At 73.5% G+C, this 57,671-nt stretch carries 42 protein-coding genes (1 of these 42 only partly in view); 22 read left to right on the top strand and 20 right to left on the bottom strand.

Annotated features, from left to right (window positions below; genetic code table 11):
- Positions 1 to 1,814, bottom strand: partial view of a PEP/pyruvate-binding domain-containing protein gene (locus ACIBQZ_RS12015; RefSeq protein WP_396088587.1) — the 5' portion only. It extends 574 nt beyond the left edge of the window; only the first 1,814 of its 2,388 coding nucleotides appear in the window; it begins with the start codon at positions 1,812 to 1,814; its stop codon lies off the left edge, out of view.
- Positions 1,815 to 2,006: 192 nt separating this feature from the next.
- Here ACIBQZ_RS12015 and ACIBQZ_RS12010 point away from each other — a divergent pair, with 192 nt between their 5' ends.
- From ACIBQZ_RS12010 to ACIBQZ_RS11995, 4 genes are all read left to right on the top strand, one after another.
- The gene (locus ACIBQZ_RS12010; RefSeq protein ID WP_396088754.1) at positions 2,007 to 4,319 is read left to right on the top strand and encodes a glycoside hydrolase family 9 protein; all 2,313 of its coding nucleotides are present in this window, start codon (positions 2,007 to 2,009) and stop codon (positions 4,317 to 4,319) included.
- A 73-nt stretch (positions 4,320 to 4,392) separates the two neighbouring features.
- Positions 4,393 to 6,558: a glycoside hydrolase family 3 N-terminal domain-containing protein gene (locus tag ACIBQZ_RS12005; protein ID WP_396088586.1), complete on the top strand. Its 2,166-nt coding sequence runs from the start codon at positions 4,393 to 4,395 to the stop codon at positions 6,556 to 6,558.
- A gap of 68 nt (positions 6,559 to 6,626) precedes the next feature.
- Positions 6,627 to 7,634: a LacI family DNA-binding transcriptional regulator gene (locus tag ACIBQZ_RS12000; RefSeq protein ID WP_396088585.1), complete on the top strand. Its 1,008-nt coding sequence runs from the start codon at positions 6,627 to 6,629 to the stop codon at positions 7,632 to 7,634.
- A 148-nt stretch (positions 7,635 to 7,782) separates the two neighbouring features.
- Entirely contained in the window at positions 7,783 to 8,616 is an 834-nt protein-coding gene (locus tag ACIBQZ_RS11995; protein WP_396088584.1) for an ATP-binding protein, read from the top strand.
- Here the strand turns inward: ACIBQZ_RS11995 and ACIBQZ_RS11990 are convergent.
- The 4 genes from ACIBQZ_RS11990 to ACIBQZ_RS11975 all read right to left on the bottom strand — a co-directional run bounded on the left by ACIBQZ_RS11990 (position 8,591) and on the right by ACIBQZ_RS11975 (position 18,736).
- Positions 8,591 to 12,160: a LamG-like jellyroll fold domain-containing protein gene (locus tag ACIBQZ_RS11990; RefSeq protein WP_396088583.1), complete on the bottom strand. Its 3,570-nt coding sequence runs from the start codon at positions 12,158 to 12,160 to the stop codon at positions 8,591 to 8,593. The two genes, ACIBQZ_RS11995 and ACIBQZ_RS11990, sit on opposite strands and share 26 nt — an antisense overlap.
- Before the next feature lie 113 nt (positions 12,161 to 12,273).
- Entirely contained in the window at positions 12,274 to 14,712 is a 2,439-nt protein-coding gene (pepN, locus tag ACIBQZ_RS11985; RefSeq protein WP_396088582.1) for an aminopeptidase N, read from the bottom strand.
- 73 nt (positions 14,713 to 14,785) lie between these two features.
- On the bottom strand, positions 14,786 to 15,874 hold the full coding sequence (locus tag ACIBQZ_RS11980) for a class I SAM-dependent methyltransferase (protein ID WP_396088581.1): 1,089 nt from the start codon (positions 15,872 to 15,874) through the stop codon (positions 14,786 to 14,788).
- 60 nt (positions 15,875 to 15,934) lie between these two features.
- Complete coding sequence (locus tag ACIBQZ_RS11975) at positions 15,935 to 18,736, bottom strand: BTAD domain-containing putative transcriptional regulator (protein WP_396088580.1); 2,802 nt, start codon at positions 18,734 to 18,736, stop codon at positions 15,935 to 15,937.
- A gap of 100 nt (positions 18,737 to 18,836) precedes the next feature.
- Here ACIBQZ_RS11975 and ACIBQZ_RS11970 point away from each other — a divergent pair, with 100 nt between their 5' ends.
- Both ACIBQZ_RS11970 and ACIBQZ_RS11965 read left to right on the top strand, forming a co-directional pair.
- Positions 18,837 to 19,427: a TetR family transcriptional regulator gene (locus tag ACIBQZ_RS11970; RefSeq protein ID WP_396088579.1), complete on the top strand. Its 591-nt coding sequence runs from the start codon at positions 18,837 to 18,839 to the stop codon at positions 19,425 to 19,427.
- A 54-nt stretch (positions 19,428 to 19,481) separates the two neighbouring features.
- Positions 19,482 to 20,627, top strand: a complete 1,146-nt coding sequence (locus ACIBQZ_RS11965; RefSeq protein WP_396088578.1) for an alkane 1-monooxygenase — start codon at positions 19,482 to 19,484, stop codon at positions 20,625 to 20,627.
- Between the two features lie 144 nt (positions 20,628 to 20,771).
- Here the strand turns inward: ACIBQZ_RS11965 and ACIBQZ_RS11960 are convergent, their stop codons facing one another.
- On the bottom strand, positions 20,772 to 21,065 hold the full coding sequence (locus ACIBQZ_RS11960; protein WP_396088577.1) for a hypothetical protein: 294 nt from the start codon (positions 21,063 to 21,065) through the stop codon (positions 20,772 to 20,774).
- A 151-nt stretch (positions 21,066 to 21,216) separates the two neighbouring features.
- On the opposite strand from ACIBQZ_RS11960, the gene ACIBQZ_RS11955 reads away from it, so the two are divergent.
- The 3 genes from ACIBQZ_RS11955 (at position 21,217) to ACIBQZ_RS11945 (ending at position 23,056) form a co-directional block, all read left to right on the top strand.
- Entirely contained in the window at positions 21,217 to 21,948 is a 732-nt protein-coding gene (locus ACIBQZ_RS11955; RefSeq protein WP_396088576.1) for a hypothetical protein, read from the top strand.
- Complete coding sequence (locus ACIBQZ_RS11950) at positions 21,945 to 22,280, top strand: transcriptional regulator (RefSeq protein ID WP_396088575.1); 336 nt, start codon at positions 21,945 to 21,947, stop codon at positions 22,278 to 22,280. Before ACIBQZ_RS11955 ends, ACIBQZ_RS11950 begins: the two co-directional genes overlap by 4 nt.
- Before the next feature lie 182 nt (positions 22,281 to 22,462).
- Positions 22,463 to 23,056 (top strand): AAA family ATPase, encoded by a 594-nt coding sequence (locus tag ACIBQZ_RS11945; RefSeq protein ID WP_396088574.1) that lies wholly within the window; start codon positions 22,463 to 22,465, stop codon positions 23,054 to 23,056.
- Between the two features lie 553 nt (positions 23,057 to 23,609).
- Here ACIBQZ_RS11945 and ACIBQZ_RS11940 read toward each other — a convergent pair.
- The 5 genes from ACIBQZ_RS11940 to ACIBQZ_RS11920 form a co-directional block, all read right to left on the bottom strand.
- Complete coding sequence (locus ACIBQZ_RS11940; RefSeq protein ID WP_396088573.1) at positions 23,610 to 24,044, bottom strand: hypothetical protein; 435 nt, start codon at positions 24,042 to 24,044, stop codon at positions 23,610 to 23,612.
- A gap of 194 nt (positions 24,045 to 24,238) precedes the next feature.
- Positions 24,239 to 25,066, bottom strand: a complete 828-nt coding sequence (locus ACIBQZ_RS11935; RefSeq protein ID WP_396088572.1) for a DUF4142 domain-containing protein — start codon at positions 25,064 to 25,066, stop codon at positions 24,239 to 24,241.
- 99 nt (positions 25,067 to 25,165) lie between these two features.
- Positions 25,166 to 26,239: a hypothetical protein gene (locus ACIBQZ_RS11930; protein ID WP_396088571.1), complete on the bottom strand. Its 1,074-nt coding sequence runs from the start codon at positions 26,237 to 26,239 to the stop codon at positions 25,166 to 25,168.
- Positions 26,240 to 26,289: 50 nt separating this feature from the next.
- A complete protein-coding gene (locus tag ACIBQZ_RS11925) occupies positions 26,290 to 27,729 on the bottom strand; it encodes an amino acid permease (protein WP_396088570.1) in 1,440 nt (479 codons plus the stop codon).
- Between the two features lie 100 nt (positions 27,730 to 27,829).
- Positions 27,830 to 30,313 (bottom strand): NPCBM/NEW2 domain-containing protein, encoded by a 2,484-nt coding sequence (locus tag ACIBQZ_RS11920; RefSeq protein WP_396088569.1) that lies wholly within the window; start codon positions 30,311 to 30,313, stop codon positions 27,830 to 27,832.
- Between the two features lie 206 nt (positions 30,314 to 30,519).
- Between ACIBQZ_RS11920 and ACIBQZ_RS11915 the strand changes: the two genes are divergently transcribed.
- From ACIBQZ_RS11915 to ACIBQZ_RS11895, 5 genes are all read left to right on the top strand, one after another.
- Positions 30,520 to 31,323: a hypothetical protein gene (locus tag ACIBQZ_RS11915; RefSeq protein WP_396088568.1), complete on the top strand. Its 804-nt coding sequence runs from the start codon at positions 30,520 to 30,522 to the stop codon at positions 31,321 to 31,323.
- A 37-nt stretch (positions 31,324 to 31,360) separates the two neighbouring features.
- Entirely contained in the window at positions 31,361 to 32,443 is a 1,083-nt protein-coding gene (locus tag ACIBQZ_RS11910; protein ID WP_396088567.1) for a DUF3616 domain-containing protein, read from the top strand.
- A gap of 78 nt (positions 32,444 to 32,521) precedes the next feature.
- On the top strand, positions 32,522 to 32,953 hold the full coding sequence (locus tag ACIBQZ_RS11905) for an RrF2 family transcriptional regulator (RefSeq protein ID WP_396088566.1): 432 nt from the start codon (positions 32,522 to 32,524) through the stop codon (positions 32,951 to 32,953).
- A gap of 28 nt (positions 32,954 to 32,981) precedes the next feature.
- Positions 32,982 to 34,190, top strand: coding sequence for a globin domain-containing protein (locus tag ACIBQZ_RS11900; RefSeq protein WP_396088565.1), 1,209 nt, complete (start codon positions 32,982 to 32,984; stop codon positions 34,188 to 34,190).
- Positions 34,191 to 34,291: 101 nt separating this feature from the next.
- Positions 34,292 to 36,163, top strand: coding sequence for an AMP-dependent synthetase/ligase (locus ACIBQZ_RS11895; RefSeq protein WP_396088564.1), 1,872 nt, complete (start codon positions 34,292 to 34,294; stop codon positions 36,161 to 36,163).
- 18 nt (positions 36,164 to 36,181) lie between these two features.
- Here the strand turns inward: ACIBQZ_RS11895 and ACIBQZ_RS11890 are convergent, their stop codons facing one another.
- The gene (locus tag ACIBQZ_RS11890) at positions 36,182 to 37,450 is read right to left on the bottom strand and encodes a vanadium-dependent haloperoxidase (RefSeq protein ID WP_396088563.1); all 1,269 of its coding nucleotides are present in this window, start codon (positions 37,448 to 37,450) and stop codon (positions 36,182 to 36,184) included.
- Between the two features lie 221 nt (positions 37,451 to 37,671).
- On the opposite strand from ACIBQZ_RS11890, the gene ACIBQZ_RS11885 reads away from it, so the two are divergent.
- From ACIBQZ_RS11885 to ACIBQZ_RS11875, 3 genes are all read left to right on the top strand, one after another.
- Positions 37,672 to 40,032, top strand: coding sequence for a glycoside hydrolase family 65 protein (locus ACIBQZ_RS11885; RefSeq protein ID WP_396088562.1), 2,361 nt, complete (start codon positions 37,672 to 37,674; stop codon positions 40,030 to 40,032).
- A gap of 378 nt (positions 40,033 to 40,410) precedes the next feature.
- A complete protein-coding gene (locus tag ACIBQZ_RS11880) occupies positions 40,411 to 40,926 on the top strand; it encodes a family 43 glycosylhydrolase (RefSeq protein ID WP_396088561.1) in 516 nt (171 codons plus the stop codon).
- Positions 40,923 to 41,192 (top strand): hypothetical protein, encoded by a 270-nt coding sequence (locus ACIBQZ_RS11875; protein ID WP_396088560.1) that lies wholly within the window; start codon positions 40,923 to 40,925, stop codon positions 41,190 to 41,192. The genes ACIBQZ_RS11880 and ACIBQZ_RS11875 overlap by 4 nt, the downstream gene beginning before the upstream one ends.
- Before the next feature lie 4 nt (positions 41,193 to 41,196).
- Here ACIBQZ_RS11875 and ACIBQZ_RS11870 read toward each other — a convergent pair whose 3' ends face one another.
- From ACIBQZ_RS11870 to ACIBQZ_RS11860, 3 genes are read right to left on the bottom strand one after another with little or no spacing between them, the layout of a single operon-like run.
- Positions 41,197 to 41,640, bottom strand: a complete 444-nt coding sequence (locus ACIBQZ_RS11870) for an acyl-CoA thioesterase (protein ID WP_396088559.1) — start codon at positions 41,638 to 41,640, stop codon at positions 41,197 to 41,199.
- On the bottom strand, positions 41,637 to 42,272 hold the full coding sequence (locus ACIBQZ_RS11865) for a TetR/AcrR family transcriptional regulator (protein ID WP_396088558.1): 636 nt from the start codon (positions 42,270 to 42,272) through the stop codon (positions 41,637 to 41,639). The genes ACIBQZ_RS11870 and ACIBQZ_RS11865 overlap by 4 nt, the downstream gene beginning before the upstream one ends.
- Before the next feature lie 57 nt (positions 42,273 to 42,329).
- Entirely contained in the window at positions 42,330 to 43,922 is a 1,593-nt protein-coding gene (locus tag ACIBQZ_RS11860) for a methyl-accepting chemotaxis protein (protein ID WP_396088557.1), read from the bottom strand.
- Between the two features lie 178 nt (positions 43,923 to 44,100).
- Here ACIBQZ_RS11860 and ACIBQZ_RS11855 point away from each other — a divergent pair, with 178 nt between their 5' ends.
- Positions 44,101 to 46,179, top strand: a complete 2,079-nt coding sequence (locus tag ACIBQZ_RS11855; RefSeq protein ID WP_396088556.1) for a cellulose binding domain-containing protein — start codon at positions 44,101 to 44,103, stop codon at positions 46,177 to 46,179.
- A 3-nt stretch (positions 46,180 to 46,182) separates the two neighbouring features.
- Here the strand turns inward: ACIBQZ_RS11855 and ACIBQZ_RS11850 are convergent, their stop codons facing one another.
- From ACIBQZ_RS11850 to ACIBQZ_RS11840, 3 genes are all read right to left on the bottom strand, one after another.
- Complete coding sequence (locus tag ACIBQZ_RS11850) at positions 46,183 to 48,045, bottom strand: diguanylate cyclase domain-containing protein (RefSeq protein ID WP_396088555.1); 1,863 nt, start codon at positions 48,043 to 48,045, stop codon at positions 46,183 to 46,185.
- Between the two features lie 151 nt (positions 48,046 to 48,196).
- Positions 48,197 to 49,561 (bottom strand): cellulase family glycosylhydrolase, encoded by a 1,365-nt coding sequence (locus ACIBQZ_RS11845; RefSeq protein ID WP_396088554.1) that lies wholly within the window; start codon positions 49,559 to 49,561, stop codon positions 48,197 to 48,199.
- 175 nt (positions 49,562 to 49,736) lie between these two features.
- The gene (locus tag ACIBQZ_RS11840) at positions 49,737 to 51,188 is read right to left on the bottom strand and encodes an MFS transporter (protein WP_396088553.1); all 1,452 of its coding nucleotides are present in this window, start codon (positions 51,186 to 51,188) and stop codon (positions 49,737 to 49,739) included.
- A gap of 126 nt (positions 51,189 to 51,314) precedes the next feature.
- Here ACIBQZ_RS11840 and ACIBQZ_RS11835 point away from each other — a divergent pair, with 126 nt between their 5' ends.
- The 3 genes from ACIBQZ_RS11835 (at position 51,315) to ACIBQZ_RS11825 (ending at position 55,280) form a co-directional block, all read left to right on the top strand.
- Complete coding sequence (locus tag ACIBQZ_RS11835) at positions 51,315 to 51,926, top strand: TetR family transcriptional regulator (RefSeq protein ID WP_396088552.1); 612 nt, start codon at positions 51,315 to 51,317, stop codon at positions 51,924 to 51,926.
- Between the two features lie 708 nt (positions 51,927 to 52,634).
- The gene (locus ACIBQZ_RS11830; RefSeq protein WP_396088551.1) at positions 52,635 to 54,146 is read left to right on the top strand and encodes a M28 family metallopeptidase; all 1,512 of its coding nucleotides are present in this window, start codon (positions 52,635 to 52,637) and stop codon (positions 54,144 to 54,146) included.
- 174 nt (positions 54,147 to 54,320) lie between these two features.
- Positions 54,321 to 55,280, top strand: coding sequence for a cellulose binding domain-containing protein (locus tag ACIBQZ_RS11825; protein WP_396088550.1), 960 nt, complete (start codon positions 54,321 to 54,323; stop codon positions 55,278 to 55,280).
- On the opposite strand, the gene ACIBQZ_RS11820 is transcribed toward ACIBQZ_RS11825, so the two are convergent.
- Entirely contained in the window at positions 55,268 to 55,651 is a 384-nt protein-coding gene (locus ACIBQZ_RS11820) for an MmcQ/YjbR family DNA-binding protein (RefSeq protein ID WP_396088549.1), read from the bottom strand. The two genes, ACIBQZ_RS11825 and ACIBQZ_RS11820, sit on opposite strands and share 13 nt — an antisense overlap.
- A gap of 595 nt (positions 55,652 to 56,246) precedes the next feature.
- Here ACIBQZ_RS11820 and ACIBQZ_RS11815 point away from each other — a divergent pair.
- Positions 56,247 to 56,660, top strand: coding sequence for an STAS domain-containing protein (locus ACIBQZ_RS11815; RefSeq protein ID WP_396088548.1), 414 nt, complete (start codon positions 56,247 to 56,249; stop codon positions 56,658 to 56,660).
- On the opposite strand, the gene ACIBQZ_RS11810 is transcribed toward ACIBQZ_RS11815, so the two are convergent.
- On the bottom strand, positions 56,633 to 57,400 hold the full coding sequence (locus tag ACIBQZ_RS11810; protein ID WP_396088547.1) for an endonuclease/exonuclease/phosphatase family protein: 768 nt from the start codon (positions 57,398 to 57,400) through the stop codon (positions 56,633 to 56,635). The genes ACIBQZ_RS11815 and ACIBQZ_RS11810 overlap by 28 nt on opposite strands.
- Positions 57,401 to 57,671 lie beyond the last annotated feature (271 nt).

Below are 57,671 nucleotides of genomic sequence, written 5' to 3'. Positions count from 1 at the left end.
GGGTACAGGCCCGCGAACTTGCCCGCCTCGCGGAGTCCGGCCAGCGCGCGGGCGCGGCGCAGCAGGAAGCCGGCGAGGCGGCCGCGGACCGGGCGGCGTCGGCGGGCGTGGGCGGTCAGGGCCTGCAGGGTCGTCTCCGCTGTGGTCGCGGCGCGGGCGAAGCGGAGGTCCGGGGCCTGGTCGGGGTCGGTGACCCGGAGGTAGTTGGCGATCGTGGCGAAGACCGGCGCCGGGTCCTCGGCCCAGCGTGGCACGCCCAGGTCGACCTCGGCGGCGCCGCGGTGGCCGTACCGGTGGAGAAACGCCGTCAGGCCGAGGTCCGGCAGGGTGCCGGACCGGTAGCGGGTTGCCAGCTCGTGCGGCGCGGTGCCGAGCAGCAGGTCGCGGTGGGGTGCGGCCTGCTGGGCCAGGCGCCACAGGGCGAGGTCCATCTCGATCGTGACGTTGTGCGGCATGCCGGCCAGGACGGCGTGGATCTCGCCCGGGGTGGCGACGCCCTTGAGCAGCTGCTGCGGCAGTGCCGTGGCGAGCAGGCCGGCCACGATCGGCCAGGTGAGGTCGCCGGCGGCGGTTGTGGTGTCGCGGGCGCGCAGGAAGCGCAGGCGGTCCGCGGTCGTGCGCAGGTCGCCGGGTGCCGCCGCCGCGGTGCGGAGCTGGTCGACGGCCCGGTGCACGCGGGCGCGGGCCGCCTCGGGGCGGGCCAGGGCGCCGACGATGCCGGTGAGCGCGGCGGCTGCCGTCCTCAGCGACGGGGTGGCGGCGCGGGGTGCGGCGCCCTTGCGGGGGGCGAACCGCGGGTCGGCCAGGACGTGGGCCATGGCCGCCTGTGCGCGGGGTCCGAAGTCGACTGCCATGAGCTGGACCAGGCGTTTGCGGGCGGCCGGGTGGCGGGCCTGCTCGGTGAGGTCGCCGTAGAGGCGGCCGCCGATCGCGACGATCTCGGCCCGGATGCCCAGCGCCGCCAGCATCCCGGCGATCTGGGCCCGCAGGGTGGACAGGCCCATCGGGGTGACCGGCTGGAGCATGCCCTGGACGTGGCCGAACTCGACGTAGACGCGGGGCTCCGGCCCAGTTCGCGGGGGCGGCGGGAACAAGGTGGTGATCGGCCGGGCCTGGAGCAGCCAGAGGGCGCCGGCACGGTCCGCGGCCCATTCGATGTCCAGCGGGGTGCCGGCGTGCTCCTGCAATCGCTCGCCCGCCTCGCGCAACCTCGCCAGCAGCTCCGGTGGCGCACAGCCAGGCCGAGCGTCCGGAGTGGACGGCAGGACGTAGTGGTCCACCGGCGCGGCGCCGTCCACGACGGTGGTGCCCAGGCCCGGGGCGGCGTCGACCAGCATCTCGGTGCGGTTGCCGGTGAGCGGGTTGGCCGTGAACAGCACGCCGGACACCGCCGCGTCGACCATCCGCTGCACCACGACCGCCATCCGTACGCCGTCGTGTGCGATGCCGTGCGCCTCGCGGTAGGCGACCGCCCGGGCGCTGTGCAGCGACGCCCAGCAGGTTTTGATCGCGGCCAGCAGGTCGGCCTCGTCCGTCACCCCGAGCAGCGTGTCGTGCTGGCCGGCGAAGCTCGCCTCCGGCAGGTCCTCGGCGGTCGCGCTCGAGCGAACCGCCACCGGGCCGGCGCCGAGCGCCTGGTACGCGGTGACGATCTCCGCCGTTGGCAGGACACCGCGGCGGTGCGCCTCGGTCGTGACGCAGAAGCCCGGCGGCACCCGCTCGCCCCGGCGCAGCAGCGCGGCCAGGCCGGCCGCCTTGCCGCCCACCAGCGCCTGCGCACCGGGCGCGACCTCGGACAACGGCACCACGGACATCCGGGCTCCCCGCTCCACGACGCGACTGCGACGGCTCCACCGTAGCGGTTTGGCAATACGATCGCAATGTGTAAGGAAATCAGGACTTCACATGTTCGTCATCAGGCGGTTAAATCGAGGGACAGCGATATGGGAGCGCTCCCATAAGCGGACAGGAGCCCACCGTTGTCCACTTCACGCCGTTATTTCCTGATGTCCATCGTGGTGCTGCTGGTCGGCGCCGCGGGGATCGCCCTGGCCCGTCCCTCCGGCGCGGCCGCCGCTCCCGCCTACAGCTACGGCGAGGCGTTGCAGAAGTCGCTGTTCTTCTACGAGGCCCAGGTCGCCGGTCGCAAGCCCGCCTGGAACCGGGTGTCCTGGCGCGGCGACTCGGCGCCGCGCGACGGCGCCGACGTCGGCCTCGACCTGACCGGCGGCTGGTTCGACGCCGGTGACCACGTGAAGTTCGGGCTGCCGATGGCGTTCACCACCACCATGCTGGCCTGGGGCGCGGTGGAGAACCGGGCCGCGTACGCCGCCTCCGGGCAGCTCACCCACCTGCTGAACAACCTGCGGGTGCCCAACGACTACTTCATCAAGGCGCACCCCTCCGCCAACGTCCTGTACGGACAGGTGGGCAACGGCGACGCCGACCACAAGTGGTGGGGACCCGCCGAGGTGCTGCCGATGGCGCGGCCCGCGTACAAGATCGATGCGAGCTGTGGCGGGACCGAGCTGGCGGCGGAGACGGCGGCCGCGATGGCCGCCAGCTCGATGGTCTTCCGGGCCACCGATCCCGGGTACGCCGACACGCTGCTCAGCCACGCCAAGCAGCTCTACACCTTCGCCGACACGGTGCGGAAGAACTACCACGAGTGCATCACCGACGCGACGTCGTTCTACCGCTCGTGGAGCGGCTACGCCGACGAGCTGGTGTGGGGCGCGATCTGGCTGCACAAGGCCACCGGGGACGCGGCCTACCTGGCCAAGGCCGAGGCCGGGTACGACGCGCAGGGCAACGAGAACCAGACCAGCACCAAGATGTACAAGTGGACGATCTCCTGGGACAACAAGCAGTACGGCACCTACGTGCTGCTGGCCCAGCTGACCGGCAAGCAGAAGTACCGGGACGACGCGAACCGCTGGCTGGACTGGTTCACCGTCGGGGTCAACGGCGAGAAGGTGCGCACCTCCCCCGGCGGGATGGCCGTCGTGGACACGTGGGGCGCGCTGCGGTACGCCGCGAACACGGCTTTCGTCGCACTGTCCTACAGCGACAGTCTCGATGACGCGGCGCGGAGGACGCGCTACCACGACTTCGCCGTCAAGCAGATCAACTACGCGCTCGGCGACAACCCGCGCAGGTCCAGCTACGTGATCGGCTTCGGCGCCAACGCGCCGAAGAACCCCCACCACCGGACGGCGCACGGCTCCTGGTGGGACAGCCAGCAGGTGCCGGTGGAGACCCGGCACGTGCTGTACGGGGCGCTGGTCGGCGGGCCGTCCGCGCCGGACGACGCGTACACCGACAGCCGCGGCGACTACGTGATGAACGAGGTGGCCACCGACTACAACGCCGGCTTCACCTCGGCCGTCGCCCGGCTCTACGGCGAGTACGGCGGCGCCCCGGCGGCGAACTTCCCGCAGGCCGAGAAGCCGGATCTCGCGGAGCTGTCGGTGGAGACCACGGTGATGCAGAACGAGACCCGCTCGACCGGCGTGAAGGTGATCGTCTACAACAAGTCGGCGTTCCCGGCGCGGGCGCTGACCGCGGCGAAGTTCCGCTACTACTTCACCCGGGACGGCGACGCGGCGCTGACCGTGGGGACGCCGTACACGCAGGGCTGCCCGGGGCCGACGGCGGCCAGGCAGTACGCCGGCGACGTCTGGTTCGTCGAGGTGGACTGTTCCGGCTACACCATCGCGCCGGCCGGCCAGTCGGCGCACAAGATGGAGGTCCAGCTCAAGATCGGCGTGGTCGAGGGCGGCACCTGGGACCCCACCGACGATCCGTCGTACCAGGTGGCGGCCGGGGCGAACCCGGGCGTGCCGCTCTACGAGGGCGCGAACCGGGTGTGGGGCAACGAGCCCGGCACCGGCCCGTCCCCCTCGCCGTCGGTGACGCCGTCGGTCACGCCCTCGGCCACCCCGTCGGCCACGCCCTCGGTGACCCCGTCGGTGACGCCCTCCGTCAGCACGCCGCCGGGCGCGCCGTGCCGGGTCAGCTACCGGACCAGCGACTGGAGCACCGGCTTCACCGCCGACGTGACCCTGACCAACACCGGCACGACCACGCTCAACGGATGGTCGCTGACCTACTCCTACGCCAACGGCCAGCGGATCACCCAGGCCTGGTCGGCCACCGCCACCCAGACCGGGAGCCAGGTGACCGTCACCAACGCCTCCTGGAACGGCACCCTGGCACCCGGCGCGTCGGCCGGCTTCGGCATGAACGGCACCCACACCGGGACCAACCCACGCCCGACCGCCTTCGCCGTCAACGGCTCCGCCTGCACCGTCGCCTGACCGCGGGGCCACGGCCGGTGACCACCCCCGCCGGCCGTGGCCCTGTCCCCACCACCGAGGAACAGGACCCCCAATGCGTAGAGCACTGTGCGGCGCCGCCCTGGCCGCAGCCCTGGTGATCCCCTTCGCCCCGCCGGCGCAGGCCGCCGTCCTGCCGTACCTGGACCCCACCCTGCCGGTCGCCACCCGGGTGACCGACCTGCTCGGCCGGATGACCCTGGACGACAAGATCGGGCAGATGACCCAGGCGGAACGCGCCGCGATCACTCCCGCGCAGCTCACCCAGTCCCGGATCGGCTCGGTGCTCTCCGGCGGCGGCTCCGGCCCCGCGCAGAACACCCCGGCCGGCTGGGCCGACATGTACGACAGCTTCCAGCGCGGCGCGCTCGCCACCCCGCTGCAGATCCCGATGATCTACGGCATCGACGCCGTGCACGGCAACAACAACGTGGCCGGCTCGACGATCTTCCCGCACAACATCGGGCTGGGCGCCACCCGGAACCCGGCCCTGGCCCAGCAGATCGGCCGGGCCACCGCCGAGGAGGTCACCGGCGCCGGCCAGGACTGGACCTTCGCGCCCTGCCTCTGCGTGGCCCGCAACGACCGCTGGGGCCGCACGTACGAGTCGTTCGGCGAGAAGCCGGAGATCCCCACGGCGATGACCACCGTCATCGACGGCCTGCAGGGCTCGGCGCTGAACGGGCCGGCCTCGGTGCTGGCCACCGCGAAGCACTACCTCGGCGACGGCGGCACCACCGGCGGCACCGACCAGGGCAACACCCAGCTCAGCGAGGCCGAGCTGCGGGCGGTGCACCTGCCGCCGTTCGCCGCGGCCGTCAACCGCGGGGTCGGCTCGGTGATGATCTCGTTCAGCAGCTGGAACGGCGCCAAGCTGCACGGCTCCAAGTACCTGGTCACCGACCTGCTCAAGGGCGAGCTGGGGTTCACCGGCTTCACCGTCTCGGACTGGGCGGCGATCGACCAGCTGGACGGGCAGACCGGCTTCACCCAGGCCGAGGTGGTCACCTCGATCAACGCCGGGCTCGACATGATCATGGTGCCGAACGACTGGCAGACCTTCCTCGGCTACCTGAAGGCCGCGGTGCAGGCCGGGCAGATCCCGATGTCCCGGATCGACGACGCGAACCGGCGGATCCTCACCAAGAAGGTCGAGCTGGGGCTCTTCGAGAAGCCGTACGCGGACCGCTCGTACGCGGCCGGCATCGGCAGCGCCGCGCACCGCACGCTGGCCCGGCAGGCCGTCCGCGAGTCGCAGGTGCTGCTGAAGAACGCCGGCGGCGTGCTGCCGCTGGCCAAGTCCGGCGGCAAGCTGTTCGTGGCCGGCAAGAGCGCCGACGACCTGGGCAACCAGAGCGGCGGCTGGACCTCGACGTGGCAGGGCGCGAGCGGGAACACCATCACCGGCACGTCGATCCTGCAGGGCATCCGCAACGCCGTCGGCAGCGGCGCCACGGTCACCTACCAGCGCGACGGCACCGGGATCGACAGCTCCTACCGGGCGGCCATCGCGGTCGTGGGCGAGACCCCGTACGCCGAGGGCGCCGGTGACCGGCCCGGGTCGCTGAGCCTGGACGCCACGGACCTGGCCACGCTGGCGCGGTTGCGGGCCGCGGGCGTACCGGTGATCGTCGTGCTGGTCTCGGGCCGCCCGCTGGACGTCGCCGCCGAGCTGGCCGGCTGGAACGCCCTGGTGGCGGCCTGGCTGCCGGGCAGCGAGGGTGCCGGGGTGGCCGACGTGCTGTTCGGCGACTACGCGCCGACCGGCAAGCTGCCGGTGACCTGGATGCAGTCCGCCGCCCAGCAGCCGATCAACGACGGGGACGGCAAGACGCCGCTGTTCCCCTACGGCGCCGGGCTGACCTACTCCACCACCACGCCGGAGCCGCCCCCGCCGGCCCCGTCCTCCTGCCGGGTCGCCTACAGCACCAACGACTGGAGCACCGGCTTCACCGGCACGGTCGCGCTGACCAACACCGGTACGGCCGCCGTCGGCGCCTGGAGCCTGCAGTGGTCGTACACCGCCGGCCAGCAGATCACCCAGGCCTGGTCGGCGCGGGTCACGCAGTCCGGCGCCGCCGTCACGGCCACCGGCGAGACGTGGAGCCCGTCGCTGGCCGCCGGGGCGACGGTGACCTTCGGCTTCAACGCCGGCCGCGGCGCCACCAACCCCCGCCCGGCCTCGTTCACGCTCAACGGCTCCGTCTGCACGGCGGGGTGAGGTCCAGCTGTGCCCGGCGCCCGGCCACACCCGTGGTCCGGGCGCCGGCACACGGTAGGTTCTCCGGCATGCCCCGGCAGCGCCCCGTCACCATCCGCGACGTCGCCGCCCTGGCCGGCGTCTCGGCGGGCACCGCTTCCAAGGCGCTCAACGGGCGCGGCTCGCTGCGCGCCGACACCGTCGAGCGGGTGCGGCAGGCCGCCCGGCGCCTGGACTTCCGGCCCAACCCGACGGCCCGTGGCCTGCAGGCCGGCCGGAGCTACACGGTCGGCATGATCACCACGGACACCATCGGCCGGTTCAGCATCCCGCTGCTGATCGGCGCGGAGGACACCCTCGGCGGCGGGCAGATCTCGGTGCTGCTCTGCGACGCCCGCGACGACCCGATCCGCGAGCGGCACCACCTCGGCGTGCTGCTCGGCCGCCGGGTCGACGGGATCATCGTCACCGGCCGCCGGGCCGGCACCCGGGCGCCGATCGCCGGCAGCCCCGGCGTGCCGGTGGTCTACGCGTTCCTCGCCTCGGCCGACCCCGCCGACTGCTCGATCGTGCCGGACGAGGCGGGCGGCGCCCGGCAGGCCGTGGACCACCTGCGCACCGCCGGCCGGCGCCGGCTGGTGCACATCACCGGCCCCGAGCACCACCACTCGGCCCGGGTGCGGGCCGGGGCGATCGAGGCGCGGCTCGCCGAGGCCGGCGCGGCCCTGGCCACGCCGCCGCTGTTCGGCGAGTGGAGCGAGGCCTGGGGGCGGCAGGCGGCCGGCATCCTGCTCGCCCGGGGCACCGACTTCGACGGGGTGCTCGGCGGCAACGACCAGATCGCCCGGGGTGTCGGCGACGCCCTGCGCGAGGCGGGCCGGGCGGTGCCGGGCGCGGTGGCGCTGACCGGCTTCGACAACTGGGACGTCATGACCCTGGCCAGCCGGCCGGCGCTGACCAGCATCGACCTGGACCTGGAGGGGCTGGGCCGGGCCGCGGCCGGGCTGCTGCTGCGGGCCATCGACGGCGACGCCGCGCCGGGGGTGCACACCCACCCCGCCAAGCTGGTCGTCCGCGCCTCCACCGGAGCGGCGTGACCGGCGGCGGACGCTGCATCCTGCCTGCTCCATGTGGGCCCACGATCGGATGAGGACCGCCCCGGATCATTGACCGTCGTCTCCGGTGGCTTCCAGACTGCGGACAGGGCCCCGACGCGGGCCGTCGGCCTGTGCGGAAAGGATCGCTATGGAGGTCGACCCTCCCTATCTCCTCGCCGGGGGCGAGGACGGCCATCCCGGCGTGTCCCTGAGCCGGGACGCCGTCACCGGCGTGATCGAGGTGACGGTCAGCGGCCGCTGGAACCGGCGATTGTGCCTCGACGTGTACACCGTGCTGCGCAAGTGCATGGCGGAGATCCCCTCGGCGATCATCATCGAGCTGCACAACCTGCGGGACCTGGACGGCGAGAGCGCGAGCATGTGGCTGGCCGTGGCACGGGCGGCGTCCACCCTGCAGCCGCCGGCCCAGCTGGCGCTCAGCCTGCCGCCGACCCGCCGGCTGGCCGGCCGGTTGCGCCGGCTGGGCGCGGTCCGTCAGCTGCCCATCTTCGTGACCGTGCAGCAGGCCCGGGTCGCCATGGCCGGCCGGGTGCCGCTCACCGAGCACCTGCATCTGAGCCTGCTGCCGCCGGAACCCGCCTCGGTCGGCACGGCCGGCAACCTCGTCGCGGTCGCCTGCGACGCCTGGGGCCTGCCGGTGGTGACCGAGCCGAGCCGGGTGATCATCCGGGAGCTGGTCAGCAACGCCGTCCGGCACGCGGGCACCGACATCGCCGTCACCGTCTCCCGCCGCGGCTCCGGGATCTACCTCGCGGTGAACGACGGCGACCCGCGGCTGCCCAGCCTGTCCGAACCGCTCGTCCGCCCGCCGCCCGGCTACCGGCGCAACGAGCGGCGCGGCCTGTGGGCCGTGCATTCCCGGGCCAGCGCCTGGGGCGCCATGCCGTCGCCCAACGGCAAGGTCGTCTGGGCGCTCGTGCGGCCCCGGGCCCGGCTCACCGCGGGCGGGCCAGCGGCGTGAGCGAGACCTTGTCGATGATCGGCGCGGACGGCGAGCGCAGCAGGATCCCGGGGAACGTCTGCGAGGCGTACGTGGTGCCGTCGTAGTTCGGCAGCTCCGCGCTGGAGAACGAGATGGTGTTGGTGCCGCGCACCAGGGCCACCGGCACGGTCAGCTCCCAGAAATTGTTGCGGTGGAAGCTGTGCGGGAAGGTCACCCGTCCGGCCGCCGCGCCGTTGACCGTGAGGTCGGCGTGCCGCACCAGCGGGTCGGGGTTGTAGTGGGTGGCCTCCGCCTGCTCCGGGTTGGCGTAGCGGATCCGCAGCGCGTGGACCTCGGACCGGGCCGCGCGCACCGTGAAGGTCAGCGTGTTGCCGTTGCCCGGCGGGCCGCCGATCCGGTCGACCGCGGCGCCGCCGGAGGCCAGCGACAGCGGGGTGGCGGTCGCCGTGCCGGCCAGGGTGGCCGCCTCGGCCTCGTAGGTGGTGGCCGGCAGGGTCGCCGGGGTCACCTCGATCCGGTCCAGCTCGGCCCGCCCGGTGACGGTCACCTTGTTGACGCCGCCGGCGAGCGCGACGGTCACCGCGTCGTGGCCGCGTGCGGCCCGCAGCACGGTACGGCCGTTGACCGCGAGCGCGGTCCGGTCGTCGGCGCGGACCCGGATCGTCGACGGGCCGTCGGCCGCGGAGTAGACCCAGAACGTCGCCGAGCCGCCCCGGCCGATCACCACCGTGTCCCGGGTGCGCCCGTACACCGGCTCGGCGCGCGTGAGGTCGGCACGCTCGGCCTCGTACACCTCGGTCGTCGCGGCCGGGTCGGGCAGGGTCAGCTGGAGGCGGTCCAGGATGCTGTCGCCCCGGGTGGCGCGGGTGCCGTCCAGGCTGCGGGCGGCCAGCGAGAGGACGTGCCGGCCGGCGGTCAGCTCCACAGTGGTGTCGGTGTGGTCCCAGACCACCCACTTGTAGCCGAGCGGCAGGAACAGCTCCTGCTCGGCCGCGCCGTCGACGCGCAGGAAGACGTTGGTCGGCCCCTGCTCGGCGACCAGCGGGTAGGTGTTCAGCGAGTTGGCGAAGACCCGCAGGTCGTACCGGCCGGTCTCGGGCACGTCGACGGTGAATTCGAGCACGCCGTCGGAGCCGGTCCGCAGTCCGCCCACGTTGTACCCGCCGGAGGTGTAGAACTTGGACACGTCGGCGGGTGAGCCCTCCGGGCCGTTCCTGCTGTATCCCGCGCCGGTGTAGGTGGCGTCCTCGGCCTCGTAGTCACGCTCCCAGCGGGTCGGCACGGTGGCGGCCGGCGAGCTGCCCGGGGTGAGGACCACCTCGTACGCCGACGACTCGTCCAGCGCCGGCAGCCCCTCGGTGCCGAACGGCAGCACCACCGTGCCGTCCCGCACGGTCAGGTTGCGCGAGGCGACGACCGGCGGCCGGGGCGAGTCGCCGAGCTGCCCGGTCCACGGGATCCGGCGGATCTCGGCGTGCACCCCGCGACCGAAGATCCGGCCGGGCACGTTGTCGAACTGCACCCAGGACCGGCCGGCCGCGCCGCCGAAGAGCAGCCGGGCCTGACGTTTGGCCGGGTCGAGCGTCGAGACGCCCTGCAGGGTGTAGTTCTGTCCCGGGTACGGCGGCGCCACCCGTACGGTGTGCCCGGTCATCGCGCCGTAGGCGTTGAACAGCCACCACTGCCCGTTGCCCCGGTTGGCCTGCACCGCGGAGTCGGAGATGTTGCCGTCGATGTTCCAGTACGCGATGTCGGCGTCCACCTTGGACTCCTCGATGGCCGACACCCACTGGATCATCTGGCCGGGCACCGAGGTGTGGTAGTTGAACGCGTACTCGTTGACGTTGACCGGCAGCTCGCGGCCGAGCACCTCGCGCTCCCACTCGCGGTAGGTGGCGACGCTGGTGCGGACCGCCTCGGGGTGGCTCAGCTCGTGCCAGGTCATCACGTCCGGCACCGTGCCGGCCGCGACGGTGTGCTCCAGGAAGCCCTTGACCTGCGGGAAGAGCACGCTGGTGTTGGGCCCGGCGATCCGCGCCGCGGGCAGCTTGCCCTTGATCAGCGTGTACACGTCGTCCCACGCCCGGAAGTAGTCGGTGGGGTCGGTCAGCCAGCTCACCCGGTTGTACGACCACTCGCCGGTGCCGAACATGTTGCCCTCGGGCTCGTTGAACGGCACGAAGACGATGTTGTCGCGGTACTCCGGCGCCAGCGTCAGCACCTGGTCGACCTGGGTGGCGATCTTCTGCCGGTAGAGCGCCATCCTCCGCTCCGGGGTGTCACCCGGCCACTGGTACGGGAAGCCGCGGTGGATGTCGGTCAGGTAGATGTACACGTCGCCGTCGGTGCTGTCGGCGAGCGGCTTGACCACCTCCAGGGCGTCCGCGCCGGGGTGCTGCGGGCCGTCCTGCGCCTTGGTCGAGACGGTGCGCAGCTTCATGCCCTCGATCAGGTTGTTGGTCGGCACGCCCTGGCCGTACAGGCCGTAGAGCGAACCGGACGCGCCGCCGTGGAAGGCGCCGGTGTCCTTGCCGAGGTCGACGACGAGCTGGCCCTCGCGGACCACGGTCACGGTCGCGGTGATCGCCCGGCCCGCCGCGGTGCCGGTGACGGTGAACGTGCCGGTGGTGGCGTAGGCGGCCGGGTCCACCGTGGACCACTCGGTGGGGATCTGCCGCGGGTAGCCGTCGGAGAAGTCGCCGGGCACGCTCCGGGGCAGCGCCGGCGCGGTGCCGACGGTCGTGCGGACGTCGAACGCGGTCCTGCTCAGACCGGTGGCCACCGGCAGGTCGGCACCGTGCACCTCGGCCACCTGCGCCGCGGTCAGGGCCGTGCCGTAGACCCGGAAGTCGTCGATGGCACCGTCGAGCAGCGGGTCCGGGAAGAACGAGCGGCCCAGGTAGCCGGCGAAGGTGGTCGCGGGCGTCAGCAGGTCGCCGGCGGCGGCGATGGCGGACGGCGCGGAGTCCACCGCGACGCCGTCCAGGTAGGTGGTGAGCCGGTCGGCGCCGGTGTCGAGCGTGACGGTAAGCGTCTTCCACACCTCGGCCGGCACCGGCTTCGCGCCGGTGATCGACGCCTCGGCCACGCCGGGCACCAGGGCCGTGGTCCGCAGCACCCCGCTGCCGTTGTACGGGGTGCTGAACAGGAACCGGGTGGTGTCGGTGCCGAGCGCGTAGACCCACTGCCACGGCGCGGCCGTGCCGTCCCAGCGCAGCCGGACGGAGACGGTCAGGTCGCTCCGGCCGGCCAGGATCTCCCGGGGCAGCCGCACGTACGCGCCGTCCGAGGTGGGCGCCCCGCCGGGCAGGTGCAGCGCGTCCCCGGTGCGGCCGTCGGCGGCCAGGGCGGCGGTCGCGCCGTTGACCAGCACCCCGTCCAGGCCGTTGCCGGAGGTGTCGGCGACGCGCCCGCTCGTGAGGTCGGCGCCGTCGAAGGTGTAGTGCACGACCGCCGCCGGCAGCGCCGCCGCCGCGCCGAGCGCCGCCCCCGGGGTGGCCAGGCCGGCGACCAGCAGCAGCGCGGCCGCGATTCCGCCGGCGCGCCCCTTCCCGAGTTCCATGTGACCGCTCCCATCGACTGACGTCCATGCAGTGATGTGAACGGTAACATCTCGGTAACCGCTTGCAAACGGTCTCCCGGGCACGGCCGCCGCGCCCGGGAGACTCCCGCCGCTCAGCCCCCGTTCGCCCGGGAGCGCAACATCCGGCGGACCAGGTCGGCCCGCTCGCTGAGCGTCTTGCGGACCACCGGCGCCGCCTTCTCCGCGGCCTTCTCGGCGCGATCCAGGAAGGACTCGTCGATCCCGTGCAGGGGGAAGAGCCGGCCGGTGGAGCGCATCGCCGGGATCATGCCGCCGCGATCAAAGCCGGGCAGCAGGTCCAGGTACTTCTCCGCGTACGGCGCCAGCAGCTCGTCCTGACCGGGCCGCCAGAACGCCCCGGCGACCTGGGCGAAGGCGCCGACCGGCACCCGGCGCTCGGCCAGCGCCTGCCACACCTCGGCCTTCTCCCCCGGGTCCGGCACGGCGGCCCGCACGGCCAGCGCGCGGGGCCCGGTGTCCGGGTCGGGGTCGCGGGCCAGCAGGGCGGCCACCTCCGCCGCGGTCTCGCCGCCCAGCTCGGCCTTGCGGGTCAGCGCCCGCCAGGCCAGGTCCACGTCGTCACCGGCCTGCGCCTGCAGCCAGGCGACCTCGCCGAGGTCGCCGGCCACCTGGGCGTACGCCCGCAGCGCGACCTGCCGCCGGCCGTCCTGGCCGGCCAGGTCGCGGCAGACCGCGGCCACCGCGGCGGACAGCTCGGCCCGCCCGGCCGCCGGCGACCACAGCTGCGCGGTGTCCACCGCGATCATCAGGTACGGCTCGATCACCGCCTCCGAGGTCTCGGCGCGCAGCACGGCCAGCACGGCCGTCACCGCGTCGGACGCGGTCAGCTCGCCGGTGACGAGCATGTCCCAGATCGTGGCCACCGCGACGCCGCGGGAGATGGCGGTCGGCAGGGCCGGGGCCGCCGCCAGCAGCCCGGCGGTGTCACCCCCGGTCGGCCGGGTGGTGGCGAAAGTCAGGTCGTCGTCGTTGACCAGCACGAAGTCGGTGCCGGCCGGCAGCGCCACCGGCGTGCGCGGGCCCTGCACCTCGACCCGCACCAGCGCGGCGCGGGTCAGCCGGTCGCCGTCCCGGCGGTACGCGCCCACCCCGATCACCTGCGGCCGGGGCGGCCCACCCGGGCCCCCGGCCACCAGCACCGCGTGGTCGCCGTCGCGCTCCAGCGTGAGCCGGTCGGTGCCGGCGGTCTCCAGCCAGCCCCGGCGCCACGCGTTCAGGTCCCGGTCGCCCGCCGTGCCGAGCGCGTCGACCAGGTCCTGCAGCGTGGTGTTGCCCCAGGCGTGCTGGGCGAAGTAGGCGGTCATGCCGGTGACGAAGTTGTCCTCGCCGACGTAGGTCATGAGCTGCTGCAGGACCGAGGCGCCCTTGGGATAGGTGATCGCGTCGAAGATCGACGCGGCCTCCGCGACGTCGCGGATCGGCAGGCTGATCGGGTGCGAGACCGGGCTCTGGTCCGCCAGGTACGCGCTGAGCTTGTCCTCCGCCAGGTGCGCCGCCCACGCGTCGGTGTACGCCGTGGCGTTCACCGCGGCCCAGTGGCAGGCGAACTCCGCGAACGCCTCGTTCAGCCAGAGGTCGTCCCACCAGCGCATCGTGACGATGTTGCCGAACCACATGTGCGCCATCTCGTGCAGCAGCACCCGGGTCAGCAGCTCCCGTTCGGCCGGCGTCGGGGTGGCCCGCCGCAGGAACACGTCCGACCAGGTGACGCAGCCGTAGTTCTCCATCGCGCCGCCGAAGTCGGGCATGAACACCTGGTCGTAGCGGCGCTGCGGGAACGGCATCCCGAAGACCCGGCCGTAGAAGCCGAGGCCCTGCCCGGTGAGCGTGAAGATCTCGTCGGCGTCCCGGTCCAGGATCGGCGCCAGCGACCGCCGGGCGAACACCCCGAGGTCCCAGCCGTCGACCTCGCGGCGGATCTCGTACAGCGGGCCGGCGTTGATGACCGTGTTGTACGGCGACAGCGCGGGGGTGTCCGGGAAGACCCAGCGGCGGGCCGGGCCGAGACCGGTCACCCGCGCGGCGCCGGAGTTGCTGGTCACCGTCCAGGCGGCCGGGGCGGTCACGGTGAACGCGTGCGGGGCCTTGAGGTCGGGCTGGTCGAAGCAGGCCCACACGTGCCGGGCCTCGTCCGGTTCGAACGACATCCACACGTACACCTCGCCGTCCGCCGGGTCGACGGCCTTGTGCACGCCCTCGCCGTCGGTGGTGTTCGCCTGCACGCTCTCCACCACCAGCACGTTGTGCGCGGCGAGGGTGTCCAGGGCGATCCGGCCGTCGGCGGCGGGGCCGAGCGGCCGGTCGTTGAGCACGGCGCGCACCACCTCGGCCGCGCAGTCGATGAAGGTCTCGGCACCGGGCTCCCGGCAGGTGAACGTCACCGTGGAGACGGACCGCACGTGCGGCCCGGTCGGCAGGTCGGTCAGGTCGACGTTGATGTCGTACCGGTCGACCGAGAGCAAACGGGCGCGCCTCTCGGCCTCGGTCTGGGTCAGGCTGCGGGTCGGCAATGGTCCTCCTCCAGGATCCCCTCGATGGTAGGAGAATCTCCAGGAGGACCGCGGCCCGATAATTCCGGCCCGCTCAGCGGGCCGGGCGGGTCGCCGACAGGACCAGGTTGAAGCCGGTGTCGGCGGCCACGACCGGGTCCGCGAAACCGGCGGCGGCCAGCAGCTCGAGCCGCCTGGCCGGGCCGCCCTGGGTGCCCAGGCCGTAGGCGCCGGGCTGGCTCAGCGAGCCGGGCGTGCACAGCGCGGTGGAGCCGGCGAAGTTGGCCCGGGCGACCGGGTTGCCGATCGTGGTGGTGAAGTCGTCGGCCGACCACGGCTCCACCGCGACCACGATGCCGCCGTCGGCCAGCGCGTCGTACGCGGCGCGCAGGGCGGCCGGCGGGTCACCCAGGTCGTGCAGCGAGTCGAAGTAGACCACCACGTCGTACGGGCCGGCGGCGCCGATCCCGGCCGAGTCGGCGACGTGGAAGGTGACGTTGTCCGGGCTGCCGGCCTCGATCGCCCGGGCCCGGGCGGTCGCGATCGACGGCTCGTGGTGGTCGAAGCCGGCCACCGTGGACGCCGGCCAGGTGCGGCCGATCAGCATCGTGGCCACGCCGTGCCCGCAGCCGACGTCGGCCACCCGGGCGCCGGCCGCCAGTCTGGCCACCAGCCCCGGCACGGCCGGGAACCAGGTCTGGGCGAGCTGGTGCACGTACGCCGTGCGGAAGAACCGCTCGATGCCGTGCGCGGTGCAGCCGGGCACGTCGGCGTACGCCAGGCCGCCGTCGGTGCGGAAGGCGTGCGCGAGCTGGTCCAGCGAGAGGTAGTAGCCGGTGATGATCTCGGCGCCGCCGACGAGGTAGGTGGGCGAGTCCACCACCGACAGCGCGAGCGCGTGCTCCATCGGCAGCTCGAAGGTCTCGCCGTCGCTGGTGAGGTAGCCGGAGACCGTCATCGCCTTGAGCCACTCGGTGACCAGCCGCGGGTGCAGGCCGGTGCCGGCGGCGAGCTTGCCGGCGGTCATCAGCCCGGCGCCGGTCATCGCCCGGAACAGGCCGAGCCGGTCGCCGAGCACGGTCATCGCGGTGGTCGCGGCGCCGGCCACGTCGGTGATGAGCTGGCCCGCGAAGGCTTCCGCGCGGGCCTCGTCGAGGGTCGGGTGCTGGGGTGTCTGTGTCATGGCGACCACGGTGCGGGCCCGCGCTTGCCGGGCCCTTGCCGGCGGCTTGCCCGGCCTTGCTCAGCCGTGCAGGTCCAGGCTGAGCAGGGCGAACTCGGCCACCCCGGCGCTGTCGCCGGCCACCGGCGACGGCAGGTCCGGCGCACCGGCGCTGTCACCGGCGATCGGCGGCGGCAGGTCGGGCGCGCCGGCGCGCAGCCGGGCCAGCCGTTCCCGGTCCGGGCCCATCACGGCCGGCGCGAACGGGCTGGCGTCCGCGGCGGCGACGATGACCGCGGCCGCCCGGGCGTCGCCGAGGTCGCCGAGCAGCTCGGCGGTGTGCCGCAGGCTGGTCCAGACCTGCGCGGTCATGCCGGCGTCGCGGACCGCCCGGATCGCCTCGCGGCAGGCGGCGATCGCGGCGTCCCGGCGGCCCAGCCGGACCAGCACGGCGGCGCGGGCCACCTGGGCGATGTTCCCGGTGTATGCCTGGTCGAGCCGGCCGCTGTGCTCCAGCGCCAGGTCGTACCAGGCCAGCGCCTGCTCCGGCGCCGAGGCGGCGAGCAGCTCGCCGCGGGTGAACGGCACGAAACCCTCCTGGACGTCGGTGGCCAGCTCGCCGGCGTACCGGTCGAGCCGGCTCAGGCCCGCCGCCGCGTCGCCGGCATAGCCGTCCATCATGGCCGCGCAGCACACGCCGTTGGCGCGCGACCAGCCGGGCGCGGCCGGGTCGGCGAGCAGCCGCAGCGCGTCCACGTGCACGTCGTCGCGGCGCCCGGCGAACATCGCGGTGGAGATCCGCAGCAGCAGCGCCGCCCAGCGCAGCGGGTGACCCTCGGGCAGCCGGTCCAGGGCCGCGGTGAGCAGGCGGTGCGCCTCCGGCAGCCGGCTGTCGAGGCACTCGCCCAGGCCGGCGGCCAGCGCCCGCAGCGCGTCGGTTTCGGTCCGCACCCGCTCCGGCGCCTGCCGCACCAGCTGCGCGGTCAGGCCCGGGTCGGCCAGGTCCACCGAGGCCGTGGCGATCAGGGCGGCCAGCCGGGCGCCGTCGTCCGTGTCGCCCAGCCAGGACAGCGCCTCCTGGAGGTTCGCCAGCTCGCGGCGCAACGCCGGGTTCGTGTGCGGGTTGCGGACCCGCTGGCGGCGGACCAGGTCGGCGGCGACGTCGAGCATCCAGCGGGCGTGCGCGTCCCGGGCCTGCCGCTCGCCGGCCGGGCCGAGGTGGGCGAGCCCGACGTGCCGGACGGTCTCCAGCAGCCGGTAGCGCGGCGGGTCGGCGGTCAGGTCGCAGCCGACCAGCGAGGCGTCGACCAGCTCCGGCAGGATCCGCTCGCCGTCCGGGCACAAGTGCCGCAGCGCGTCCAGGCCGAAACCGCCGCGGCAGACCGCCAGCCGGTCCAGCAGGGCCTGCCCGGCCGGGCTGAGCAACCGGTACGACCACTCGACGGTGGCCGCCACCGCGGTGGCCCGGTCGCCACCGTGGGCCGGATCGAGCACCTGGAGCCCGGCGCCCAGCCGGTCCCGCAGATGCACCAGCCCGAACACCGCCTCCCGCCGCGCGGCCAGCTCCACCGCGAGCGGCAGCCCGTCGACCAGCCGGCAGATCTCGGCGGCCAGCTCCCGGCTGCGCGGGTCGTCCGGGAAGTCCGCCCGCAGCAGCGCGGCCCGGTCACGGAAGAGCGCGACCCGGTCGGGCTCGGCGAGCGGGCCGAGCCGCAGCACCCGTTCCCCGGCCGCGTCCAGCCGCTGCCGGGAGGTGGCCAGCACGCGCACCCGGGGGCAGCGGCCGGCGATGCCGTCGACCAGCTCCCGGACCGCGCCGAGCAGGTGCTCGCAGTTGTCCAGCACCAGCACCGCCGGCGCCGAGCCGAGCCGTTCGGCGATGGCCGCCACGCCGCCCCGGGGCGCGGCGCGCAGCCCGAGCGCGCCGGCGACCGCGGTGGCGACATCGGCCGGCACCGACAGCTCGGCCAGCTCGACGACCAGCTCGCCGCCGGTGAGCACCTCGGTCATCAGCCGGGTCTTGCCCACCCCGCCGGGCCCCACGATCGTCACCAGCCGGCTCTCGTCGAGCGCCTGGCGCAGCAGCGCCAGTTCGTCCGCGCGCCCGAAGAACCGGTCGGCCCGCCGCCGCGGCGCAGCGGGCGCGGCCGGGCGCAGCGCCGGATCCTCGCTCAGGATCCGGCTGTGCAGCTGATCGAACGCCGGCGACGGGTCCACGCCGTGCTCGTCGGCCATCCGCTCCCGGAAGGCCCGCGCCGCGCCGAGCGCCTCCGCGGTCCGGCCGCTCTGGTGCAACGCCCGCATCAGCAGCAGCTGGGCCCGTTCCCGCAACGGCTCCGCGGTGGCCAGCGCCTCGATCTCGGGCAACGCGGCCGCGGCCGCCCCGGCCGCCAGCCGCCGGTCCAGCCACTCCTCCCGCAGATGCCGCCGCCACTCGGTGAGCCGGGCGATCTCGGGCGCGAACGCGATCCGGTCGGCCACCTCGCCCAGCGGATCGCCCCGGAACAGCGCGAGGGCCTCGGCCAGCGCGGCGGCGGCCTGCTCGGGCTGCCGGGCCCGGGCCGCCTCGACCAGCTGCTCGACCCGATTGACGTCCAGCGCGCCGACCGGCAGGTCCAACCGGTAGCCGCCGGGACCCCGCACGATCACCGCGTCGCCGGTGTGCCGGCGCAACCGGGAGACGTAGCTGTGCAGGTTGCCGACCGCGTTGTCCGGCGGCTCGGCACCCCAGAGCGCGTCGATCAGATCGGCGACCGGCACGACCCGGCCGCCGGCCAGCGCCAGCCGGGCCAGCAGGATCCGCTGCGAGGCGCCGCTCAGCGGGGCGGCCACACCGTCGAGCCGCAGCTCGACCGGGCCCAGCAGCCCCACTTCTACGCGCACGGCCCCATTCTTCTCCCGCGGGGCCGCGGGAGAACAGGGCTTTTGCCGCCGGCCGTGTGCGTCCGTCCGGCTCCGGCGGCCCGGTTATGCTGCGGTCCTGATGGAATCTCCCTCGTCCTACCGGGACGCCAGCCGGGCGAGGCTGCGCGACGCGCTGGTCGGCGCGGCCCGTGACCTGACCGTCGCGCACGGCTGGGCGAGCGTGCGCATGATGGATGTCGCCCGGGCCGCCGGGGTCAGCAGGCAGACCGTCTACAACGAGTTCGACGGGCGGGCCGGCCTCGCCGAGGCCATCGCCGTACGGGAGATCGAGCGGTTCGTCCACGCCGTCCGCACCGAGCTGTTCGCCCACGGGGCCGACGTCCGCGCCGCCGCGTACGCCGCGGTCCTGCACACGCTGCGCGAGGCGGCCGGCAACGCGCTGGTGCGGGCGATCCTGACCAGCGCCCGCGGCGGCGCGGACGAGCTGCTGCCCTATCTGACCACCCGCTCGGACACGGCGCTGGCGCCGGCCGGTGCGGTGATCGCCGAGTGGGCGGCCGTCCACCTGCCGGAGGCCGGCGAGGAGGCGGTCGCGCTGGCCGGGGACGCGGTCATCCGGCTGACGATCAGCCACATCATGCTGCCCTCGGACACCCCGGAGGCGACCGCGGCCGCGCTCGCCGAGGTGTTCGCCCGGCTGCTGAGCTGAGCCCGACCGCCGGCGCTACTTGACACGAGGGCCGTTCGTGTAAACCATGAGGCCATGGACGTCGCCGTGTCCCCGTGGCGCGACACCAGGCGTCCCCTGTGGCCGCTCGCCCTCGTGGTCCCCGCCCTGCCGTTCACCGCCCTGCTGCTGGCCGCCGCGTCCGGGTCGGCCTGGGCCTGGTGGCTGACACCCGTCTTCATCCTCGGCGTCATCCCGCTGATCGACGTGCTCGTCGGCGACGACCGGGCCAACCCACCGGACGAGGCCGTGCCGGCCCTGCAGGCGTCGCCCTACTACCGCTGGATCACCTACCTCTTCCTGCCGGCGCAGTACGCAGCCCTGGTCGTGACGTGCGTGGCGTGGACCCGCGGGCCCGGCCCGGTCGGCGCCGCCGGGCTGGTGCTGACGGCCGGACTGGTCAACGGCATCGCCATCAACACCGCCCACGAGCTCGGCCACAAACGCGAGAGCGTGGAGCGCTGGCTGTCCAAGATCGCCCTCGCGCCGACCGGGTACGGGCACTTCTTCGTCGAGCACAACCGCGGCCACCACGTCCGGGTCGCCACCCCGGAGGACCCGGCCAGCTCCCGGCTCGGGGAGACGTACTGGCGGTTCTGGCCGCGTACCGTGATCGGCAGCCTGCGCTCCGCCTGGCGGCTGGAAACGGCCCGGCACCGGCTCCGCGGGCGCAGCCCGTGGACGGCACGCAACGACGTGCTGCACGCGTGGGCCATGACGGCGGCGCTGTTCACCGCCCTGACCGTGGCGCTCGGGCCCGGGGTCCTGCCGTTCCTCGCACTGCAGGCAGCGGTCGGCTTCTCCGCCCTGGAAGCGGTCAACTACCTCGAGCACTACGGGCTGCGCCGGCAGCGCAACGCCGCGGGACGGTACGAGAAGGTGGACCCGCGGCACAGCTGGAACAGCGACCGGCTGACCACCAACATCTTCCTGTTCCAGCTGCAACGGCACAGCGACCACCACGCCAACCCGCTGCGCCGCTACCAGACCCTGCGCAGTTTCGACGTCTCCCCCCAGCTCCCCGCCGGCTACGCGACGATGCTGCTGCTGGCCCTGGTGCCCCCGCTCTGGCGGCGCGTGATGGACCACCGGGTGCTCGCCCACTACGGCGGCGACCCGGCACTGGCCAACTGCGCCCCGGGCTACCGGGCACCGCACCCGGACGGCCCGCCCCCTCGGTAGCCGCCGGTCGCCCGTCCGGTCCCGCCAGACCGGACGGGACCTCCCGGTCGCGCCGGCCACCCCGCCGGCGCGACCGGCCAGGTCACCCGATGCTCAGCCGTCCGGCCCACGGCCTTCGGCTCCCGGTGCGGCGCGGCTCGTGGCTCAGCGGGTGGGATGGAGCAGCACGGCGTACAGGTCGCGGGGGCCGGGCTCGTGGACGTTGCCGTCGGCGTCGCGGCCGAGCGGCGCAGCGTCGCCGGCGGCCGGGAAGTACCAGCCCTCCTCCACGTCGGCCAGCGGGGAGACGCCGTCCTCCCCCGCGACCACCACGACGGCCTCGTCGGGCAGGTCGGCAAGGATCTCCCGCAGGCCCGCCACGGTGATCGTGCCGAGGGTGAGCAGCGGGTCGACCCGGGCGTTCTGGTCCCGGACGTAGGTGTTCTCCTCAGGGTGCACCGGCGGTCTCCCCTTCGTCGCGTCGCCGCCATCCTGTCAGCAACCCGCCCGGGCAGACGGCCGAATCACCGCCGCGACGCTCCGCCGCCGTGGGGCAGATCGCGGTCGAATTCCTCTTGCGCAGATCAGTCTGTGTTGCAAAGCTAACGTCATGACAGACGAATCTGCCTCGCAGCGGCACACCGCTCATGAACTCCTGGCGACCGTGCGTGACCTCACGCACCAGGTCCGCGTCGCCCAGCGCGGCACCTGGTTCCCCCTGCTGGTCTTCGCGCTGATCACGCTGGCCGCGATACCCGTCTACCGGTACGGGCCGTACGTCGACCTGTTCGACACCTGCCGCACCCGCGGGGCCCAGCGAGTCTGCTCGGGAGAGAACCCGGTCGAGCTCGGATACTGGACGGTCGCGCTGGTGCTCGCGTACGCGGCGATCGCCGGCTTCTACGTCCGGCGGTCCCGGCGCCGGGGCGTCGGCACCCCGGTCCGGCCCTACGTCATCGTCGGCGCGGCACTGGCCGTGCTGATGGCGACCGGGTCGATCTGGCTGGTGTTCCACCCGCTCGTGCCGGTGCCCGCCGACCCCTTCACCCCCGACCCGGTCGGCCCCGAGGCCGGGCCGGTCGCGCTGCTGGTGTACGGGCTGGCCAGCCCGCTGGTGGCGATCGGACTGGGCCTGCTGGTGCTCGCGTGGGTCGAACGCCACCGGGCGCTGCTGGTCTACGGCCTCGGCTACCTGGCGATCTCGGCGATCCAGGGCAGCCGGGTCATCACCTCACCGTCGCTGTGGTACTTCCTGCCGCAGCTGCTCGTCCCGGCGGTTGTGCTGCTGCTGGGCGCCGCCGGATTCGCCCTGTTCCGGCCGGCCGCCGAGGCTCACCGGTGACGACCGGGCACCCCGCCAACGGCCTGGAGGACGTCGTCCACCAGCGCGTCCGGCTCGGCATCATGGCGATCGCGCACGAGGCCCGGCAGGTCGAGTTCGGCTTCCTGCGGACCAGGCTGCAGCTGACCGCCGGCAACCTGGGCCAGCACCTGACCGTCCTGGAGAAGGCCGAGCTGATCCGGATCGACAAGGGCTACGAGGGCAAGCGCCCCCGCACCTGGGTCACCCTCACCGCCGCCGGGCAGGCCGCCCTCCGCAAGGAGATCACCCACCTCAAGCAACTCATCCAGCAGGTCGAAGACACCGACACGACGCCGGCCCCGGACCAGTGACGGCAACGGTGTCCGCGACGGGCCAGAGTTCGCTTACCAGGGGGTGACAGACCGTCGAACGGTGCGCCCGATGAGTGACTACCACGCCGTCTGGCCGCTGCGGGACGACGTAGGCGTGAAGGATCCGTCAGAGCCCGACGTTTCAGCGGAGCTGGCTGATCGTCTCGAAGCCTGCTTCCACCATGAGTCCCGCGACCGGCTTCTGCCTCCTTTCCCGAAGGTCCGGAGTCCACATGCGAAGATACATCCTCACCGGCGCGCCCGGCTCGGGAAAGACGGCTGTGCTGCGGCAGCTGGAGATCGACGGTTACGCCGTCGTCGAGGAAGCCGCGACGGACGTCATCGCCCTGCGCCAGGCACTCGGCACCCAGGAGCCGTGGCGCGAGCCCGCCTTTCTCGACGACATCGCGGATCTTCAGCGCAGACGACAGCTCTCCGCCGACACGGTTGCCCGGCCCGTCACGTTCTTCGACCGCTCGCCGGTCTGCACGCTGGCGCTGAGCCGCCACCTGGGCGTGCCCGCAGCAACCGGGCTGCGCACCGAGCTCGACCGGATACGGGTGGCGCGCGTCTACGAGCCGAGCGTCTTCTTCGTGCGCCATCAGGGATCTGTCCGGCCCACAGCCGCACGCCGCATCAGTTTCGAGGAGTCACTCGTCTTCGAGAAGACCCATGAAGCGGCCTACCGCGAGCTGGGATTCACGCTGGTCGAGGTGCCCGCGGCGCCGCTCCCGGTTCGTGCGGCCCTGATCAGGCAGGCTGTCGACGCCCGGTGAGGCGGAGCAGCACGGCGTGCAGGTCACGCCCTAGGGTGCGCATCGGGTCGACCCTCATCGCGTCGCCATCCGACTTTCGCCATTTCTGGATCACGGTCCCCCGGCGGCCCAGCCCGGTGCCGGGTTCGTCCGGTATGCGGGACGGCGTTGTGGAGGTTGAGGGGTTCATCCCAGGAGGAAAGGGGCGCGAGTGGTGGACCTTGTGGCGGTGCGGTGTGGCTGGAGAGTCTTTTGCGTGGTTGGTGTATCGGGCGATGGCAATAGCCCGCCGGAGTGACGTGGGCCGCGCGCCGACCGCCACCGACGCGCAAGATTTCGATCTTGTTGAATTGGTGTGAGCTCCGAACCTTAAGTCCACAAGATCGACAATTCACTGCTCGCTTCGTGACTTTTACGCTCTTTGTTCCCTTAGGATTCCTGCGATGTGAGAATCCTGCTCAATATGTGGACCAGTGCTGCGGGTCCGGCGGTGGGCAGGCCTCCGGCAATGCTTGGCGCGGCCGTTTCGGCGCGGCAGAAGCGTGTCGCCCGTCCGGGGGATGGCGATCGATCATCACAACAGCCACGCAAAAGACTCACTGGAACGTTTTAGCTCATCAAGATCGGCGGGAAGGCTGCTGCTGAGGCTGCGACGGCACTGAATGGCGAGAGTCGACCGTCGCCACAATCCTGTCAGCAGCCCGCCTGAGTCACCGGGTGTTGGGCTGCTGCGCCAGGAGCGCCCGCGCACAACCCTCCTCGTCACCCACCCGTTCCACGCGCTCAACCCGGCGCCGCTGCGGAGCCGCCGCGAACTGCACGAGTACTTCACCACGCCGCCCCGCCCGCCGGCCTCGACCTCCGTCGGGGCAGCAGGTGCGCGGCCACCCGCACCCTGCGCGTCCTGGTCGCCCGCCACCCAGTGGGTGAGGTCGTAATTGACCGTCTTCTGGCCGGCGCGCTTCGGCGGCTCCACCGACACGAAGTGGCCGAGCAGCACGAGGGGCACGACCTTGATGACACCCAGCTCGGCGGTGACCGCGAACGGGTGTCCGTCACTCGCCGGGCGCCTCGACGATCAGTCTGTGGTCGCCCCGCTCGATGTCGGACAGCCGGAAGCGTCCCGTGTCGCCGCCGCGACCAGGCACTGCCCGACCACGGGATCGCCGCGACCCTGGACGCGCACCGCACGCAGGCGCCGGCTCAGGTCTCGTAGTAGCGGCCCCGCTGCCGGGCATAGGAGCGCCGGGAGTTCCGCGGGAACGCCCGCAGCGCGAAAGCCGTGATGGCCGCGCTCGCCAGCGCGACCACCACGATCGCGAGCGCCGGCGTGCCGGCCACCGACAACGACGTGGCGGAGCTCGCCGCCGTCCGGGGCTGGGCCGCGTTGGCCGTTGCGCCGGCGGCCGCGGCCGGGGGTGGTGCGGTCGGCAGGGCGGCGAAGTCGACGATGCCGCTGCTCTCCAGCAGGGTCATGTGGGTCATGACGAACTGGTTGGTGCGCTGGGCCAGCTTGCGGACCGTATCGTTGCGGGTGCTGGCCCGGATCGTGGCGATGGCCGGGAAGATCTTGCCGTGGGCCGCGCGCAGCCGGTCGATGTAGACCCGGTCGAACTCGGCTCCCTCCGCGTCGCGCATCTCGGCCAGCCAGGTCTGCTGGTCCGCGTTGGGCTTGTTCGGCAGGGTGACGTCCAGCTTCTTCGCCGCGGCCCGGACGAGCTTGTCGAGCGCCACGTGCTGGCTGGCGATGTCGCGCCCGATGGCCTGGATCCGCGGGTCCTCGGACTTCTCCTGGGCCATCTCGCCGGCCGGGATCTCCCACAGCCCGGCGAGCCGGACCTTGACCGCGAAATCGCGGTCCGCCTCCGAGATGTCACCCTTGCCGCGGTCGCTCAGCAGCCCGTTGGGCGGGACCGGTACGCCGGGTTCGGCGCGTGCCACCTGCGGGTCGAGCAGGACCAGGGCGAAGGCGGCGAGCGCCGCGCCCGACATGCGGCGATGCCACAGCAACATCCGATCGACAGCGAACACGGTTACCTCCGAGATGACCTTGGCTGGTCCCTGAGAGGAGATACGTAGCGCGGCGTGTTTCGGATCACATGAAAACAGCGAGTTCCGGGTCGGTGGGCGTCAGCTCCCGGGATCACGCAGCGAGGTCGGCGAGAGGAACGGCCGCAGCGGGCCCTCCGCGACCGTGCGGGGCAGCCGCCGGGCCACCCCGGCCAGCAGGTCGGCGACCTGCACCCGCGGGTCGTCGCGGGAGTCGACCGTCACCAGCCCGGCCAACGGTGACAGCCGTGCCGGAGACGGCCCGGCCAACGGTGACAGCCGTGCCGGAGACGGCCCGGCCAACGGTGACAGCCGTGCCGGGGACGGCCCGGCCGCGTCGGCCAGGACCTGCTGGAGGCGCCGCAGCCGGTCCGCGGTGAGCGCGCTCTGCTCGTCGTGGATCACCAGGACCTGGCGCACTCCCCCGCTCCAGAACAGCACGGTCTCGGCCAGCGCGGGCAGCATCGGTTCCAGCGGCGGCGGGATCGACCGGTCGTCGTCGCACAGCCTGGTCAGCACGGCCTGCACCTGGGTGCGGCTGAGGTCGCCGAGGATGCCGGCGGCCGGCGCGCCGAGGCCGGCCCGGACCAGGGTGTCGCGGGTCCGGAAGAACCGGTCGAGGGCGCGGCGGTCCGGCCGGTGCCGGCGCTTGATCCGGGCCAGCTCGACGAAGGCCGCGAGGAAGTCCGCCCAGCCGGCGGCCGGGCGGCCGGCCCGGTACAGGGCCAGGGCGGCCGGGCGGTGGTCCTGGGTCAGGCGGGTGCCGGCCGCGTAGGACGGTTCGGCCAGGAACAGGTCGACGATCCGGGTGACCAGGAAGTACTCCTTGTCGACCAGGTGCACGTGGGCCCGGCCGGTCAGCGCCGTCAGCAGCCACTCCAGCGCCTCGCCCGCTCCCGGGCCGCGCAGGAACCGGCCCGACTTGAGCTCGTCCGGTGAGTACCGGAAGCCGGACCGCAGCGCCGTGATCAGCCCGGCCGCCTCGCCGGCGGCCAGGTCGACGCTCGCGTGCGTGATCACCGGGGTGGCCGGGTCGAGCAGGTTGGTGCCGGAGAACCCGGACTCGTCGCAGGCGATCTCCACCACCGGGCCGGTCACCGCGTCCGCCGGCGGCAGCCCGCCCTGCAGCGGCGTCCACGCCCGGTCCCGCCCCATGGCGACCATGCTCGCCCGCCCGGCCCGATCCGGCCACCGAATTGCGCCGCTCACCGCGGCACCGGGCCGTCCCGGTTCAGCAGCGAGTGCCGGCGGCCGTAGCCGAAGTAGATGACGATGCCGAGCGCGAACCACACCGCGAAGCGCAGCCAGGTGACCGGGGCCAGGAAGGTGATCAGCCAGAGCGAGAACACCACCCCGAGGGCCGGGACCACCGGCATGCCGGGCAGCCGGAACGCCCGCGGCAGCTCCGGGCGCCGGTACCGCAGCACGATCACCGCGACGCACACCACCACGAAGGCCAGCAGGATGCCGATGTTGGTCAGCTCCGCCGCCTGCCGGATCGGCAGGAAGCCCGCGATGACCGCCGAGACGATCCCGGCGATCCAGGTCACCCGGCCGGGCACCCGCCGGACCGGGTGCAGCTTGGCGAACCAGGCCGGCAGCAGCCCGTCGCGGCTCATCGCGTACCAGACGCGGGTCACGCCGAGCATGAAGGTGAACATGACGGTCAGGATGCCGATGATCGCGCCGACCGCGATGACGTCGGCCAGCCCGGACAGCCCGACCGAGGCGAACGCCGTGGAGAAGCCGCTCTCCGGGTCGATCTCGCGGTAGTTCTGCATCCCGGTCAGCACCAGGGTGGCGAGCACGTACAGCACCATCGACACGATCAGCGAGTAGACGATGGCCCGGGGCAGGTGCCGCTTGGCGTCCCGGGACTCCTCGGCGGCCGTGCTCATCGCGTCGTAGCCGAAGACGGCGAAGAAGACCGTGGCGGCGCCGGTGATCGCCCCGCTCACCCCGAACGGGAAGAACGGCCGGTAGTTGCTCGTCTTGATGTGGAAGAACCCGACCACCACGACCAGCAGCACCACGGCCACCTTGAGCCCGACCACGGCGGTCTCCATCCGGGCCGCGGCCCGGATACCCCGGTTCAACAGGTACGCGATCAGCAGGCACAGCACCACGGCGAACAGATCCAGCACGTGGCCGTCCCCGGTGCCCGGCGCCCCCAGCATCCAGGCCGGCAGGTCCACCCCGATCCCGGCCATCAGGAAGGCGAAGTAGCCCGAGATGCCGATCGCCACCACCGCCACGATCGCGGTGTACTCCAGCAGCAGGTCCCAGCCGATGAACCAGCCGACGACCTCGCCCAGCACGACGTAGCCGTAGGTGTAGGCAGAGCCGGCCTTCGGGATCAGGCCGGCGAACTCCGCGTAGGACAGTGCGGCGGCGGCGCTGGCCACGCCCGCCAGCAGGAACGAGATCAGCACGGCCGGTCCGGCGGTCTCGTGCGCGACGGCGCCGGCCAGCGCGAAGATGCCCGCGCCGATGATGCCGCCGACGCCGATGGCGGTGAGCTGCCACAGCCCCAGCGTCCGGGTCAGGTCCGCGCCGCCCGCCTCGCCGCCGTCGGCGATGTCGTCGACCGGCTTGCGCCGGAAGATTCCCGAGCCCCGGCCGAACCGGTCCGCTTCCGCTGACATGGCCACCTCCCGCTGGGGTACGCCGCGGCGGCCCCGGGCGGACCGCCACTGCCACCGGCGTACCACGGCCCGGGCCGTGTCGCATCCAGAGGCGTGGATGTCACTCGGCGCGGACGTGGTCGATGTGGACCACCCCGCCGGTGTTGAGGAACACCCACACGACCCGGATCCGGGCCACGTCCAGGGTGACGCCGGACGGGCACTCGATGTCGGCGAACGGCTCGGTGATCGTCCGGCTGGCGTGCGGGTTGGTCCACGCCCACCGCCCGGCCTGGCACCAGGTGAGCGCGTCGCCCACCTGCACGGCGATCTCGCCGACCGTGCCCACGTCCTCGGTGCGCAGGTCGAACGCCAGGCCGGAGCGCCCGGTCAGGTCCAGCGACGCGGGCACCGGCGCACCGAACCAGTTGCCCGGCACCGGGGTCTCGACCCGCAGCCCGGCCGCGCCGTCGGTGTGGAACGCGGTGGACTGCGTCACGGTGCCGCCGGTGCCCGGGTTCGCCACGGTGAAGCCGTCGGTGCCGGACTCGAAGGAGAAGACGGTCTGCCGGAGCGGCAGGACCGGGTCGTCGGGGCCGGCAGCGCCGCAGGACAGCACCGGGTCCGCCCAGTCGGTGTGCGCGCCGGCCGTACCGGTGGTGGTCAGGCGCAGCCACCGCACGCCGGTCAGGTCGGCGGTCAGGGTGACCGGCGCCGCGCCGGCGGCGAGCGGCCCGCTGGTGGCGACGGCGGTGTCGTCGCCGTGGACGGTGAAGGTGGCCGGGGCCGCGGGCGCCTCGTCGTCGACGCCGACGTCGGTGACCAGCCGGGTGCAGGTGCCGCCGAGGTAGTAGACGAGCTCGCCGGGCGCCGCGGTGCCGAGTCCCCGGTTGTAGTAGCGGCCGCCGATGGTGAGCAGGTTGCCGTCGCCGATGCCGGCCGCGCCGTTGCTCTGGTCGCGCTCGACCGGGCCCAGGCCGTTGGCGGTCGAGTACGGCACGACGGAGCTCAGCGCCCGCCGACCGGGTGCGGGCGCGGTCACCACCGTCGCGACGACCGTGCTGGAGGTCGTGGTGGTGGCGCCCCGCCCCCAGGCGTACCGGGCGGTGACCCTGACCGGGTACTCCCCGGCCGTGACGTCGTCGGGTGCCCGTACGGTCCAGCGGGTTGTCAGGTTCTGATCGGTGCCCAGCCGTGGGCGGCGGGTCGCGCCGGCGGGCGTGACCACCCACCCGGCCGGCGCCGCCGCGGTGACCGCGACCTGGCGCACCGGGCCGGACCCCCGGTTGGTGACGGTGGTCGTCAGCGCGGCGGCGGAGTCGGCGCCCGGCACGACCGTCGGCAGCGCGGCGGCCACGGTGACCGCCGGCGCGACGTGCTCGTGGTGGCGCAGGGCCCGGACCCGGTAGACGACGGTGCCGTGCGCGGGAACCGCCGCCTCGATGGTGCCCGCGGCCTCGGTGACCGCGCCGGTCCAGACGTCGCGCAGCCGGTAGGCGCCGGCCGGGTCGAGACCGGTGTCGCCGGCCGGCACCCCGACCGTGGCGAGGTGGTCGGTCGCGTTGTAGAGCGCGATCGCGCGGTCGCCGCCGGCCAGCGGCTTGTCCAGCACCATCAGCCCGTCCCGGTCGGACACCACCTCGGCCTGCACGCCCAGCGGGTCCTGGTCGATCGCGATGACCTCGCGGTTGCCGAGGATCGCCAGCGTCTCCGCCGAGGCGTTCCGCAGGTCGGTGCCGATGATCAGCGGCGCGGCCATCATCGCCCAGGTGCTCAGGTGGGTGCGGTACTCGGTGGCGGTCATGCCGCCGTTGCCGATCTCCAGCATGTCCGGGTCGTTCCAGTGCCCGGGCCCGGCGTACGGGTACAGCGGCGCGTTCTGCGCGATGATCGACCGCAGGCTGGCCCAGTTGTCGCTGATGTCGCCGGTGGTCCGCCACAGGTCGCCCACGCCCCGGGCCCACTCCCAGGGCCGCGACGAGCCCCACTCGCAGATGGAGTAGACGATCGGCCGACCCGCCCGGTCGAGCGCCTGGCGCATGGCGGTGTAGCGCCGGATGTAGTCGGCCTGCGAGCCGTCGGACTGGTTGTTGCAGTTGTCGTATTTCAGGTAGTCGATGCCCCAGCCGGCCCAGGTGCGGGCGTCCAGGTCCTCGTGGCCCAGGCTGCCGGGGTAGCCGGCGCAGGTGAGCGTGCCGGCGTCGCCGTAGATGCCGAGCTTGAGGCCCTTGCCGTGCACGTAGTCGGCCAGCGCCTGGATGCCGTGCGGGAACTTAACCGGATCAGGGACCAGCCGGCCGTCCGCGCCGCGCTCCTTGGCGGACCAGCAGTCGTCGATGTTCACGTAGGAGTAGCCGGCCGCGGCCAGCCCGGCGGCGACCATGGTGTCGGCGGTCTCCCGGATCAGTTCCTCGTCGACCTCGCAGCCGAAGGCGTTCCAGTCGTTGAAGCCCATCGGGGGCGTCGGGGCCAGGACTTCCGCGCGCGAGGCCGGGGCAGCCGGTGGCGCCGCGCCGGCCGGGGCGGCTACCGTCACGACGCCGGCGGGCACCAGCAGGAGCAGCACCGCCGCGAGGGTGCGCAGGGACCGGACCGAGCCGAGCATGGCGACCTCCCGAGGGTGGGACCGACTCCGCGCACGGTAGGCCAAAACAGCGACGTACGTCAATGGAAACTGAACCGATCAAGTGGCCCGGGCGCGGGCCTGACCCGAAGGGCGTCAGCCGGGCGGGTGACCCCGATCGGGTGGAGATCCACCGTCACCCTCCCGCGCCTTGCCTCCGTCCACCGTGGTCGGCTGCACTCCTCACCATGTTCTCTCTGCCTACCGCCCTCGGCGGCGCCGCGTGCGCCGCCCTGCTCGCCCTCACCGGAGCTGCCGCGGCCGTCGCCGCGCCCCCGCCGGGCACCCTCGAACTGCGCTACACCGGTGAGCTGCTCACCCCCACCCAGGTCGCCGACAGCAGCGGCAAGGGGTTGCACGGCAGCATCCGTACCGGTGGCGGCGGCGCGGTGACGTCCGTGGCCGGCCCGGGCGGCGAGGTGTTCCTGCGCTTCCCCGGCGGCAGCTGCGCGGCCGTGCCGTGCCCGCAAGCGATCATCCAGCCGGCCGCCACCGTGACGCTGGTGCCGGGCGACGAGGGCGAGGGGCGGTTCGTGTTCGGCGCCGACATCCGGCTCACCGAGCCGCCGGCGCCCGGCGCCGGCATGAACGTGTTCCAGTTCGGCGCCGCGGCGGCCGGGGTGAGCCAGTGGAAGATGCAGGTCGACTACGGCCGGCCGTCGTGCCGCTGGTCGGACGGCACAACGGCGGTGCTGCTGCCCGCCGGAGCCGCGGACTTCCGGCTCACCGTCGGCCGGTGGTACCGGGTGACCTGCGTGCGCCTGTCGCCGGTGCTGTTCCAGATCCGGGTGGCCGACCCCGCCACCGGCCGCCAGGTGCTCCCGCCCGCGCAGGCCCGCGGCGCGCTGGACGACATCCTGCCCAGCGGGTCCGTGGTGATCGGCGGCAAGCGGATCCGGGCCGAGCAGGCGGACGTCGACACCGATCAGTTCCACGGCGACCTCGACACCGTCGAGTTCGGCCGGCGCCTGCTGGCCTCGGACGCGGAGTAACGCCCCGGACGGGCACCGCGGTGACACCATGGTCGGCATGACTGTGGAACGCACCGTCCGACTGCGCTTCGGGGACTCCTCCCGGGCCGCCGCGACGCACACGAATCTGTCCGCGGTGCGGGTCGACGGCCCGGTGCTCTGGATCGCGGGTGACGAGACGGCGACGGTGGAACGCCTGGTGGCCGACGACCCGGACCACCCCACCGAGTACGGCGACGAGCGCACGTTCCGGCTGGCCGACTTCATCAACCTGCCGGGCGCCGACGTCGACGAGGAGGCGGACGTCGAGGGGCTGGGCCGCAACGGGCACTTCCTCTGGGCGGTCGGCTCGCACAGCCTGCGCCGTAAGCGGATCAAGTCGCAGCATGACGGCGACCGGGCGTTGCGCCGGCTCGGCAAGGTGGAGGGCCAGGACAACCGGCAGATCCTGGTCCGCCTGCCGATCGCCGAGGTGGACGGCCTGCCCACCCCGGTGCCCGAGATCGAGGTGGACGGGCAGCGGCACCGGGCCGCCCAGCTCGACGTGCGCGACGGGCTGCGCACGCTGCTGCGCCGCGACGAGCACCTGGCCCCGTTCCTGGCCATCCCCGGCAAGGACAACGGGCTGGACATCGAGGGCATCGCGGTCAACGACGAGCGGGTCTACCTGGGCCTGCGCGGCCCGGTGCTGCGCGGCTGGGCGTTCGTGCTGGAGCTGCGGCCGTACGTGGACCCGGACGAGCCCGGCCGGCTGCGGCTGCGCGAGTTCGCCGACGGGCGGGCCTACCGCAAGCACGTGCTGCGCCTGGACGGGCTGGGCGTGCGCGACCTCTGCCCGGACGGCGACGACCTGCTGGTGCTGGCCGGCCCGACGATGGACCTGGACGGCCCGGTGCGGATCTACCGCTGGCACGGCGCGTACCGGGCGGAGATGCCGGCGGTGGTGCGCGACACCGACCTGACCCGGGAGCTGGAGATCACCTACGGCGAGGGCGACGACCACGCCGAGGGCATGGGCCTGATCGGCCGCGGCGACGACAAGCTGGCCCTGGTGGTCTTCGACAGCCCGGCCGCCGTCCGGCTCACCGATGACGGCGCCGTGCTCGCCGACGTCGTGCGGCTGCCCACAGCGGACAGCTGACCCGTGCTCGGCGTGCTCCCGGCGTGACCTGACCCATAAAGAGGAGTCTGATAGTCCTCTTTGTGCCATGATCCTCCCGTGCGCCTCCACCGCTCCACGGACATCGGCCTCCGCATCCTCATGCTCGGCGTGGTCCGCGACGGGCTGCTCACCGTCGACGAGCTGGCCGGCTCGCTCGACGTGCCGCGGCACCACCTGGCCAAGGTGGTGCAGCGGCTGCAGCGGCTCGGGCTGCTGGAGACCGTCCGGGGCCGCAGTGGCGGGGTCCGCCTCGCCGCCGCGGCGCGGTCGGCCTCGATCGGGGCCTTCGTCCGCGAGCTGGAGGGCGCGACCGAGGTCGTCGACTGCGACGGCGATCCGCCCTGCCCGCTGCGGCACGGCTGCCGGCTGCGCGCGGCGCTGCGCCAGGCCCAGGAGGCGTTCTACGCCAGCCTCGACCCGATCACCGTCGGCGACCTGGCCGCACCGCCGACCCGGCAGGTGCTGCTCAGCCTCGGCCGGCCCGGATAACTCTCCCCTCACCCCGCCCGGAGGAACAATGCTCTCCCGCACCAGCGTCCCGGTCGTCGAAGCCACGCTGCCCGTCGTCGGCCGGCACCTCGACGAGATCTCCGGCGTCTTCTACGCCACGATGCTCGGCGAGAACCCCGGCCTGCTCAACCTGTTCAACCGCGGCGCCCAGGCCACCGGCGAGCAGCGGAGCGCGCTGGCCGGCGCGGTCGCGGCGTTCGCCGCGCATCTGGTCGGCGCGGGTCCCGAGGCCGCGGTCTTCGACCACATCGTCGAGCGCATCGCGCAGCGGCACTGCGCGCTGGGCATCCGCCCGGAGCAGTACACGATGGTCGGCCGCTACCTGATGGGCGCGGTCGGCACGGTGCTCGGCGCCGCGGTCACCCCGGCGGTCGCCGCCGCCTGGGACGAGGTGTACTGGCTGTTCGCCGCCCGGCTGATCGGCCGCGAGGCGCGCCTCTACGCCGAGGCCGGGGTGGACGGCGCCGACCCGTGGCGGGAGTACGTGGTGGCCGGCAAGGTGACCGAGGCGCACGACACCGTGTCGTTCATCCTCACCCCGGCCGACGGGCGCCCGGCCCCCGGGTTCCTGGCCGGCCAGTACGTCACGGTCGTCGTCGACCTGCCCGGCGGCGGGCGGCAGCTGCGCCAGTACTCGCTCTCCCAGTCGGCCGCGGGCGGCACGCTGCGGATCACCGTACGGCGGGTGCGCGGGGTGGGCGGCGCGCCGGACGGGGTGGTCTCCGGCCACCTGCACGACCACGTGGCCGCGGGCGACCGGCTGCGGCTCAGCCACCCGTACGGCGACCTGACCCTGCGCGACGACGCGGCCCCGCTGGTGCTGGTCAGCGCCGGTGTCGGGGTCACGCCGATGGCCGCGATCCTGGACCACGTGGCCCGCACCCAGCCGACCCGCGACGTCACGGCGGTGCACGCCGACCGCAGCGCCGACCGGCACCCGCTGCGGGACGACATGCGCAGCAACGGCGCACGGCTGCTGTCCTACCGCAGCCTGGTCTGGTACGAGCAGGGCGCCGAGGCCACCGGCGCGCTCGCCGGCTTCCTCGACCCCGACCTGATCCCGCTGCACCCGGACGCCGAGGTGTACCTGTGCGGCCCGGCCCCGTTCATGCAGCACGTCCGGGCCGGCCTGCACCGCCGCGGGCTGAGCGACGACCGGATCCGCTACGAGGTCTTCGGCTCCGAGCAGTGGCGCCCGGCCCCCGTGGCGGTCTGAGGCGCGCGTCGTGTCGCGTACCGGCGGACCGGGTGCGGTCCGGCCGCCGGGCACGGCAAGATGGGATGGTTCGCCGAGGTCGGCGGCGGAAGGGGACGCCCATGTCGAACAAGCCGGTGCCGGCCGCCCCGGAGTGTCGCGCGCCCGCCGCCGAGGATGCCCGGCTGGCGGAGCTGCGCCGCACCGAGCCCGCGTCGTTCGGGGCGATGTTCCTCGACCGGGTGGCCCGCACGCCGGGGGCCGAGGCCTACCGGCGGCCCGGCCCGGGTGACACCTGGCAGTCGCAGACCTGGGCCGCGACCGGCACCGCCGTCACCGAGATCGCCGCGGGGCTGCTGGCGCTGGGGCTGCGCCCGCAGGAACGGGTGGCGATCATGTCCGGCACCCGGACCGAGTGGATCGAGGCCGACTTCGGCGTCATGTGCGCCGGCGGCGCCACGACCACCGTCTACCCGACCGGCACCGCCGAAGAGGTGGCGCACATCCTCACCGACTCGGCGAGCCGGTTCGCGGTGGTCGAGCAGGCCGGCCAGCTGGGCAAGGTCCTGGCCGCGGGCACCCCGGTCGAGCACGCGGTGCTCATCGACGGCGAGCCCGCCGGCGGCGACCCGCGGGTGCTCACGCTGGCCGCGCTGCGCGCCGCCGGCCGGGAGCTGCTCGCCGCGAAGCCGGACGCGGTGACCGCGGCCTGCGCGGCGATCCGCCCCGACGACCTGGCGACGCTGATCTACACCTCCGGCACCACCGGGCTGCCCAAGGGCGTCCGGGTGGCCCACCGCAGCTGGATCTACCAGGGCCTGGCGATCGAGGCCATGGGCTTCCTGCGCCCGGACGACCTGGGCTACCTGTGGCTGCCACTGGCGCACGCCTTCGGCAAGGCGCTGCTCTCCTGCCAGCTCTCGGTCGGCTTCGCCTTCGCCGTGGACGGCGACGTCGGCCGGCTGGTGGAGCGCCTGCCCGCGGTCCGGCCGACGATCATCCCGGCGGTGCCACGGATCTTCGAGAAGGTGTACGCGGGCGTGCTCGCCACCGTGCGCGACGGCGGCCCGGTGACGGCCCGGCTGTTCGGCTGGGGAGTCGGCGTCGGCGCCCGGGCGGCCCGGGCACGCCGGCAGGGGCGGCGGCCCGGCCCGCTGCTCGCCGCCCAGCACCGGCTCGCCGACCGGCTGGTGCTCGCCCGGATCCGGGCCCGGTTCGGCGGCCGGCTGCGGTTCTTCATCTCCGGGGCGGCCGCGCTGTCCACCGAGATCGCCGAGTGGTTCGACGCGGTCGGGCTGCCGGTGCTGGAGGGCTACGGGCTCACCGAGACCTGCGCGACGACCTTCTTCAACCGGCCCGGCCGGCCCGAGTACGGCACCGTCGGCCGGCCGCTGCCGGGCACCCGGGTGACCCTGGCCGCCGACGGCGAGATCCTGGTCCGCGGGCCCGGGGTGATGCAGGCGTACCACCACCTGCCGGCGGCCACCGCCGAGACGGTCACCGACGGCTGGCTGCACACCGGCGACATCGGCACGATCACCGAGGCCGGCTCGCTGCGCCTCACCGACCGCAAGAAAGACCTGATCAAGACCTCGAACGGCAAGTACGTGGCGCCCCAGACGATCGAGGCGCGGTTCAAGGGCATCTGCCCGCTGGCCGGCCAGATCGTGGTGCACGGCGACGGCCGCAAGTACATCACCGCGCTGATCGACCTCGACCCGGACGCCGTCCGCGGCTGGGCGGCCCAGCACGGCCTGGGCGACGCCGCCCACCCCGAGATCAGCCGCTCGGCCGCGCTGCTGGAGGCGATGACCGGCTACGTCGACCGGCTCAACGCCACCCTGGCCCCGTGGGAGACGATCAAGAAGTTCCAGATCCTCGACCACCCGCTGGCCGTCGAGGGCGGCGACCTGACCCCGTCGCTGAAGGTGCGCCGCCGCGCGGTCGAGACCCGGTACGCCCATTTGCTGGACGCCCTCTACCCCACCGGCTGACGCTCCCGGCGGGACGGGTCACCGCCGCGGCCGGAACTCGCGGGCCAGCACGTAACGCGCCACCCCCTTGCCCACCTGCACGCCCTGCACGTCGGCGCTGCGGTAGTGCACGCCACCCCAGATCCGCGCCTCGACGACCTCGGCGAGGGCCTGCGAGAAGCCGGCGAAGTGCCGGGTCGTCCCGGAGTCGGCGCTGGACGCGCTGAACGCGACGTCGTCACGGCCGAAGAACTCCCGCAGCGCCGTCATGATCGTGGCCGTCGAGCAGGCGTGCCCCGAGGTGTAGTCCGGGAACGGCGGCGTGATCAGCAGCGGCATCCAGGACGGGTCGCCGGCGGTGGCCGGGTTGCCGTCGGTGTCGGCGTTCTGGACCGCCGTCACCGGGCGCCAGAAGCTCCAGCGCCGCTTCTCGGTGAAGCAGGCGATCGTGGTGTCCGCGCGGGTCACGTCGGTCATCGCGAGCATCCGGGCGGTCTGCAGCGGGGTCAGCCGCTGGGTGGTGGCGAGCTGCCGTTTGATCTCCCACTCGATCTGCCGCCGGTCGTGCCACCAGAGCGCGGCCTCGGTCTGGTCCTGGGTGCGCACGGTGCTGGTCGCCGAGCCGAGCGCCTTGACCTCGTTGAGGTCCCGGGCGTACGCGGCGCTGTCCAGGGCCGGCGGCCCGGCCGTGCCGAAGGCGGCGGGGTTCGGGATCACGAAGGGCCGCACGTCGGCGACCCAGGCGCCGTCCTGGGCGAAGCCCGGCGGCGTGGGCCGCCACTGGCCCGGCGCGGTGCCGACGGTCCAGGTGGCGTCGCCGAAAGCGCCGTCGTCGCGGCGCGCGGCGATCATCGCGGCTGCCGCCTCGGCGCCGACGGCGATGCCGCCGCGCTTGGCGAGCCCGTCCCGGATCGGCGCGAGCGACTCGTCGTAGCGGGCGCCCAACGTGGCCGCCTGGCCGGGAAAGAGCGAGAGCAGGACCCGGTACGCGGCGGTGGCGACGGCTGCGTCCAGCGAGTAACCACGCCGGTCCCGCGGCTCCAGCAGGTACGGCTGGTACGGGCTGCCGGCGACCGCGTTGGCCGCGTCGTAGACGGCGCCCTGCACCATCGCGAACGTGCGCCCGTTGACGTAGGGCGCCTGGCGCGCCACGTCGTACGCCGCGGTCTGGGTGTGCACGTTCCAGGTGAGCACGATGTTGGTGTCCTGCGCGGCCCGCGCGGCGGTCGGCGTGATCAGCGCGGACAGGACCAGGGTGAGCGCGGCCAGCAGAGCGGTGCCGCGCCGGCCTCGGATTCCGGCAACCATGATGGCGTCCCCCGTTGATGGCTCGTGCCGGTCGGAAACCGGCCGGGCATCCAGCCTGCCGACACCCGCCGAACCCGGCAAGACATCGACGTCGGGCTATTTCCCCGGTATCGGGTTCTACCGCTTTGCCCTTTGACCCAGGTGCTGGAACCGGCCCGGCGCCCGGCGGCGACCGGGCCGCACGCCCATACTGCAGGCATGTCATCCCCCGCGGTGCCCGCATGATCGGCAAGGCGGTCTTCCCGGTCGAGCCGTGGCAGATCCGCGAGCCGGCCCTGGACCTGCCCGCGCTGGGGCGGACGGAGTCCGTGTTCGCCCTGTCCAACGGGCACGTGGGGCTGCGCGGCAACCTGGACGAGGGCGAGCCGCACGTGATCGCCGGCAGCTACCTGAACTCGTACTACGAGCTGCGGCCGCTGCCCTACCCAGAGGGCGGCTACGGCTACCCCGAGCAGGGGCAGACCGTCGTCAACGTCACCGACGGCAAGCTGATCCGGCTGATGGTCGACGACGAGCCGTTCCACGTGGCGCACGGCCGGCTGCTCGGCCACGAACGGGTCCTGGACCTGCGCTCCGGCCTGCTGCGGCGCACGGTCGACTGGGTCTCACCGGCCGGCCGGCGGGTCCGGATCCGCAGCTCCCGGCTGGTCTCCTTCACCCAGCGGGCGGTCGCCGCCATCGACTACGAGGTCGAGGCGGTGGACAGCGAGCTGCGCATCACGCTCCAGTCGGGGCTGGTCGCCGACGAGGAGCAGCCACGGCAGTCCGACGACCCGCGGGTCGCCGCGGCGCTGGAGGACCCGCTCCAGGCGGTCGGGCAGGACCTCGAGCAGCACGGCGCGGTGCTGCTGCACCGCACCCGGGCCAGCCGGCTGCTGATGGCCGCGACCATGGACCACGTCGTCACCGCGGCCGGCGGCTACGACGAGGAGACCGACGTCCGCGACGACTGGGCACGGACCACGGTGGTCACCGTGCTGCGCCCCGGCGAGCGGCTGCGGATCACCAAGTTCCTCGGGTACGCGTGGAGCTCCACCCGCTCCCCGCAGGCGCTGCGCGACCAGGTGGCCGCCGCGGTGACCGCCGCCCGCTACGCCGGCTGGGACGGCCTGGTCGCCGAGCAGCGCCGCTACCTCGACGACTACTGGGACGCCGCGGACGTCGAGGTCGACGGCGATCCGGTGCTCCAGCAGGCGGTCCGGTTCGGCCTGTTCCACGTGCTGCAGGCGGGCGCCCGGGCCGAGCGCCGGGCCGTCGGCGTCAAGGGCCTGACCGGACCGGGGTACGACGGGCACGCGTTCTGGGACACCGAGGGGTTCGTGCTGCCGCTGCTGACGTACACCGCGCCGGAGGCCGTGGCGGACGCGCTGCGCTGGCGGTACAGCATCCTGCCGCAGGCCCGGGAGCGGGCCCGGGCGCTGGGGCTGGCCGGTGCGGCGTTCCCGTGGCGCACCATCCACGGCGAGGAGTGCTCGGCGTACTGGCCGGCGGGGACCGCGGCGCTGCACCTGAACGCGGTGATCGCCCGGGCCGTGGACCGGTACCGGCGGATCACCGGCGACACCGCCCTGGAGACGGAGTGCGGGCTGGAGATCCTGGTCGAGACGGCCCGGCTGTGGGTCTCGCACGGCCACCACGACGCCGGCGGGAGCTGGCACCTCGACGGGGTCACCGGCCCGGACGAGTACAGCGCGGCCGCCGACGACAACGTCTTCACCAACCTGATGGCCGCCCGCAACCTGCGGGCCGCGGTGGAGGCCTGCGCCCGCCGCCCGGACCTCGCCGAACGGCTCGGGGTGCGGCCGGCGGAGCCGGATGCCTGGCGGGCCGCCGCCGACGCGGTGCACGTGCCGTACGACGAGCGGCTGGGCGTGCACCCGCAGTCGGACAACTTCACCCGGTACGCCCCGTGGGACTTCGCCGGCTCGGACCCGGAACGGCCGCTGATGCTGGACGCGCCGTACTTCCAGCTGTACCGCCGCCAGGTCCTCAAGCAGGCCGACCTGGTGCTGGCGATGCACTGGTGCCCGGAGGAGTTCACCGCCGAGCAGCGGGCCCGCAACGTCGACTACTACGAACGCATCACCGTGCGCGACTCGTCGCTGTCGGCGTGCACCCAGGCGGTCGTGTGCGCCGAGGTCGGCCACCTCGAGCTCGCCCACGACTACGCCTGGGAGGCCGCCCTGGTGGACCTGCGCGACCTGCACGCCAACACCCGCGACGGGCTGCACCTGGCGTCGCTGGCCGGGGCCTGGTCGGCGATCGTCGAGGGGTTCGGCGGCCTGCGCGAGGGCGCGGACGGCCCGGCGCTGGCGCCCCGGCTGCCCGCGGGCATCACCGGGCTGCGCTTCCGGTTGCGGCACAGCGGGCTGCGGCTGCTGGTCGAGGCCGACCACGAGCGGACCCGGGTGAGCCTGCGCGACGGCACGGGCGCGCGGCTGCCGATCCTGCTCTACGGCGAGCCGGTCGAGGTGACCGCCGACGCGCCGGTGGAGCGTGCCGTCGTACCGCTGGAGCCGCTGCTGCCGCGACCGGAGCAGCCGGCCGGCTACGCGCCCTGGCCGCACGGCGCCGCCGGCTGACCGGATCGGCGGACCCGGGGCGCACCAGCGGTCCCTGCCGCGCCCCGGCACCGGAACGCGCGACGGCCGGCGCCTCGGCGAGCTCGGCGAGCTCGGCGAGCTCGGCGAGCTCGGCGAGCTCGGCGACGCAGGGTCGCGCCTGTCCATGGTCGGCGCCTCGCTCTCGCGGCGGCTGACACCGACCGGCCCACCCTGACGCGTCCGGCGGCCCCGGGCCCCCCGGGCGCGACCCTGGTTCGTGACTGGTCTGCCCCGGGCCGGCCCGGCGATTCGATCGCTGTCGATGCATTGACAGGGCCGCGGCGAGGCGCGATTCTCACGTTGTACATATGAACTTTGTTAACTGATCGGGCGCGGCGGCGGAAGCGGGTAGAGGTCATGAGGAAGTCACGTCTCGGCGCTGCCGTGCTGACGGTGGCGCTGGCGGCCGGCCTCGGGGTGGCCACGGCGGCACGCTCGGAGGCGGCGCAGAGCATCCGGGCGGCGGATCCCAGCGTCATCCGCGTGGGTGGCACGTACATCTCGGTGCAGTCGCTGAACGGCGGCATCGCCGTCCGGCAGGCCTCGTCCCCGGCCGGTCTCGCGGCCGCGGCCGCCCGCCAGGTGTGGTCCGACACCCGCAACCGCGGCGAGGTGTGGGCCCCGGAGATCGTCCTCGACGGCGGGCGCTACTACATCTACTTCACGGCCGGCGCCGGCGCCGCGCACCGGATGTACGCGATCAGCTCGGCCACGCCCGACCGGGGCTACACCACGGAGACCCAGCTCGCCCTGCCGGACAACAAGTGGGCGATCGACGGCACCTGCGGCTGCGCGCCGGCGGCGACCCGGCGTACGTGTGGGACTGGTACAAGTCCAACGGCTGCCTCTTCGGCTCGAACCGGGCCACCATGATGGCCGGCTGGGACCCGACGCTGACCGTCAACGGCCCCGGGCACCACAGCTTCGTGCTGCTCAACGGCGACATCAACACCAGCCCGCCGGCCGGGCCGCGGTTCCCGCTGATGTTCCACGCGGTGCCCAAGGGCACGCCGTACACGTGGGCCAACCGGTTCTGGTACACCGGCACCTTCGCCTGGCGGGGAGGCATCACGTACAGCCGCTCGGGGGTGCCCGGCGCGAACACCGACACCGGCTGGAGCCTGAAGTTCTTCGAGTGACCGGTCAGCCGCGCAGCAGCGCGGCGCCGACCGCGCGGCCCTGCTCGGTCCAGGGCTGCGGGCGCATGGTCGCGGGATCCAGCCGTACGTTCACCCGGCGCCCCTCCGCGAACACCGTGCCGCCGTCCGTGGAGATCACCCGGAACCGGTAGTCCGCGCTGGTGCGGCCCATCCGCTCCAGCCAGAAGTGCACGCCGATCTCACCCGTGCCGCGGACCGGCCGGTGGAAGGTGATCGCGTACTCGCGGACCACGTTGAAGGCGTCCGGGGTGGTGGGCCGGCCGCCGGAGAAGGAGACGCCGCGCTCGGTCCACCACTGCACCACCGCCCGCTCCACCAGCACCGCGTAACGGGCGTTGTGCAGCACACCCATCGCGTCCAGGTCGTCGAAGTGCACGGGCATGCGCACCACGTCGCCGTACGGCACGGCTTCGGTCACCAGCGTCATGAGGGCTCCTTGAGGATCGTCGGGTCGGTGGCGAGCTCGCGCAGGCGCTCGAACAGGGCGCGGCGGGCGTGCCGGAAGGTCACCTCGCGGCCGAGCACCGGCGCCTGCATGACGGCGCAGACCCCCAGGGCCTCGGTCTCGTACGCGATGGTCGCGGGATCCGCGCCTGGCCGCAGCTCACCGAGCGCGACCGCCTCGGCGGCCAGCCCGGTCAGGAACGTCATCCAGTCGGTCAGCTGCGCGGCCAGCCGGTCCCGGATCACGCCGGGCCGGGCGTGGTACTCAAAATTGGCGGTGGCGAAGAAGCAGCCGCCGGGCAGCGCCTCGGACTCGTAGAAGACCAGCCGGGCCTCGTGCACCGCGCACAGCCGGCGCACGCCCCGCGGCGCGTCGAACGCGGGCCGGATGATCCGCTCGGTCCACTGCGCCCGGGCGTGGTCGATGACGGCCAGCTGCAGCGCCTCCTTGGAGCGCCAGTGCGCGAACAGGCCGGACTTGCTGACCCCGAGCGCGTCGGCGACCTGGCTCAGCGAGAGCCCGTCGAGTCCGGCCACGGTGGTCAGCAGCAGCGCCCGGTCGAGCACGGCGGCGCGGGTGCGCTCGCCGCGGACAAGCCTGCCGTCGGTCGTCATGCGGCCACTCTACAAAACGACCGACCGTTCGTAAATATATCTGGCCCAGCAAAACGGTCAGACGCGGAAGCCGCCGACCAGGGCCTGCAGCCTGCGGCTGACCTCGTCGAGCTCGTCCGCCGCGCGGCGGGACTCGTCGACCGAGGCGGTGGTGGTGCGGGCGACGTCGGCCACGTTGCCGATGTTCGCGGCGATCTGGCCCGAGGCCGAGGCGGCGTCGCTGACGCTGCGGTTCATCTCGTTGGTGGTCGCGGTCTGCTCCTCGACCGCCGAGGCGATCGTGGTCTGGTAGTCGCTGATCTGGGTGATCACCTGGGTGACCTCGGCGATCGCGGCGACCGCGCTGGTGGTGTCGGCCTGGATCGCCTCGACCCGCCGGGAGATGTCCTCGGTCGCCCGCGCGGTCTCCTGGGACAGCTCCTTGACCTCGCCGGCGACCACGGCGAAACCCTTGCCGGCCTCACCCGCCCGGGCGGCCTCGATGGTGGCGTTCAGCGCCAGCAGGTTGGTCTGCTGGGCGATGTTGGTGATCGCCTTGACCACGTCGCCGATCATCCGGCTGGACTCGCCCAGCCGGGACACGGTGTCGGTGGTGATCCGCACGGTGTCCACGGCGCGGGCCGCGACGGTGGCGGCCTCGTTGGCGTTGTGCGAGATCTCGCGGATCGAGGAGCCCATCTCCGCCGAGCCGGCCGCCACGGTCTGCACGTTGCGCGACACCTCCTGGGCCGCGTCGGCCACGACGTTGGCCTGCGCCGCGGACTCCTGGGCGCCATCGGCGATCTGCCCGGAGAGCGCGCCGATGCGGTGGCTGGTGACCGACAGGCCCTGGGCGCTGTGGCCGAACTCGGTGATGACCGTGCCGATCGCGGCCAGGGCGGTGTTCACCGACCGGCCCATCTGGCCGAGCTCGTCGGTGGAGGTCACCGCGACCCGCCGGGTCAGGTCGCCGTCGGCGACCGCGGCGAGCACGGACGCGGCCTCGGCGAGCGGCCGGGTGATGCCGCGGGTGGTCCGCCAGGCGACCAGGGCGGCGAGCAGGGCGGCCAGGGCCAGGCCCAGGGCCATCATGGTCAGGAAGCCGTCGGCGGTCTCGCGGGCCTGCGCGGTCTCGGCCTTGTTCATCGCCTCCTCGAGATCGATGAAGACGTTGATCGCGGTCAGCCACTCGATGAAGGCCGGCTTGGCCTGCGTGGTCAGCACCAGCAACGCCTGCTCGTTGTCGCCGGCGGTGCGCAGGTCGACGACCTTGGTGATCAGCGGGAGGGTCTTGGCCTGGATCCGGTTGATCTCGGCGAGCGCCTTCTGCTCCGCGTCGCTGACGGCCGAGGCGTCGGCGAACATCGCCGCCATCTTGACCGCGGACTCGTCGTACTTCGTGGTCAGCGTCCGGATGGTCTGCACCTCGGTCTGCAGCTCCGCCTCGGTACGCGCCAGCACCACGTCCCGGACGGCGATCGCCCGGTCGTGCACGCTGCCCCGGAAGTTGATGGCGTAGCGCTGCTTCACGCCGTTGAGGTCGTTGACGACGGTCAGCCGGTCACTGATCTTGTCGACCTCGCGGACGCCGACGACGGTCAGCCCGGCCATCGCCGCGATCACCACGAGGAACCCGGCGCCCAGCCGGGAGCCGACCCTGAGATTCGCCATCTTCAACCAGATCACCCATTCGACGCGTTCGCCCCGGTAGCGGGCTCATCTGGTTGATCGACTGGTCTGAGCCGAATGTGAGGATTACTGGGCGGGGCCCAGGAAGATTGACAGTCGTCGCTGGCCCGCCGAGTATGGGAGCGCTCCCACTCACCCGATCACCCCCGATTGGAGCGCCATGCCGTCCGCGACTTTCCACCGGGTCGCCCGGGGCACGCTGATCCTCGCCGCCTCCGCGCTGACCAGCGTCGCCTCGTCCGCCGCCGTCCCCGCCACGGCCGCCGCCCCCGCGGCGTCCGCGGCACCCGTCACCGTGACCGTCAACGCCCGGGCCGGCCTCGCGACGGTCCCGGAGACCGCCCTGGGCGTCAACGACGCCATCTGGGACACCAACCTGGGCACCGCCGAGACCTCCGACCTGCTCAAGACCGCCGGCGTGCGGATGCTGCGCTACCCCGGCGGCTCGTACGCCGACATCTACCACTGGCGCGACCACACCGCGCCCGGCGGCTACGTCGCGCCGAACACCGACTTCGACACGTTCATGGCCTCGGCCGAGCGGGTCGGCGCCGAGCCGATGATCATCGCCAACTACGGCACCGGCACGGCCGAGGAGGCCGCCGGCTGGGTCCGCCACGCCAAGGACAAGGGGTACCGGGCGAAGTACTGGACCATCGGCAACGAGAACTACGGCAACGGCCACTACGGCGCCGCCTGGGAGGCGGACAACCACGCGGACAAGAGCCCGGCCGCGTACGCGTCCGGGGTCGTCGCGTTCGCCGAGGCGATGCGCGCCGAGAACCCGGACATCAAGATCGGCGCGGTGCTCACGATGCCGGGCAACTGGCCCGACGGCCTGGTCGGCGCGGGCGACGCCGGAACCTGGAACCAGGAGGTGCTCACCCGGGCCGGCAAGAGCATCGACTTCGTCGACGTGCACTGGTATCCCGGTGGCACCGCCGCCGAGTCGCTCAGCCGGACCAGCCATATCGACGACGCCATGTACCTGCTGCGCCGGCAGATCGACAAGTACGCCGGCGCCGGCGCGGACCGCATCAAGATCAGCATGACCGAGACCAACGTCGACGCCGGCCGCACCACCCAGCCCGGCGCCCTGTTCCTCGCCGACGCCTACAGCGGCCTGCTGGAGAACGGCGTCTTCACGGTGCAGTGGTGGAACGTGCACAACGGCATCGGCACCGTCTCCACGGTCGCCGGTCAGCGCGACTACGGCGACTACGGGATGCTCTCGTCCGGCAACTGCACCGCCGACGGCTCGGCGTGCGAGCCGCCGCTGAACACGCCGTTCGCGCCGTACCACGCGCTGACGCTGATGAAGTCGTTCGTGCACCCCGGCGACCAGCTGATCCGCGCCGGCACCGACGACCCGCTGGTGACCGCGCACGCCGCCCGCCGGCCCGGGGGCGATCTGCAGGTGCTGCTGGTCAACCGGGACCCGGACAACGAGCGGGAGGCCACCGTGGACTACCGCGGCTACACGCCCGCCGCCGGTGCGCCGACAGTTGTCTCGCTCCGCAACGGCGCCGCGGCGCTGGAGACCACGACCTCCGGCGACGCCACCAGCCGGACGCTGCCGCCGTACTCGCTGACGCTGCTGACCCTGCACCCGGCGCAGGCCGGCGACGGCGCGCCCGGAGCACCCGGCCGGCCCGTCGCGAGCGAGGTCACCGACCGCACCGCGACGATCTCCTGGCCCGCGGCCGCGAAGGGCCGCCACCCGATCGCCAAGTACGAGGTGCACCGGACCACCGGCGCGACCAGCGAGCAGCTCGGCGAGACCTCGGGCACGTCGTTCACCGTCCGCAATCTCGCCCCGGGCACCCGCTACACCGTCACCGTGCTGGCCCGGGACACCGCGGGTGGCGTCTCGTGGTCGTCGCTGCCGCTGACCTTCACCACCACGAGCCCGGCGACCAGCAGCTGCACGGTGCGGCTGACCGACGCCAACGACTGGGGCAACGGCTTCGTCGGCGCCGTCGACATCACCAACAACGGCCCGCTCCCGCTCACCGGCTGGACCCTGACGTTCACCTGGCCGACCGGCTGGCAGACCGTGCAGAGCGGCTGGAGCGGCGGCTGGACGCAGACCGGCCGGGACGTCCGGGTGACCGCCGAGCCGAACGCCACGCTGGCCGCGGGCGGCACCACGACCACCGGCTTCGTCGCCGGCTACAGCGGGCCGAACGTGCTGCCGGAGGTGTTCGCGCTCAACGGCACGGTCTGCAGGACCGGCTGACGCTCAGCGGCGCCGGGTGCTCGCCTTCTCCCGGTACATCGCCGCGTCGGCCTCCCGGAGCAGCAGGTCGGGGTCGGCGGAGTCGTCGGTGGACAGTGCGACACCGATGCTCAGCCCCACCCCGACCTGCCGTCCGTCGATGTCGAAGGGCTCGGTGATCGCGGCCGTGATGGCCTCGCGCACCCGTTCGTGGCCGTCCGGCGGGGCGAAGCCGTCGAGCAGCACGACGAACTCGTCCCCGCCGAGGCGGGCCACGGTGTCGGACTGGCGCACCACCGCGGTCAGCCGGCGCGCGACCTCGACGAGCAGCAGGTCGCCCGCGGCGTGCCCGAGCGAGTCGTTGACCGCCTTGAACCCGTCCAGGTCGAGCAGCAGCACCGCGAACCGGTGCCCGGGGTTGCGGCCGGCGCGCAGGCCGGCCTGCTGCAGCCGGTCGGCGAGCAGCACCCGGTTGGGCAGGCCGGTGAGGTGGTCGTGCAGGGCGGCGCTGCGCAGCCGCTCCTCCTTCTCCCGCAGCGAGGCCACCATGGCCTCGCGGTCCAGGGCGGCGGCCAGCAGGGCGCCGGAATGGTTCATCATCTCGCGCCCGGGCGGGGTGGTGGCCTGGATCCGGCCGACCGCCGCCAGCGCGCCCCAGTCGCGGGCCGCGCTGCGCACCGGCACCACGAACACGATGTCCCCGGCCGGGCCGTCGGCCAGCGCGAACAGCCCGGCCGGCGGGAACTCGCTGATCACCGCCGAGGTGCCGAGCAGGGCCGGCGGGCCGGCGCCGACCCCGTACTCCCCCACCACCGCGACGCCGCAGTCGGCCACCCCGGGCGCGTCGCCGCCGGTCCAGAGGCCGAGACAGCCGCCCACCGCCGGCGTGCTGGCCATCCAGTCCAGCGCGCGAGGGTCACGCTCGTGCGCGCCGAGCAGCTCGATGCCGAGCTCGTACTGCACGTTCAGCGTCGTCTGCAGATAGCGGACCTCGGTGAAGAGCCCGCGGGTCTGTGGCTCGGAGACCGGCAGCCCGGCGCCGGGGCAGCCGCACGAGTCGCGCTGCACGAAGGACGTGGGCACCAGCCGCACCTGCGGCGGCAGCCCCGGGTCGGCGGCCAGCTCGCCGACCAGCTGGTGCACGGCGGCGCCGAGCAGGTCCAGCGGCTGGCGCACGGTGGACAGGCTGGGCCGCAGGTACCGCGCGTCGGCGATGTCGTCGAAGCCCACCACGGCCAGGTCCCGGGGCAGCCGGTAGCCGGCCTCGGTGAGCCGGCGGATCAGGCCGATGGCGTTGCGGTCGGTGCCCAGCACGATCGCGGTCGCCGGCAGCCCGGCCCGGATCAGCGCGCCGGCGACGGCCTCGCCCCCGGTCTCGTGGTTGTCCCCGGTCTCGAACAGCAGGTCGGCGCGCGGGGTCAGGCCGTGGGCGAGCAGCGCCTCGCGGTAGCCCTCGTGCCGCTCCCGCAGATCGAAGTGCGCCAGGTTGCCGGCGAAGGCGATCCGCTCGTGGCCGTGCCCGATGAGGTGCCGCACCGCCTCGCGGACGCCGGAGCGGTTGTCGGCCAGCACGGCCGAGCAGTCGCTGCCGGGCGCCTCGTGGCCCACCAGCACCACCGGTTTGCCGGCCCGGCGGGCGGCGCGGACGTACCCGGCGTCCACCGCGCCGGGCAGCACGACGAGGCCGGCCAGGTGCTGCCACGCCACCGGCCGGCGGAAGTCGGGCACGCCGCTGCGGTCGGCGCTGTAGGAACCGGGGTCCAGGGTCTGCACGGCCATGACCCGGTCACCGCCGGCCACCGCCGCGTCGTTGACCCCGGCGATGATCGCCCCGTAGTAGTCGCCGCCCACGAACGGCGACAGGATCCCGAAGGTGCGGCTCAGCACGGCAGCGGCACGCTCTGCGCTGGTCTCATGCCGCCATCGTCCCTCGATCACACCCGCCGGGAGGGGACATCCCCTGAATTTCCCAGCATCGCAGGTTTATCGAGGTCGATGGGTGGGAGCCCCGGCGATCATCCGCCGGGGCGTCACCCGCTCAGGTCGCCGCGCAGGTCAGCGCCGGCGCGCCGTTGGTGCCGGTCCATGCGCCCAGGAAGCCGAAGGTCGTGCTCGCCCCGGCGGCGAGGCTGCCGTTGTAGCCGACGTTGCGGGCGGTCACGGTGGATCCGCTGCCGGTCACGGTGGCGTTCCACACCTGGGTGATCGTCTGCCCGTTCGGGAAGGCCAGGGTCACGGTCCAGCCCTTGACCGCGGTGGCGCCGGCGGTCACCTTCACCTCACCCTGGAACCCGCCCGACCACTGCCCGCCCGCCGTGTACGCGGCCGCGCAGCCACCCGAGGGCGGGGGGCTGGTCGGCGGCGTGGACGTGGGCGGGGTGCTCGTGGGCGGGGTGCTGGCCGGTGGGGTGCTGGGCGGGGCGGTGCCGCCGAAGATCGCGGCCTCGCGGGCGGTCGCCTTGATCCCGTGCGGGCCGTTGAAGACCCGCTGGCCCCAGGTGGTCAGCTGGTTCGGGTCGAAACCGACCGTCATGTCCAGGATCGGGTCGTTGTTGCCGGCCCACGACCAGCCCAGGTAGCCGAGGCCGCGGGCGTCCGCCTCGGCCATCAGCGTCTGGTCGTCCACCTCGCCGGAGCTGAACTGCCAGCCGAACTCGCCGATCACCAGCGGCCAGCCCTTGGCCTGGAAGGTGTCCAGGTAGGAGGTGATGGACGCGGCGGTGTTGAACACCGCGTACATGTGGATGGAGAGCACGGTGTTGTGCAGGGTGTCGGCGTCGAGCACGGTCTGCGCGTTGTCGCGCATCACGTAGGTCCAGTCCTGGCCCCAGTTCGGCGCGTCGACCATCAGCAGGTGCTGGAAGCCGTTGCTGCGCATCTTCTGGATCGCCGCGGCCGTCGCGGCGGTCCACTGGCCCGGGTTGGTGTTGCCGATCGGCTCGTTGCCGATGTTGATGCTGATGTAGTCCTCCTGGCCGACCAGCACGCTCTTCAGGCCGATCCAGTAGTTGACCGCCTGATCCAGGGTGTAGGCGGCGCCGTCCTCGCCGTAGCCGGTGGTGTCGTGGTCCTCCAGGACGCAGATGAGCCGGTTCTGCTTGCACAGCGAGATCACGTTGGCCACGTCGCTCGCGCTGTTCGCGGTCCACCGGCCGCCGCTGAGCACGACCCGGACGGTGTTGGCGCCCTTGGCCTTGATGTCGGCGAAGGAGTCGGTCTCGCTGGTGAACCAGGTGTGCTCGTGGTTCACCCCGCGCATCACGAACGGCTGCCCGCCCGCCTCGACGATCGCCCGGCCGCTGACGTGCAGGCCCGTCGCCGCGTACGCGGGAGCAACGAAGAACAGGACGGAGGCGGCGGCAGCGACCGCCGCGGCGGCGAGAGTGGCGAGTCGTCTCTTCATGTCCTACCTCGGATCGCGGGCCTTGACACACGTCCGTAACAACGTACGACGCGGCACCGTGGTCCACAATGGGAGCGCTCCCAGATATTTAGATTCATCCATACGCACGGCCGCGGGGCGCGCCCGGTTCCCGCGCCGGCCCTCGGCCGCGGTGCCCCGGGCGCGGGCGGCGGTGTCAGCCGGGCAGGGCCGCCGTCGCGGAAGCCGCGCCCCGGCGCGCCGAGGGCAGCGCCAGCGCGGCGACCACGGCGAGCACGGCCACCCCGGCGCAGACCAGGAAGCCGTACGTGAACGCGTCGTCGGTGGGCAGTCCCCGCGCGGTGGTGTGCGAGGAGATGACGGCCGCCACGACGGCCGTGCCGATGCTGCTGCCGATGGTCCGCGCGATGGTGTTGACGCCGGTCGCCTCACCCGTCTGGGTGGCCGGCACGTTCTCGATGATGGCGTTGGACATCGCCGCGAACGCCAGGCCGATGCCGGCACCGGTGAGCACCCCGGAGAGCAGCACCTGCCAGATCGCGCCGTGCCCGAGCGCCGGCAGCGCGAACGCGACCACCACCGAGACGGCGCCCAGCAGCATCGGCACCTTGGGGCCGAAGCGGCGGTCCAGCAGCCCGGCCAGCGGCCCGAAGACGATCATCATGAGGACCGTGGGCAGCAGGAACAGGCCCGCCTGGGACACGCTCCTGCCGAAGCCGTACCCGGTGGCCGCGGGCAGCTGGAGCAGCGTCGGCACCAGCAGGAAGGTGCCGAACATCGCGAAGCCGAGGATGAGCGCGACCAGGTCGGTGGCCCACACGCCGCGGACCTTCATCAGCCGCATGTCGATCAGCGGCTCCCGGACCCGCAGCTCGACCAGGACGAACGCGACCAGCGCGACGGCGCCGAGCGCGAGCAGGCCGACCGTCCTGCCGTCGGCCCAGCCCCAGGCCTGGCCCTTGCTGATCGCCAGCAGCAGCGACACCAGCGAGACCGACAGGATGCCCGCGCCGAGCACGTCCAGCCGGCCCGGCGTGCGCACCGGCGACTCCTTCATCCCGAAGATCGTCCCGAGCAGCGCGACGACGACCAGCACCAGCGGCAGCCAGAACAGCCAGTGCCAGGACAGGTGCTCGACGATCGGGCCCGCGGCCACGATGCCGACGCCGGCGCCGACACCGAAGATCGCCGACAGCAGGCCGACCGTGACGCCGACCTTCTCCCGGGGCAGCTCGTCGCGCACGATGCCGATCGACAGCGGCAGGATCGCCCCGGCCGCGCCCTGCAGCGCCCGGGCGACGATCAGCACGACCAGGTTCGGCGCCAGCGCGGCCAGCAGGGTGCCCGCCGCCAGGATCGCCAGCACGCCGATGAGCACCCGGCGCTTGCCGACCATGTCGCCGAGCCGGCCCAGGATCGGCGTCAGGACCGACGCCGACAACAGGTACGCGGTGATCACCCAGCTGGCGTCCGCGGTGGCGGCGCCGAGCTCCCGCCCGATCGTCGACAGCGCCGGCGCCACCAGCGACTGGAGCACCGCGAACGCCAGGCCGCCCAGCGACAGGTACACGACCAGCATGCCGCCGGCGGAACGGCCGACGGCCGGTGCGGAGTCCGCGGGGCGGGACTCCTTGATGGTTTGCGTCATGAGATCCCCGAGCTAGATGTAAACGCTTGCTGACTTGCTCCAGTATCGGCGCCGCCCCGGCAAAGTCAACGATTGTTTACGTCACACTCCCGGTTCGCTACGCTGGTCGCGTACCGGAAGGAAGCCATGACGATCAGTGCACCCCCACCCCCGGAGTCCGCCCCGCCCGCTCCCCGGCGCCGGAACGCGGCCGGCACCCAGCTGCTGCTGCTCGACGCCGCCCGGCGCCGCTTCGCCCGCGACGGGTACGCGGCCACCACCGTGCGGGACATCGCCGACGAGGCGGGGGTGAACGTCGCGCTGATCAACCGCTACTTCACGTCCAAGGAGGGCCTGTTCAAGGCCTGCCTGACCGGGGCGGTCGACGAGCTCGGCCGGGCGGTCTCGGCGGACGTGACCCTGGACCGGGTGCCGCACGCCATCGCCCGCCAGCTGGCCGGTCCGCACGCCGGCAAGCACCCCAGCCAGCTCCTGCTGCTGCTCCGCTCGTCCGGCGACGAGCGCGCCGACCAGATCCGGCTGGGCATCCTGCGCTCGTTCGCCGAGCGGCTGGCGGCCACGGCGGGCCGGGCAGGCGACGACCGCCTGCTGCTGCGCGCCCAGATCGCACTGTCGGCCGCGCTGGGCATCGCGCTGCTGCGCTCCACGGCGGCGATGGAGCCGCTGGCCTCGGCGGGCGAGCAGGACCTCGTCGGGCCGCTGGAAGACCTGATCAACGGCCTGCTGGGCCCGGGCTGAGAGCGCCCCCGCACACGACGAGGGCCCCGGCGCGGGGTGCGCCGGGGCCCGGGGATTCTGGATCAGTAACACCATCCACCGACAGAACGTCGGCTTTGCCGTGAAAACGGTGCGGGACCCTCCCTTTCCTCTGACTTCCTGTGCTCGTGCGTCGTGCTCTCGCCCGCCGGCGCCGGAACCCCATGCGACGTCATGGCCCCGGCACGTGCGGCGGTGCGCCGTGCGGTGGTGCCGAGCGGAGCCCCGAACGTGCCTCGGCCCTGCTCCTTCGCCCCCATAACGGGCGGTGCGGTGTTGCCGAACCAAACACTAGCCGCCGCTTGCCAGAAAGTCTAGTTCCTGAGGCGTAGATTTTGTGGGCACGCGCGCCCAGGCTTGCCTCGCTTCCCTGACCGGACTCTCTCGATATCTGCGAATGTCGATGTGCGGGAAGGGCGTCATGCGCCCCGATTCCATCGGGATGACGGTAAGCACATTTCTGGCGTGTCCGACTCACCCCACGCATTCGGCCATTTGCCGGCGGGCCCGGGTCCGACTCCGGGGGAATCATCCATCGCCCCCGGCGGAAGCGTTTTTACGGATCTCCCCGGCTCCACTCAAGACAGTTACTCTACCAGGGCACACATGGAGTATCGCCCTCGTCGCTGCGGGTCATGCCGAGTCCTCATCGCCGCGGCGAGGAAACGCGCCATTGACCTGGGAGGGTATATGCGTAGATCGGCCATTCCGGCGGCAGCACTGCTGCTGGTGACGCTCGCCGCGACACCGGCGGCAGCCGTCGACACCGTGAACAGCAAGAAACTCCGCGACGCCGTGACGGTCGGCGGCATTCTCAGCCACCAGCGCGCCCTGCAGCGCATCGCCAACACCAACGGCGGCACCCGCGCCTCCGGCACCCCCGGCTTCGCAGCCTCCGCGGCGTACGTGAAGAACACCCTGCGGGCGTCCGGGTACCGGGTCCGGGAGCAGCAGTTCACCTTCCCGTTCTTCCAGGAGCTGGCCCCGGCCACCCTGGCGCAGCTGACGCCGACGCCGACCACCTACGAGACCGGGACGTTCAACTTCTCCGGCAGCGGTGACGTCACCGGCGCGGTCGTGCCGACCAACGACGTGCTGATCCCGCCGCCGCCCACCCCCGGATCAACCTCCGGCTGCGAGGCCTCGGACTTCCCGCCGGCGCCCGCCGGGCCGGCGATCGCGCTCGTCCAGCGCGGCACCTGCACGTTCCAGATCAAGGTCACCAACGCCGTGGCCGCGGGCTACGACGCCGTCATCATCTTCAACGAGGGCCAGCCCGGCCGGACCGACCTGTTCACCGGCGACCTCGGCGCGGTCTTCACCGTGCCGGTCGTCGGCCTGAACTTCGCCGACGCCTCGGCCCTGTACGCGGCCGCCCAGGCCGGCCCGGTCACCGCCCGGGTGACCACCTCGACGGTCACCGAGAACCGGCAGACCAGCAACGTGCTGGCCGACACTCCGGGCGGCGACCCGGAGAAGGTCGTGGTGGTGGGCGCGCACCTCGACTCGGTCCTCGAAGGCCCCGGCATCAACGACAACGGCAGCGGCACGGCCACCCTCCTGGAGATCGCCGAGCAGCTGAAGGCGCTGAAGGTCAAGCCGCGCCAGCAGGTCCGCTTCGCGTTCTGGGGCGCCGAGGAGGCCGGCCTGCTGGGCTCCGAGCACTACGTCGCCACCCTCACCGACGCCCAGCTCGGCCGGATCTACGCCAACCTCAACTTCGACATGCTCGGCTCCCCGAACCACGTCCGCTTCGTCTATGACGGCGACGGCTCGGCCGCCGGCGCCTCCGGCCCGCCCGGATCCGCGGCGATCGAGGGCATCTTCACCTCCTACTTCGCCGGGCAGAACCTGGCGTCGGAGCCGACCGCGTTCGACGGCCGGTCCGACTACGGCCCGTTCATCGCCGTCGGCATCCCGGCCGGTGGCCTGTTCAGCGGCGCCGAGGGGATCAAGACCCCCGAGCAGGCCCAGGTGTACGGCGGCACGGCCGGCGAGCCGTACGACGCGTGCTACCACCAGGCCTGCGACACGATCAACAACCTCAGCACCAACGCCCTGTTCGAACTGGGCGACGCGGCGGCACACGCCGTGTACACGCTGGCGGTCACCAGGACCGGCATCTTCCCGGACGGCAGCCTGCGCTCGGCCCAGCAGTCCGGCCCGACGTTCCTCTACAAGGGATCGCACCTGATCCGCTGATCCCCGACCGGCCGGGCCGGGGTGGCGCACGGCGCGCCACCCCGGCCCGGGACAAACCATTTCCGGTACGCCGCCAGCGGTGTCCCCTATACCGGTTCAGTGAACGCTTTCCCGTTCCGGTGAGGAGCCGCCGACACTATCGATCATGGCGCCTTTACATATAGCTTCGTCGATATGTGGAACCCGGCTCGTCTCGCGGCGGTGCTCGTGCTGAGCGCCGCCGCCGTCCTCTCCCCCGCGGCCGCCCGCGCCGCCGCCCCGGCCACCGCCACGGCTGTCGCCGTCTTCACCCGGCTGGCCCAGTGGCCGGCCGGCTACGTCGGCAGCATCACCGTCCGCAACGACGGCCCGGCGGTGCTCGACGGCTGGCGGGTGGAGTTCGACCTCGCCGCCGGCACCCGGGTGACCAGCTCCTACAGCGGCGTGTTCAGCCACACCGGGGACCACTGGACCGTCACGAACGAGACCTGGAACGCGCGGCTCGCGCCGGGATCGTCGGCGACCTTCGGCTGGGTGGCCGAGGGCCAGGGCACCCCGGCGCACTGCACCCTCAACGGCGCCGACTGCGCGGGCGTCCCGGCCGACCACACCGCGCCGACCCGCCCCGGGCCGCTGGTCCTGGACATCAGCTCCGGCCTCACGCTCACCTGGGCGCCGTCGACCGACGACCACGGCCCGGTCGCCTACGAGGTGTACGAGAGCGGCCAGCTGCGCGCCACGGTCACCGACACCCGGTACGTGTACTCCACCGGCGGGACCCTGCCGCCCCGGATCTACATCTTCGCGGTGCGCGCGGTGGACCCGGCGGGCAACTCGTCGCCGTTGTCGTACCGGACGCTGGGGCAGATCTGGCGCGGGGACGAGGTGCCCGACGCGCCGAGCGACCTGCGGGTGGAGACGCCGGCGGCCGGGCTGCTGCGGTTGTCGTGGACTGCCCCGGTCGTGCCGTCGCCGTTCGCCACACCCCCGGTCGCGGGCTACGAGGTGCTCGTCGACGGGGTGCCGGCCGGCCAGGTCGGCGGCACGTCGATCATCCTGGCGGCGCCCCCGGCCGGCCCGCACACCCTCGGCGTGCGCACCATCAACGCCGTCGACAACACCTCGGCGGTGACCGAGCTGAGCTATCCGGGCTGAGGTGAGCCCTCGTCCAGGGCCGCGACGAGGTCGGCCGGGGCGCGCATGCGCCACGCGTCGGTCACGAGCTCGGTGAGGCGGTCCACGCCGACCTCGGGCAGGCGCAGCATGACCAGCGGCAGGCCGTCGTACCCCGGCACGGTAAAGAAGAGGTCGGGCTCGCCGAGCAGCAGCGCCTGCTTCTCGGCCTCGTCGCCGACGAACAGCACCGCGACGTCGGTGCGGATCACCCGCGGCCGGCCCGGGGTGCGCTCCGGATAGGACCAGACAAATCCCTTGCCGGCCACCCGGAAGTCGAAGCCGTCGCTGGCGATCTCCACCGTGTGCGGCAGCGCCAGCGCCAGCCGGCGGACGTCCTCGGCATCAGCCATGCGCCGAGGCTACAAGGACCGGCCCCCGGCCGGCAGGAGGGCCCGTGCCAGCGCCGGGCCGACCCGGGCCGAGCCGGACCGAGCCGGGCCGGGCCGAAGCCGGAGCCGGACCGGTGCCGAGCCGGGCCGAGCCGGACCGGACCGAACCGGGCCGAGCCGGACCGGTGCCGAGCCGAGCCGGATCGAGCCGGACCGAGCCGAGCCGAGCCGAAGCCGGCGCTGGCGCTGGACCGGTGCCGGGGCGCCAGTGCCGCCGGGTCATCGCACCGCACCCGAACGGGCGACCACGGGAGAGCCGTCCGGGCGGTGGTCGCCGGTGCCGCCCGTCGCGGCGCGCCGGCGCCGCTCCCACCCGGCGGCAACCTCCTGACCAGCGGCGGGACGCCGCGTCGGCGGATCGGAGCGAGGGCGGACGGCGGCCCGACCGCCCGCATCAACCAATAGTGGTCACTCGCTGCCGGTGAGTTTCGACGGTCGGCAGGCGTAAGGTCAGGGTGTCGCCCGGGACCCCGGTGGCCCGCAGGCGGCTGTTGCGGGCATCCCTGTCGTGACCGGACGCTGCCGCCGTCCAGAACCGGCACCGCAAGGAGCTGACATGGAATCCCGACGCCCCGATCCGGACCGTCGCGCCACTCAACGAGCGCTCCGCCAGCCACCCCGCTTCCGCATCACCAGCAACCGCAGCCGCGACGGCATCCGGCTCTGCGTCCATGGCGAGATCGACATGGGCACGGCCGGGCAGCTCAACCGGGCGATCGCCGCCGCCCTGAGCACCGGGCCCGGCAGCGTGCTCGTCGACCTCAGCGCGACCACCTTCTGCGACTGCACCGGCGTCGCCGTCCTGCTGACCGGCCGCCACGCCGCCCTCGCCGGGCACGTGGACTACCAGGTGGTCAACCCGACCGGTATCTCGCTGAAGGTCATGCGGCTGTGCGGGCTGGAGACGCTGCTGACCACCCGCACCATGGGATCGGTCCGGCCTCAGCCGAGCGCCGCAGCCACGCCGTAGTGGTCGGACAGATAACCGGTCCGGCCACCGGGCAGCGGCACCGCGTCCGGGAAGACCGGCCACGCCCGGGCCGGCAGCGGCCGTCCCGGAGCCGGGCGGACGAGCACGTGGTCGAAGGCCGGGGGGTCCGGCCACCGGGCCGTCGGCCGGAACGTCGGCTCGGGGTCGCCGGCCAGCACGTCGGTGAGCCCGGTCGTGGCGAGGAACCCGGCGAGGGCCACCGAGTCGCGCGGCACGTTGAGGTCGCCCACCACCACGGCCGGCAGCGCGGGATCGGCGGCGGCGAGCGCGGCCGCCAGGTGGCCCAGCTCGGCGCGGGCGATCGGGGTGTACCGGTTCCGCGGTGACCAGTCGTTGTCGTGGTTGGCCGTCAGGTGGGTGTTGGCGACCACGAGCGGGCCGTCCGGGGTCTCCACGACCGCGAGCTGCGCGCCCTTGCGCATGAGGTACTCGGCACGGACGGGACCGAGGCGCGGGTACCGGGTGAAGCGGGCGCCACGGACCGGCCACCGGGACAGCAGCACGAGCCCGCCCCGCAGCAGCACCGCGCCGGACCAGGCATGATGGCCGTACCGGCCGGCGGCGCGGCGCAGCAGATCGGCGTGCCGGCGGAACGCCACCTCCTGCAGGCAGACGATGTCGTACTCGGACTGCCGCAGCAGGGCGCCCAGCGCGTGCAGGCGGCGCCGGACGTCGCCCCGCATCAGGGTGTTGAAGGTCAGCAGGCGCACCTCGGTCATCCCGTCATCCAAGCCCTCCCGGCCGGCCGCTGGGCAGGCCGGGTGATCTATTCCTCCCGAGGTCCGCGGGACCGGGCCACCACCAACGCGTCCCGCAACAATCTGATCATCAACCGGGCCATCGCCACCCCCACGCCGGCGACCTCGCCGTTCGTCACCATGCGCGACGCGGGCCTCTTTCGGCACGCTGGCGGAGAGGGACCGCTACGTGCGTACCGGTCTGAAGGAGGGGCAGGCGCTCGGCGCCACGCCCGAGCCGAGACCCCGTCCG

Origin of the sequence: Actinoplanes sp. NPDC049599, assembly GCF_044465625.1 — a bacterium.
In the GTDB taxonomy this organism is placed as follows: Bacteria; Actinomycetota; Actinomycetes; order Mycobacteriales; family Micromonosporaceae; genus Actinoplanes.
This window is presented reverse-complemented; position numbering and strand designations above follow the sequence as displayed.

Bases quoted from the DNA above. Each gene is read 5' to 3' on its own strand.
- ACIBQZ_RS11860 (WP_396088557.1), bottom strand. From the start codon at position 43,922: ATGGCGAATCTCAGGGTCGGCTCCCGGCTGGGCGCCGGGTTCCTCGTG.
- ACIBQZ_RS11910 (WP_396088567.1), top strand. From the start codon at position 31,361: ATGACTGTGGAACGCACCGTCCGACTGCGCTTCGGGGACTCCTCCCGG.
- ACIBQZ_RS11895 (WP_396088564.1), top strand. From the start codon at position 34,292: ATGTCGAACAAGCCGGTGCCGGCCGCCCCGGAGTGTCGCGCGCCCGCC.
- ACIBQZ_RS11880 (WP_396088561.1), top strand. From the start codon at position 40,411: ATGAGGAAGTCACGTCTCGGCGCTGCCGTGCTGACGGTGGCGCTGGCG.
- ACIBQZ_RS12005 (WP_396088586.1), top strand. From the start codon at position 4,393: ATGCGTAGAGCACTGTGCGGCGCCGCCCTGGCCGCAGCCCTGGTGATC.
- ACIBQZ_RS11830 (WP_396088551.1), top strand. From the start codon at position 52,635: ATGCGTAGATCGGCCATTCCGGCGGCAGCACTGCTGCTGGTGACGCTC.
- ACIBQZ_RS11970 (WP_396088579.1), top strand. From the start codon at position 18,837: ATGGAATCTCCCTCGTCCTACCGGGACGCCAGCCGGGCGAGGCTGCGC.
- ACIBQZ_RS11915 (WP_396088568.1), top strand. From the start codon at position 30,520: ATGTTCTCTCTGCCTACCGCCCTCGGCGGCGCCGCGTGCGCCGCCCTG.
- ACIBQZ_RS11840 (WP_396088553.1), bottom strand. From the start codon at position 51,188: ATGACGCAAACCATCAAGGAGTCCCGCCCCGCGGACTCCGCACCGGCC.
- ACIBQZ_RS11820 (WP_396088549.1), bottom strand. From the start codon at position 55,651: ATGGCTGATGCCGAGGACGTCCGCCGGCTGGCGCTGGCGCTGCCGCAC.
- ACIBQZ_RS11815 (WP_396088548.1), top strand. From the start codon at position 56,247: ATGGAATCCCGACGCCCCGATCCGGACCGTCGCGCCACTCAACGAGCG.
- ACIBQZ_RS11990 (WP_396088583.1), bottom strand. From the start codon at position 12,160: ATGGAACTCGGGAAGGGGCGCGCCGGCGGAATCGCGGCCGCGCTGCTG.
- ACIBQZ_RS11955 (WP_396088576.1), top strand. From the start codon at position 21,217: ATGACAGACGAATCTGCCTCGCAGCGGCACACCGCTCATGAACTCCTG.
- ACIBQZ_RS11965 (WP_396088578.1), top strand. From the start codon at position 19,482: ATGGACGTCGCCGTGTCCCCGTGGCGCGACACCAGGCGTCCCCTGTGG.
- ACIBQZ_RS11995 (WP_396088584.1), top strand. From the start codon at position 7,783: ATGGAGGTCGACCCTCCCTATCTCCTCGCCGGGGGCGAGGACGGCCAT.
- ACIBQZ_RS11920 (WP_396088569.1), bottom strand. From the start codon at position 30,313: ATGCTCGGCTCGGTCCGGTCCCTGCGCACCCTCGCGGCGGTGCTGCTC.
- ACIBQZ_RS11890 (WP_396088563.1), bottom strand. From the start codon at position 37,450: ATGGTTGCCGGAATCCGAGGCCGGCGCGGCACCGCTCTGCTGGCCGCG.
- ACIBQZ_RS11835 (WP_396088552.1), top strand. From the start codon at position 51,315: ATGACGATCAGTGCACCCCCACCCCCGGAGTCCGCCCCGCCCGCTCCC.
- ACIBQZ_RS11875 (WP_396088560.1), top strand. From the start codon at position 40,923: ATGATGGCCGGCTGGGACCCGACGCTGACCGTCAACGGCCCCGGGCAC.
- ACIBQZ_RS11870 (WP_396088559.1), bottom strand. From the start codon at position 41,640: ATGACGCTGGTGACCGAAGCCGTGCCGTACGGCGACGTGGTGCGCATG.
- ACIBQZ_RS11925 (WP_396088570.1), bottom strand. From the start codon at position 27,729: ATGTCAGCGGAAGCGGACCGGTTCGGCCGGGGCTCGGGAATCTTCCGG.
- ACIBQZ_RS12010 (WP_396088754.1), top strand. From the start codon at position 2,007: ATGTCCATCGTGGTGCTGCTGGTCGGCGCCGCGGGGATCGCCCTGGCC.
- ACIBQZ_RS11980 (WP_396088581.1), bottom strand. From the start codon at position 15,874: ATGACACAGACACCCCAGCACCCGACCCTCGACGAGGCCCGCGCGGAA.
- ACIBQZ_RS12000 (WP_396088585.1), top strand. From the start codon at position 6,627: ATGCCCCGGCAGCGCCCCGTCACCATCCGCGACGTCGCCGCCCTGGCC.
- ACIBQZ_RS11945 (WP_396088574.1), top strand. From the start codon at position 22,463: ATGAGTCCCGCGACCGGCTTCTGCCTCCTTTCCCGAAGGTCCGGAGTC.
- ACIBQZ_RS11855 (WP_396088556.1), top strand. From the start codon at position 44,101: ATGCCGTCCGCGACTTTCCACCGGGTCGCCCGGGGCACGCTGATCCTC.
- ACIBQZ_RS11930 (WP_396088571.1), bottom strand. From the start codon at position 26,239: ATGGGGCGGGACCGGGCGTGGACGCCGCTGCAGGGCGGGCTGCCGCCG.
- ACIBQZ_RS11885 (WP_396088562.1), top strand. From the start codon at position 37,672: ATGATCGGCAAGGCGGTCTTCCCGGTCGAGCCGTGGCAGATCCGCGAG.
- ACIBQZ_RS11865 (WP_396088558.1), bottom strand. From the start codon at position 42,272: ATGACGACCGACGGCAGGCTTGTCCGCGGCGAGCGCACCCGCGCCGCC.
- ACIBQZ_RS11825 (WP_396088550.1), top strand. From the start codon at position 54,321: ATGTGGAACCCGGCTCGTCTCGCGGCGGTGCTCGTGCTGAGCGCCGCC.
- ACIBQZ_RS11845 (WP_396088554.1), bottom strand. From the start codon at position 49,561: ATGAAGAGACGACTCGCCACTCTCGCCGCCGCGGCGGTCGCTGCCGCC.
- ACIBQZ_RS11810 (WP_396088547.1), bottom strand. From the start codon at position 57,400: ATGACCGAGGTGCGCCTGCTGACCTTCAACACCCTGATGCGGGGCGAC.
- ACIBQZ_RS11900 (WP_396088565.1), top strand. From the start codon at position 32,982: ATGCTCTCCCGCACCAGCGTCCCGGTCGTCGAAGCCACGCTGCCCGTC.